The organism is Streptomyces sp. NRRL S-378, from assembly GCF_000720645.1.
Lineage (GTDB): Bacteria > Actinomycetota > Actinomycetes > Streptomycetales > Streptomycetaceae > Streptomyces.
In genome coordinates this window covers 1-42565 of the sequence record NZ_JOBX01000059.1, presented here as the reverse complement: position 1 = coordinate 42565, position 42565 = coordinate 1, and the positions used below count along the sequence as shown (strand labels likewise).

Annotated in this window: 45 protein-coding genes and 5 pseudogenes; 31 read left to right on the top strand and 19 right to left on the bottom strand. The window is 69.4% G+C overall.

Going from position 1 to position 42565, the window contains the following annotated elements:
- Positions 1–466: 466 nt before the first annotated feature.
- Positions 467–1483 carry a DUF1206 domain-containing protein gene (locus IH80_RS0130855; protein ID WP_234432437.1) on the top strand — a complete coding sequence of 339 codons (1017 nt, stop codon included), beginning with the start codon at positions 467–469 and terminating at the stop codon, positions 1481–1483.
- A gap of 359 nt (positions 1484–1842) precedes the next feature.
- Here the strand turns inward: IH80_RS0130855 and IH80_RS39880 are convergent, their stop codons facing one another.
- Positions 1843–2097: a hypothetical protein gene (locus IH80_RS39880; RefSeq protein ID WP_051810155.1), complete on the bottom strand. Its 255-nt coding sequence runs from the start codon at positions 2095–2097 to the stop codon at positions 1843–1845.
- An 870-nt stretch (positions 2098–2967) separates the two neighbouring features.
- Between IH80_RS39880 and IH80_RS0130845 the strand changes: the two genes are divergently transcribed.
- From IH80_RS0130845 to IH80_RS46980, 3 genes and pseudogenes are all read left to right on the top strand, one after another.
- Positions 2968–3306, top strand: a complete 339-nt coding sequence (locus IH80_RS0130845) for a MerR family transcriptional regulator (RefSeq protein ID WP_030964858.1) — start codon at positions 2968–2970, stop codon at positions 3304–3306.
- Between the two features lie 354 nt (positions 3307–3660).
- A pseudogene (locus IH80_RS46365) lies at positions 3661–3857 on the top strand (transposase); the annotation flags it as partial.
- Between the two features lie 791 nt (positions 3858–4648).
- The gene (locus IH80_RS46980; RefSeq protein WP_267883534.1) at positions 4649–4783 is read left to right on the top strand and encodes a hypothetical protein; all 135 of its coding nucleotides are present in this window, start codon (positions 4649–4651) and stop codon (positions 4781–4783) included.
- A 292-nt stretch (positions 4784–5075) separates the two neighbouring features.
- On the opposite strand, the gene IH80_RS0130830 is transcribed toward IH80_RS46980, so the two are convergent.
- Together IH80_RS0130830 and IH80_RS0130825 are read right to left on the bottom strand one after the other, a co-directional pair.
- The gene (locus tag IH80_RS0130830) at positions 5076–5654 is read right to left on the bottom strand and encodes a TetR/AcrR family transcriptional regulator (RefSeq protein ID WP_030964857.1); all 579 of its coding nucleotides are present in this window, start codon (positions 5652–5654) and stop codon (positions 5076–5078) included.
- Between the two features lie 82 nt (positions 5655–5736).
- Positions 5737–6627 carry an SDR family NAD(P)-dependent oxidoreductase gene (locus tag IH80_RS0130825; RefSeq protein ID WP_030964856.1) on the bottom strand — a complete coding sequence of 297 codons (891 nt, stop codon included), beginning with the start codon at positions 6625–6627 and terminating at the stop codon, positions 5737–5739.
- Positions 6628–6967: 340 nt separating this feature from the next.
- Between IH80_RS0130825 and IH80_RS45450 the strand changes: the two genes are divergently transcribed.
- On the top strand, positions 6968–7093 hold the full coding sequence (locus tag IH80_RS45450) for a Mu transposase C-terminal domain-containing protein (RefSeq protein ID WP_199819329.1): 126 nt from the start codon (positions 6968–6970) through the stop codon (positions 7091–7093).
- Positions 7094–7569: 476 nt separating this feature from the next.
- Positions 7570–8715, top strand: coding sequence for an SMI1/KNR4 family protein (locus IH80_RS0130810; RefSeq protein ID WP_030964854.1), 1146 nt, complete (start codon positions 7570–7572; stop codon positions 8713–8715).
- Positions 8716–8788: 73 nt separating this feature from the next.
- Here the strand turns inward: IH80_RS0130810 and IH80_RS42870 are convergent.
- Positions 8789–9161: pseudogene (locus tag IH80_RS42870) on the bottom strand (transposase family protein); the annotation flags it as partial.
- Positions 9162–9638: 477 nt separating this feature from the next.
- Here IH80_RS42870 and IH80_RS45020 point away from each other — a divergent pair.
- Positions 9639–10016: a hypothetical protein gene (locus IH80_RS45020; protein ID WP_158943694.1), complete on the top strand. Its 378-nt coding sequence runs from the start codon at positions 9639–9641 to the stop codon at positions 10014–10016.
- Between the two features lie 79 nt (positions 10017–10095).
- Here the strand turns inward: IH80_RS45020 and IH80_RS0130795 are convergent, their stop codons facing one another.
- Both IH80_RS0130795 and IH80_RS0130790 read right to left on the bottom strand, forming a co-directional pair.
- Complete coding sequence (locus IH80_RS0130795; RefSeq protein WP_037881592.1) at positions 10096–11175, bottom strand: NAD(P)H-dependent flavin oxidoreductase; 1080 nt, start codon at positions 11173–11175, stop codon at positions 10096–10098.
- On the bottom strand, positions 11172–11792 hold the full coding sequence (locus tag IH80_RS0130790) for a flavodoxin family protein (protein ID WP_030964851.1): 621 nt from the start codon (positions 11790–11792) through the stop codon (positions 11172–11174). Before IH80_RS0130790 ends, IH80_RS0130795 begins: the two co-directional genes overlap by 4 nt.
- A gap of 124 nt (positions 11793–11916) precedes the next feature.
- Here IH80_RS0130790 and IH80_RS0130785 point away from each other — a divergent pair, with 124 nt between their 5' ends.
- From IH80_RS0130785 to IH80_RS45015, 3 genes are all read left to right on the top strand, one after another.
- Positions 11917–12510, top strand: coding sequence for a TetR/AcrR family transcriptional regulator (locus IH80_RS0130785; RefSeq protein ID WP_030964849.1), 594 nt, complete (start codon positions 11917–11919; stop codon positions 12508–12510).
- 633 nt (positions 12511–13143) lie between these two features.
- On the top strand, positions 13144–14469 hold the full coding sequence (locus tag IH80_RS0130780) for a serine/threonine-protein kinase (RefSeq protein WP_051810153.1): 1326 nt from the start codon (positions 13144–13146) through the stop codon (positions 14467–14469).
- Positions 14470–15028: 559 nt separating this feature from the next.
- On the top strand, positions 15029–15175 hold the full coding sequence (locus tag IH80_RS45015) for a hypothetical protein (protein ID WP_158943692.1): 147 nt from the start codon (positions 15029–15031) through the stop codon (positions 15173–15175).
- A 374-nt stretch (positions 15176–15549) separates the two neighbouring features.
- Here the strand turns inward: IH80_RS45015 and IH80_RS0130770 are convergent, their stop codons facing one another.
- Positions 15550–16452, bottom strand: coding sequence for a LysR family transcriptional regulator (locus IH80_RS0130770; protein ID WP_030964847.1), 903 nt, complete (start codon positions 16450–16452; stop codon positions 15550–15552).
- Between the two features lie 115 nt (positions 16453–16567).
- Here IH80_RS0130770 and IH80_RS0130765 point away from each other — a divergent pair, with 115 nt between their 5' ends.
- The 4 genes and pseudogenes from IH80_RS0130765 to IH80_RS47460 all read left to right on the top strand — a co-directional run.
- Positions 16568–16942: a carboxymuconolactone decarboxylase family protein gene (locus tag IH80_RS0130765; RefSeq protein ID WP_030964846.1), complete on the top strand. Its 375-nt coding sequence runs from the start codon at positions 16568–16570 to the stop codon at positions 16940–16942.
- A 62-nt stretch (positions 16943–17004) separates the two neighbouring features.
- A pseudogene (locus IH80_RS47465) lies at positions 17005–17073 on the top strand (hypothetical protein); the annotation flags it as partial.
- 112 nt (positions 17074–17185) lie between these two features.
- A complete protein-coding gene (locus IH80_RS0130760; protein ID WP_030964844.1) occupies positions 17186–17593 on the top strand; it encodes a hypothetical protein in 408 nt (135 codons plus the stop codon).
- Positions 17594–18198: 605 nt separating this feature from the next.
- Positions 18199–18327 (top strand): annotated as a pseudogene (locus IH80_RS47460) (IS630 family transposase); the annotation flags it as partial.
- Positions 18328–18399: 72 nt separating this feature from the next.
- Here the strand turns inward: IH80_RS47460 and IH80_RS0130755 are convergent.
- The 3 genes from IH80_RS0130755 to IH80_RS44115 form a co-directional block, all read right to left on the bottom strand.
- Positions 18400–19803 carry a cytochrome P450 gene (locus tag IH80_RS0130755; protein WP_030964843.1) on the bottom strand — a complete coding sequence of 468 codons (1404 nt, stop codon included), beginning with the start codon at positions 19801–19803 and terminating at the stop codon, positions 18400–18402.
- Between the two features lie 3 nt (positions 19804–19806).
- On the bottom strand, positions 19807–20013 hold the full coding sequence (locus tag IH80_RS0130750; RefSeq protein WP_030964842.1) for a hypothetical protein: 207 nt from the start codon (positions 20011–20013) through the stop codon (positions 19807–19809).
- 195 nt (positions 20014–20208) lie between these two features.
- Positions 20209–20439 (bottom strand): hypothetical protein, encoded by a 231-nt coding sequence (locus IH80_RS44115; protein ID WP_030964840.1) that lies wholly within the window; start codon positions 20437–20439, stop codon positions 20209–20211.
- Between the two features lie 786 nt (positions 20440–21225).
- Between IH80_RS44115 and IH80_RS46360 the strand changes: the two are divergent.
- A pseudogene (locus IH80_RS46360) lies at positions 21226–21348 on the top strand (protease); the annotation flags it as partial.
- Positions 21349–21704: 356 nt separating this feature from the next.
- Here IH80_RS46360 and IH80_RS0130740 read toward each other — a convergent pair.
- On the bottom strand, positions 21705–22175 hold the full coding sequence (locus IH80_RS0130740) for a DUF3592 domain-containing protein (RefSeq protein WP_030964839.1): 471 nt from the start codon (positions 22173–22175) through the stop codon (positions 21705–21707).
- A 119-nt stretch (positions 22176–22294) separates the two neighbouring features.
- Between IH80_RS0130740 and IH80_RS0130735 the strand changes: the two genes are divergently transcribed.
- The 5 genes from IH80_RS0130735 (at position 22295) to IH80_RS0130710 (ending at position 26143) form a co-directional block, all read left to right on the top strand.
- Positions 22295–22693, top strand: coding sequence for a hypothetical protein (locus tag IH80_RS0130735; RefSeq protein ID WP_030964838.1), 399 nt, complete (start codon positions 22295–22297; stop codon positions 22691–22693).
- A 149-nt stretch (positions 22694–22842) separates the two neighbouring features.
- Positions 22843–23622 (top strand): hypothetical protein, encoded by a 780-nt coding sequence (locus IH80_RS45010; RefSeq protein ID WP_158943690.1) that lies wholly within the window; start codon positions 22843–22845, stop codon positions 23620–23622.
- 245 nt (positions 23623–23867) lie between these two features.
- Positions 23868–24470 carry a DUF4259 domain-containing protein gene (locus IH80_RS41105; protein WP_051810149.1) on the top strand — a complete coding sequence of 201 codons (603 nt, stop codon included), beginning with the start codon at positions 23868–23870 and terminating at the stop codon, positions 24468–24470.
- Positions 24471–24558: 88 nt separating this feature from the next.
- The gene (locus IH80_RS0130725) at positions 24559–25101 is read left to right on the top strand and encodes a hypothetical protein (RefSeq protein ID WP_158943688.1); all 543 of its coding nucleotides are present in this window, start codon (positions 24559–24561) and stop codon (positions 25099–25101) included.
- A 742-nt stretch (positions 25102–25843) separates the two neighbouring features.
- A complete protein-coding gene (locus IH80_RS0130710) occupies positions 25844–26143 on the top strand; it encodes a hypothetical protein (RefSeq protein ID WP_030964833.1) in 300 nt (99 codons plus the stop codon).
- Positions 26144–26610: 467 nt separating this feature from the next.
- Here IH80_RS0130710 and IH80_RS45005 read toward each other — a convergent pair whose 3' ends face one another.
- Together IH80_RS45005 and IH80_RS45000 are read right to left on the bottom strand one after the other, a co-directional pair.
- Entirely contained in the window at positions 26611–26775 is a 165-nt protein-coding gene (locus IH80_RS45005) for a hypothetical protein (RefSeq protein ID WP_158943686.1), read from the bottom strand.
- Positions 26776–26796: 21 nt separating this feature from the next.
- Positions 26797–26994: a hypothetical protein gene (locus IH80_RS45000; RefSeq protein WP_158943684.1), complete on the bottom strand. Its 198-nt coding sequence runs from the start codon at positions 26992–26994 to the stop codon at positions 26797–26799.
- 164 nt (positions 26995–27158) lie between these two features.
- Here IH80_RS45000 and IH80_RS46355 point away from each other — a divergent pair, with 164 nt between their 5' ends.
- The gene (locus IH80_RS46355) at positions 27159–27323 is read left to right on the top strand and encodes a hypothetical protein (RefSeq protein WP_234432436.1); all 165 of its coding nucleotides are present in this window, start codon (positions 27159–27161) and stop codon (positions 27321–27323) included.
- Positions 27320–27574 carry a hypothetical protein gene (locus IH80_RS46350; protein WP_234432435.1) on the top strand — a complete coding sequence of 85 codons (255 nt, stop codon included), beginning with the start codon at positions 27320–27322 and terminating at the stop codon, positions 27572–27574. The genes IH80_RS46355 and IH80_RS46350 overlap by 4 nt, the downstream gene beginning before the upstream one ends.
- 959 nt (positions 27575–28533) lie before the next feature.
- On the opposite strand, the gene IH80_RS42835 is transcribed toward IH80_RS46350, so the two are convergent.
- Positions 28534–29148 (bottom strand): ATP-binding protein, encoded by a 615-nt coding sequence (locus IH80_RS42835; RefSeq protein ID WP_078906822.1) that lies wholly within the window; start codon positions 29146–29148, stop codon positions 28534–28536.
- A gap of 541 nt (positions 29149–29689) precedes the next feature.
- Here IH80_RS42835 and IH80_RS0130690 point away from each other — a divergent pair.
- The 3 genes from IH80_RS0130690 to IH80_RS0130680 are packed head-to-tail and all read left to right on the top strand — an operon-like array spanning position 29690 to position 32102.
- Positions 29690–30493 carry an alpha/beta fold hydrolase gene (locus IH80_RS0130690; RefSeq protein WP_030964832.1) on the top strand — a complete coding sequence of 268 codons (804 nt, stop codon included), beginning with the start codon at positions 29690–29692 and terminating at the stop codon, positions 30491–30493.
- A complete protein-coding gene (locus IH80_RS0130685; RefSeq protein ID WP_030964831.1) occupies positions 30493–31767 on the top strand; it encodes a PP2C family protein-serine/threonine phosphatase in 1275 nt (424 codons plus the stop codon). The genes IH80_RS0130690 and IH80_RS0130685 overlap by 1 nt, the downstream gene beginning before the upstream one ends.
- Positions 31764–32102, top strand: a complete 339-nt coding sequence (locus tag IH80_RS0130680) for an STAS domain-containing protein (RefSeq protein ID WP_030964830.1) — start codon at positions 31764–31766, stop codon at positions 32100–32102. The genes IH80_RS0130685 and IH80_RS0130680 overlap by 4 nt, the downstream gene beginning before the upstream one ends.
- A gap of 486 nt (positions 32103–32588) precedes the next feature.
- Here the strand turns inward: IH80_RS0130680 and IH80_RS47455 are convergent, their stop codons facing one another.
- A complete protein-coding gene (locus IH80_RS47455) occupies positions 32589–32828 on the bottom strand; it encodes a DUF4253 domain-containing protein (protein WP_078906821.1) in 240 nt (79 codons plus the stop codon).
- 348 nt (positions 32829–33176) lie between these two features.
- On the opposite strand from IH80_RS47455, the gene IH80_RS0130675 reads away from it, so the two are divergent.
- The 3 genes from IH80_RS0130675 (at position 33177) to IH80_RS44995 (ending at position 36937) form a co-directional block, all read left to right on the top strand.
- The gene (locus tag IH80_RS0130675; RefSeq protein WP_030964829.1) at positions 33177–34055 is read left to right on the top strand and encodes a helix-turn-helix domain-containing protein; all 879 of its coding nucleotides are present in this window, start codon (positions 33177–33179) and stop codon (positions 34053–34055) included.
- Between the two features lie 694 nt (positions 34056–34749).
- A complete protein-coding gene (locus IH80_RS0130670) occupies positions 34750–36708 on the top strand; it encodes an amino acid transporter (RefSeq protein WP_420708883.1) in 1959 nt (652 codons plus the stop codon).
- 64 nt (positions 36709–36772) lie between these two features.
- Positions 36773–36937 (top strand): hypothetical protein, encoded by a 165-nt coding sequence (locus tag IH80_RS44995; protein WP_158943682.1) that lies wholly within the window; start codon positions 36773–36775, stop codon positions 36935–36937.
- A 105-nt stretch (positions 36938–37042) separates the two neighbouring features.
- On the opposite strand, the gene IH80_RS0130660 is transcribed toward IH80_RS44995, so the two are convergent.
- Together IH80_RS0130660 and IH80_RS0130655 are read right to left on the bottom strand one after the other, a co-directional pair.
- Entirely contained in the window at positions 37043–38056 is a 1014-nt protein-coding gene (locus IH80_RS0130660; RefSeq protein WP_030964826.1) for a hemolysin family protein, read from the bottom strand.
- Positions 38053–39393, bottom strand: a complete 1341-nt coding sequence (locus tag IH80_RS0130655; protein ID WP_030964825.1) for a hemolysin family protein — start codon at positions 39391–39393, stop codon at positions 38053–38055. The genes IH80_RS0130660 and IH80_RS0130655 overlap by 4 nt, the downstream gene beginning before the upstream one ends.
- A gap of 568 nt (positions 39394–39961) precedes the next feature.
- Between IH80_RS0130655 and IH80_RS42820 the strand changes: the two genes are divergently transcribed.
- Positions 39962–40842, top strand: a protein-coding gene (locus IH80_RS42820; RefSeq protein ID WP_107056937.1) for an IS5 family transposase whose coding sequence is annotated in 2 segments (ribosomal slippage) — positions 39962–40322 and positions 40322–40842 — 882 coding nt in all. Because the reading frame shifts where the segments join, the coding sequence is not laid out codon by codon here.
- A gap of 72 nt (positions 40843–40914) precedes the next feature.
- A complete protein-coding gene (locus IH80_RS0130645; protein WP_030964822.1) occupies positions 40915–41208 on the top strand; it encodes a hypothetical protein in 294 nt (97 codons plus the stop codon).
- A gap of 82 nt (positions 41209–41290) precedes the next feature.
- On the opposite strand, the gene IH80_RS0130640 is transcribed toward IH80_RS0130645, so the two are convergent.
- Together IH80_RS0130640 and IH80_RS39865 are read right to left on the bottom strand one after the other, a co-directional pair.
- Entirely contained in the window at positions 41291–41587 is a 297-nt protein-coding gene (locus IH80_RS0130640; RefSeq protein ID WP_037881588.1) for a hypothetical protein, read from the bottom strand.
- 340 nt (positions 41588–41927) lie between these two features.
- Complete coding sequence (locus IH80_RS39865) at positions 41928–42140, bottom strand: three-helix bundle dimerization domain-containing protein (protein WP_037881586.1); 213 nt, start codon at positions 42138–42140, stop codon at positions 41928–41930.
- A gap of 203 nt (positions 42141–42343) precedes the next feature.
- On the opposite strand from IH80_RS39865, the gene IH80_RS39860 reads away from it, so the two are divergent.
- The coding region (locus tag IH80_RS39860; protein WP_037881583.1) for a hypothetical protein at positions 42344–42565 on the top strand (222 nt) is incomplete at its 3' end.

Below are 42565 nucleotides of genomic sequence, written 5' to 3'. Positions count from 1 at the left end.
CGGCTCGGACGGGCACCACAAGGCCGACCACCACGACAAGCACTGACAGCACCAAGTCCTGGACCCGGCGCGCTCATCACGTCGGCACATCCAGCACCGCCGTCTGAACCAGCCGCAGCGCACAGCCCGGTGTAGAAGGGCCTCCCCTCATCCTCCGAGGGGAGGCCCTTCTCATGACGGGGCCAGCTCGTGCAGCCAGCCAGGCAGCCAGGCCACGGGAAGCGGGTTCCGCTCCTCCCGGTCCGCGAGCCGGACCGGCGGCCCGGTAGCTACTGCCGCCAGAACGCGCTGGTCACCGGGGCCTCGCCCGCGCCCGCCCTATCGGCGCGGACTGCGCCCGACCATAACCGCGGCCGGCCTACCTGGAAGCGACGGACTGCGCTGGTCGGGTGCGCTGCGAGGTGCCATGGTGGGGATAACGGCTGTGACTGGGTGCCATCGCGTCCGCGCAGGGGAGGTGTCGGATATGGCGACCGAAAAGGATGCCGCCCAGGCCAAGACCCGGGGGCAGCGTGTGGCCGACAGCCGGGCCATGGAGGTTGCCTCCCGGGTGGGGCTCTGCGCGCGGGGAGTGATCTACGTTCTGGTCGGGCTCCTCGCCGTGCGGATCGGTTTGGGTGGCGGCAGTGACAAGGAGGCCGACCGGTCCGGGGCGGTTCGGACCATCGGCGAGCAGTCGTACGGACAGGTGCTGCTGTGGGCGCTGGTGGTGGGGCTGGCGGCGATGGCGCTGTGGCGCTTTTCCGAGGCCGCATTCGGGCAGGCGACGGAAGGCGGTGACAAGTGGACCCGGCGCCTGGGCTCCCTGGGGCTGGCCGTCTTCTACCTGGTGATCTGTATCGGCGTGGTGCAGACCGCGCTGGTCGGCGGGTCCGGCGGGACCCGCGGCGGTGACGAGTCGTCGAAGGACTACACCGCGCGCGTGCTGGAATGGCCCTATGGCCGGGTAATCGTCGGCGTGTTCGGCGCCGTGCTGGCCATCGTGGGCGTGGTGCTCGTGGTGCGCAGCCTGATGCGGAAGTTCGAGGAGAACCTCCGTACGGAGCGGATGAGCCGGACCACGCGGCGTATCGTCGCGGCGCTGGGCATCATCGGCGGCGTGACGTGTGGAGTGGTTGCGGTGGCGACCGGCCTGTTCGTTCTCCTGGCCGCGGTGCGTTTCGATGCTGGCGAGGCAAAGGGCCTGGACGAGACGTTGCGTTCGTTCGCCGATACGCCGGCCGGGCCGGTGCTGCTGATCGCCGCGGCGGTGGCCGCCCTGACCGCCCTGACCGCCCTGACCGCCCTGACCGCCCTGACCGCCCTGACCGCCCTGACCGCCCTGACCGCCCTGACCGCCCTGACCGCCCTGACCGCGCCGCCCCCGCCCGCACCTGCCGACCGGCCAGTGCCCCGGTATGCGCGGGCTGGTGGACGGGTATGTGCTGCAGCACGTCGATGCGACGGCCCGGACTGCCGTCTACACCTGGCTGCCGCCGGGTGAGTCCGAAGCGGTCGCCGCCCATCTGCTGGAGCTTCTGGCCGAGATCTGCCCGCAGGAAAGCGCCTGGTGATGTTCGAACGGGTGGTGACAGTGCGGGGGGCGGAGTTGCCGGCGGCTGCCGGGGAGGGATTGGGCCGCAAGCGGCGCCGAACCGGTCGGCCGCGGCGCGCACGAGGTCCTGCACCTGCTGATCGCCCAAGCGTCCAGGTCGGTCGATGCGGCTGGGGGCCGCCGCCGACGCCACGTCCGGCGCGGAAGCCGGTGCGGGCGGGCTCAAAGACGACCGGAGCTTCGAGAAGATCATCTTCTACGGGTCGGCCGAACTTCCCGACCGACGACTACCCGCCCGCAGGCCGCGTCTACCCGCGGGTCCAGCGGGGGAGGAGGGCGCGTACGGCTTTTCCGCCTTCGGGCCTGGGGGTGACGACGGTGGCGCGGGCGAGGTCGTCGACCATGTGCCAGCCGAATCCGCCAGGGGCGCCGTCGAGGTCGGGGGTGCGCATGCGTGGCGGGTGGGAGCCGAGATCGTCGACGGGGACCTCGATGGTGTGGGGGTGGGCGGCCAGACGGAGCGTGTAGGTGCCCGCGCCGACAGCCGTCCAACCCGACAGCACCCGATTACCTCAAGGGAGGACAGCTGAAAATCTGTGTCGGCCAGAGTAGACATTGGATGGTGGCGCGGTTATGGTTTCTCTCGTAGCCCAGAGAGACCGAAGGGCCCGGCAGAGACGAACTGCCGGGCAGCAGTACGGGTAGTTGCAGTGCGTAGGACGGTGCGGTGGCGGAGTGTCGAAGCCAGGGCTTTTGCAGGATGGCGACGGGACTGGCGGCCGGACCGGGTGGCCCGCAGTTTTCAGGGGCCGCCGTCAGCAGTACCGCGGTTCACGCAGTTGGCAGTACCCGCAAGTGCAGTTCGCAGTACAGCAGTGAGCAGTACCCGCGGTACGCAGTACCCAGCAGTGAATCAAGTGAGCAACACCTCGGTGAAGGCGTCGGCTGCGGGCGCGCGCACCGGGAAGTTCGGCAGTGGGGTTCTAAGCCAGAGCAGATGCAGGATGGGCAACGGGGCTGGCTGCCGGAGTCGTGACGCTTGGCCAGGTCGCGAGCAGTACAAGCAGTTCGCACCACCAGCAGTACCAGAAGTAATGAGTGAAGCAGTACCCGCAGGTCGCAGTACCAGCAGTACCAGCAGTACAGCAGTTCCCGCAGGTAGGCAGTTGTTCACCAGAGGGAAGAACGGAGGAGTTGAGGCGCCATCAGGATCGCCCGGACGCCACGCGAGTCCGGGTACCGCAGGACATCGATAGTGAGGTGGTCTCCGGTCACGCATCCGCGATCCCCGCACCCCCGGCGAAGCTCAGGCCGGGTCTGCGGAAACAGGGAGCCGGCGCAGTATCAGGGCCGGCAGATGGTGTAGCAGTTCCTTCGGGGCCCGGGTGCCAGCAGGCACCCGGGCCCCTCCACGTGGTTCACAGAGAGGTTCAATGACAGCAGACGACACCTTCGGCCGTCTCGACGACGACGGCTACCCCGCCTACACCATGGGCCGGGCCGCAGAAATGCTCGGCACCACCCAGGGCTTCCTCCGCGCCATCGGCGAAGCCCGCCTCATCACCCCGCTCCGCTCCGCCGGCGGACACCGCCGCTACTCCCGCTACCAGCTCCGCATCGCCGCCCGCGCCCGCGAGCTCGTCGACCAGGGAACTCCCATCGAGGCCGCCTGCCGCATCGTGGCCCTCGAAGACCAGTTGGAAGAAGCACAGCGCATCAACGCGGAACACCGCCGCGCCGCACAGTCGTCGAATCCCGCGGCCGTAGCTTGAGCTTGGGCGCGCGTGTTGGTCTCGGCCGGCCGGCGCGCCTGCTCAACGTCGTGACGTGCGCACGGTTCCTCTGGTGACGGGTGTGGTGGCGTGTAGCGTTTGCGTCAGCTGTCGTGGTTCGGAAATTCCCCCTTTGCCCCCGCCTAGTACTCCAGCCGGACTTTGATGTTTTGCCTGGTCAACGGCTTGGGTGGGGGGAGTGTAGCGAGGTGGTGCCGGAAGCGGGGCGGGTTCGCATGGCCCGTCCCGCGAACGGGTGGCCGCGGCGCGTGTAGTGACATCGGGCTGGAGCCACTCGGTGTGATTGACGACGTACCCGCCAGCGAGTGGGACCAGGAACCGGAAGAGCTCTTCCTGCAGGTCGGGCACCGCTTCTCGCGTGTCGAGCCGCGGCGTCGGATGCGGGACTACGTCCGTGGTCTGCTCGGCCCGGTGGGCCGCAAGAACTCTTGGCAACTGGCCGAGTTGCAGGGCACTCCACGCCGGACGGACTACAGCACCTCCTGGCGAAGAGCCGGTGGGAGGCCGACGACATCCGCGATGACCTGCAGTTTCGAGCTCCGCTTCAGGGTTGGCGGGAGCAGTGTCCGAGTAGACGGTCACACGACGTCTGATCGAATCGGACGGCGATGGGTTGAATGCTGCTGGGTAGCTTGCCGCGTCAAGTTCGCTGAGGAGGATTCCGTTCGTTGATTTCCCCTGGAAGAGGCCGACGCAGGGGGCGACGTACCCACCACGTCGCTGCTGCCAGAGACGTGCTGCAGGTGCGGAGTTCCTCAAGGCCGGGCAGTAGTGCATCCGGCCCCACAGCAGTGAGAGCGGCCTCGGCCCTGCGTAGATTCGGCTGTTCGCGATCTACCTGCTCGGCAGCCTCTCGTAGAGGAGCCTCCAGCTCATCCCCATACTCACCCCCTGCCATGAGGGTGAAGGCACGCTGCTGAGCTGCTCGGACGAGTGCTTGGCCGGCGTGGAGCAAGGAGTAGGCCGCGGTATGCGCATTTGCTGCTGCCGTTCGTTCAGCAGCCCGGAGCGCCTGAACGTGCTGAGCCCGAGCCATCACTTGGGCGGTAGCGACAGCATTGTCGGCGGCGCGGCGTGCGGCGCGAGCCTGCAGTGAGACGGCCGGTATGCCGACATCTGCTGTCGCTGCCGATGCGGCCGAGGCTGTCTCCCCCAGGGTCATGACAGGTCATCATGCCTGCGTCATTACTCCGCGTGCGCCCTCTCTGGGCAATCTGGATGCACTGCGGAGGGCGGTGGCCGTCGAGCAGCGCGGGGGAGTCGTTTCATAGGTGGTCGCTTGTGAAACAGCCCGAATCGCGACGCCCGACCTGCGGCGATCATGTTCTGCAACGTCGCATACGAGACGGCCCTGCGCGAGTTCGTCGACGCCGCCCGGGAGTCGCTGGGAGCGAACCGGGAGGGCGCGGTGGAGTGGATTCCGCAGTCCGGAGAGGCCCCTCCCGCCCAGCACTAAGTTACTTCCAGAGGTCTGCGGCCTGCTCGGTGTACCGCGCCCGCAGGCGGCTCGGGTGGTCGAGTCCTTCTGACGTGGACAGGGCCCCGGTCAAGGACTACGACCGGACCGGTGGCTGCTGGGGTGCCGGCGGTCACGCAATTCCCCCTCCTCGATCGGTTCCGCGTCACGTAATTCCCCACCTGCGTGATCAGAGTTCCCCAGGAGGATTGCGATCGTGGACGTGCATTGACATGCCTCCGGTCGTGGTCGATCTGAGTCGCTGGGCGCCGTCGGTCCGCCGTGGGGGCGCTTACGCGGCCGGTGGTGTCGTGCGCAAGCCTTCGAGGAGGGTGGCGAGGTAGCGGTGTGCGGTGTCGACCCGGTCGGCGGGGGTGCCGCCGTGGACGCTCACGGCGTGGGCGATGCCGCACATGAGCGGGACGAGGTCGGCGGCGGCGAGGTCGGGGCGGACTGCTCCGGCATCGCGGGCCCGGGCGAGGAGGGTGGCGCCGGCCGATGCCAGTGACTTCTTGAGTTCCGTGGTGCGTGGCATGGCGTCCGTGGCTGCGGCTGCGACGGGGGGCAGGGCGGCGTCGGTGACCTGCGCCTCGACGGTGCGGAAGAGGAAGCCCGTCAGGCTGCGCCAGGGGTCGGCGTCGGTCAGCGCCTGCTCGCCGTGGGCGGCCAGGGCCTCCAGGCATGGGGCGGCGACGGTCTCCAGCAGCGCCTCGGGCGTGGCGAAGTGCCGGTAGACGGTGCCGACGCCGAGCCCTGCCCGGCGTGCGACGTCGTTGAGCTGCAGTGGTGTGCCCTCGTCGACCAGGTCGCGGGCGACGGAGACGATCCGCTGCCAGTTGCGGGCGGCGTCCTTGCGTAGAGGCGTCGTCATGCAGCCATGCTAATCGGATGGTTCATCCGAATGGTTGCGCCGCCCGCGGGGTGCCTGCAGCGCCGCGCCGCGCGTACGGCGCTCAGGCGGGGGTGAGCGGAGCGTGCCGTTCGCTGAGTTGGCGTACGGCTTCGGCGACGCGGGGGTTGGTCGCCGCCCGGTGCGGGGCGACCGGGTGCGCCTGGGCACCGATGACGATGCCGGTTCGCCCCGTCAGCGTCTCGTCCGTGGCGGCCGTGATGGAGGGCCTGGCTGCCGCGGACGCCGGACCCGAGGTCGAGCGTTCGAATGTGCGGCGCACCAGGGGCCACAGCAACCGCAGGGCGGGCGAGACGATCTTGGGGTCGGTCATGGTGCCGTTGGTCATGTCGGTCGCGGCCCCCCCGGGATCGGCGGCGAAGACCGAGACGCCGGTGCCGTCCAACCGGTCTGCCAGCTCCAGGGTGTAGGCCAGGTTGGCGAGCTTGGCGCGGCCGTACCAGTGGAAGCCGTAGTAGCCGCCCGGCGGCTCGACGGCGTCGAACGCGCGCTTGGCCACGGCGACCGCGCCCGACGTCACGTTCACGATCCTGCTGGGCGCACCGGCGGCGAGTGTGGGCAGCAGCAGTTCGGTCAGCAGATAGGGCGAGAGGTGGTTGACGACGAACGATGCCTCGACGCCGCCCCGGGTCCGGCGCTCGGCGAACATCGCCCCGACGTTGTTGACCAGCACCGTCAGCGGTTCCCCCGAGGCGGCGTGGTCGGCCGCGATCGTCCCGGCGAGCGCACGCACCTGGTCGAGCGAGGCGAGGTCCGCGGACAGGAACCGGGCCGGGTGCAGCGGGCCCGTCTCGTTGATCCGCTCGACGGCCTTGGCTCCCCGTTCGGCGTCGCGCCCGATCACCGTGACCGCGAACCCGGCGATGGCCAGCCCCAGCGCCGTTTCCAGGCCGATGCCCCCTGTTCCCGCCGTGACCACTGCTGTCTTCTTCATGCGTGTCCCTCCATCCCGGCAATCAATCGGATAAATAATCCACTTAGGTGGGACGGTAGCACACATTCGGATGAACTATCCGCTTGGGCTTCGACGGCAGCGGCAGTCCGCCCACCGACAGGAGACGAACGGTCTTGCTGTGGCGAAGGGGCGAGCCGTTGCATGGGGCGTCTCCTGGACGGCGCAGTCACCTGGCTGGAAGTGTTGCGCCCCCCTCGCAGCAAGCCCATGGACGCACTGCTCATTGAGCCCGTGCCTCGCACATAGCAGACACTCGCATAGCCGCCATCTGGGCTCTGCTTCATACGTTCTTGTGTGCCTGATCGGCGTGGTGGGATGGATGAAGGCGAAGCGGACAGCAGGGGTCGCGTGGCGGCGCGGCGCCTACATCGCCCCGTGGATGGCCGGCCACATCGGCACCAGGGTGCGCCTGCGCTACCTCCCGCACTTCGGCGGCAAGGTCTAGGTCTTCACCGCCGACGGACCGGCCCGGCACCTGGGCAGCGCCTACCTCGCCGAAGCCGCGACACCGGCCAGCGCCGCGCCCAGGCACTGCTCCTGATCGCCGGGGCGCTGCTGGTAGACGGGCCACTGCCGCACGAGCCGGGCTGCGCCGTCTTGCAGAGCGTTTTGTCCTGGCAGGGGTGTTTAGTAGCCGTCTGGGTGGCTCGCCTGTCTGGGACGGCTGAGGCTTCCGGCGACTGCCGTGCCGTCTGGGGCCGGAGATAGCAGACGAGTGAGCTTCTTCCAGTTGGCCACCCATCGGGTGATGGCGACTCAGCGCTTCAGTGTCGAGTGGGCGGCTGCAGCGTCCGGTGCCAGCAGCTTGGTGAGCCGGGACAAGGGGCCGCTCGAAGCTTGCCGGCCTGAACGCCAACCCGGCGGCAAGGCCGGTGAGCGACGATCAAGCTATTGCCAGCTGCTGGTTCTAAGGTCGGCCCTATGACATCAGACCTGGTCCAGGACTCATGGACTCGCATCGACGCGTGGCTGCGCGAGCACGCGCCCCGCACGTTTGCCACGCTTCGGCCTCCTGCAGGCGGCGAGGAGATCGCAGCAGCGCAACAGGAACTGGGGGTCACCTTTCCTCCGGACCTGGTCGCTTCACTCCTACGGCACAACGGGGCGCTGGAGGGACCTGAGGCCTTCCGCTTCAGCACGGGCGACCGGCTGCTCGGAGTGAGCGGAATCCTCGGGGACACCGAGTTCATGCGCGGCATCGACCAGGGCCTCGACGGGGAGACCGAGGACTACTGGCTTCACGATTACGTGAAGTTCGGTTCTTACGACGTGACGTCGGACGGTCTTCTGATGGATTGCCGTACCGGGCGGGACTCCTTCGGCGTGATCGGACGGTTCTTCGACGAGACCGGCACCAGTTTCGGGCAGGCCGACTCGCTGGGTGAGTATCTGGCCGAACTGGCCGGCACGCTTGAGCGCGGCCAGGACGCCGGTGTCGTCACCTTCAACGGCCGGCTGTTCTGGGAGGCGCGTCCGCCTGCCAGGCCGCAGTACAGTGCCGACGAGCCCCTTCCCGCACCGGATGAGCAGCTGCCAGAGCTGGACCTGTCCTACAGTCCCACCGACCTCCTCCACGTGAGCCACCTGGACGGGCATGAGGAACTCGGTGCGCTGATCGCAGTCCTGCCGTATGAGCAGGTGGTCGACGCCGCGCGAAAGCAGCTGCGCAGACTGGCGGTCGAAACGGGTCTGAACAACTACCCGGAGGTCAGGACGGCCCTGGACGCGTGGGAGGGCGGTGTGGCCCTGCCGCAGCCTGACCAGACCGGCCCGCTCGCCTTGCGACTCCGCGCGGTGCTCGCACAGGCCGACACCAGCCGAGACCACACGCGCAGGTGGGCCGCGGAGAAGATAGCCCTCGGGATCTGGGGGTCCCCGTACAGGTCCGTGTGCGAGAGCGCGGAGACCCGGAGCCACTTCACTCTCGATTGGCGGGCGGATCTGCATGCGGACCTGGGCAATCAGCCCCTGCCACCGATACCTGACGACCGATTCTGGGGGGCGCTGCGCAACCCCGCCATCGACTCCAGTTGGTACGCGGCCCAGTACAGCCAAGATCAGGACTGACCCCAGGGGTTTCGGTTCCGCGTGAGCGCTTCATGTGGCGGTTATAGCCGGACGAAGCGCTCACTAAGGATCTTCAGCGCTGCCGCTCCAGCGTGAGGATCGCCTTGACGATTGACGTCATGCGGTTGGGGCTGCACCGGGACCTGCGGAAGATCCGCCAGGACTTCAGGCTCGCGACACCGCGTTCAACGGGCGCTCGTGCTGCGGCCAGCGCCCGGTTTGAGGGTCTTCTCGGTGGGAGTGAGTTCCTGGAGTGGCTTGCGTTTGATGCCGGTCGTCAGCCACGGTCCTGCGCCTTGGTAGGCGAGATCGGCCAGGATGGGAACGCCCTGGCGCTCGCAGATCCGGATGATCCGGTGGGTGCGGGCGGCGGTCAGGTCGTGTGTGCGGCCCGGCAGGGCGGGCGAGAGCCACAGCAGCCGGCCGCCCGGGTCGGTGACGACCTGCCCGCCGGTTGGTCTTGGCCTTCTTGGTCTGGTTGAGGGCCCAGCGGCCCGGTTCGGCCGTCCCCCGTTTGGCGCGGGTCCGAAGGACAGGCCACCGGTTGGGCTTCTTGACCGCTCGTGGACAGTTCCGGCTCTGGCGGGCCGGGAGCAATCGGCTGCGTGCTTCCTGACCAGCCTCGGTGAGGGACCGGGTGAGCCTGGCCGTAGTGGTTCCAAGCTGGGACGGAACGCTTCGGCGGACGATCCGGACGCACGCGAGGCAGGAGACCCGGTCCGCGTCCACGACGGGGCCTGTAAGGGCTGAGGCGTGGGCGAACCGGCGGATCGCGTGGTGGACGGCGAGGTAGGCCCACAGCTCCTGCCGGACGCCTTCCGGTGTGCGGGACCGGATCGGTCCGCCCGGACCGAGGTGGTTCTTGATCTCATCGAAGGACAGCTCGACCCTGACCAGCAGGTTCGCGCCGTCACGGTGAAGGCGTGGGCGAACTCGACCGACCAGAAGCCGCGGTCGGCGATGACCAGGTCTCCCGAACCGCTGGAGCCGGCCAGCTGGTAGGCAAGGCTGCGTTCGCCGTCGCGGTAGCCCCCAAGGCGGGCATCAAGCACCCCGGGTGTTCCGATCTCGGCGAGGACCACCACCCTCACCTGGGGGAACCCGAAGGGGATGCCACCCGTGGTGGAAGGGCCGTCGAAGGTTTGCCGTTGCTCACCGAGTCGGGAAGGTCGAAGCAGGTCAGTGAAGAGGGCGACCAGCTGCTGGACGTCACCACCGGGAAGGCCCGCGCCACCATGCCGCCGGGACTGCGCGATCGGCTGCACGTACGACCGCGCCGCAACACTGGTGTGCACGGGTGACAGTGCCTCAGGGACTGCTCCTTTCAGGGATGGCAACGCCTACCCGAGATCCACCGCCCGACCGGCAACGGCGAAGCCATCAGCTCTTCAGCAGCCTGTCTGCCTCGTTGACGAGGTCAGCGAGGTACGAGCCCGCCGTCGGCGACTCCCGAGCCAGGGCTGCCGACTGGCCGGCCCACAGGTTCACGTACTCGGGCCGACCCTGAGCCCCCGCAGCCCGGCGGATCGGCTGCATCAGGGCGTTCTGTACGGGATACGGCGGTACGTGGTCCTCGTGGGCTGCCATGTCGCGGACGAAGCTGTTCGGGATGCCCCTGGCTGTTCGGCCCGAGAACAGACGGGTCAAGACCGTCGTGCGGGCCTCGGGGGTGCCGAGAGCCGCCTTATGGACCGCGCTCGCTCCCGACTCCTGGCAGGCGAGGAAGCCGGTGCCGATCTGGACCGCGTCCGCGCCGAGAGCGAGGGCTGCGGTGACACCGCGGCCGTCGGCGATCCCGCCCGCGGCGATCACAGGCACCGTGACCGCATCCGCCACCTGCGGGACCAGCGAGAACGTGCCCACCAGGGACTCCCGCACGGGCCTCAGGAACGCTCCCCGGTGGCCGCCCGCGTCGCTGCCGGAGGCGACGATCGCGTCCACGCCCGAGGCCTCCAGGGCGATGGCCTCGTCGACGGTCGTCGCGGTACCGATCAGCGCGATGCCGAGCCGCCGGGTCTCCTCGACCAGACGTCGGGGCGGTGGTCCCATCACGAGGCTGATGACCGGCGGGGCGGCGGCGAGCAGGGCATCCACCTGCGCGTCGAAGTCCGGCCCGGCGGCCACGTCTGCGGCGGCGGGGGAGGGGATGCCGAGTTCCTCGTAGTACGGCCGCAGCCGCGCCACATGAGGGGCCAGGTCCGTCTCGGACGGCTGGAGTTCGGATTCACCATCGAACGGAACCCACAGGTTCACCGCGAACGGCCGGTCCGTGCCCGCTTTCAGCCGTGCTACCAGGTCCCCGATGTCCTCCGGGAAGAGGATGTGGGCCCCGTACGATCCGAGCCCGCCGCCCTCCGACACCGCCACGGCCAGCTCGACGGAGGAAAGTCCGCCGCCGAACGGTCCTTGGATGATAGGCAGTTCGATGCCGAGAAGCTCGCCGAGACGTCCCGGTCTCATCCGGTCACCGCCGAGGCGAGCTCGGCCTCACGACCCAGGGCCTGACGAAACGCAGCCCGTGCGACGCGCTCTCCCAGGTGCCGGGCCGTGCGCAGGTCGGCCGTGCCGGGTGCCTGTTCCGGACCGAGGTCGGAGGGCGACTGGGCCATGGCGCCGACGAAGCCGCCGAGCCGGTTGAGGTCCTCAGGGCTGCCGTTGGAGGAGTAGATCCAGCCCGGCGGCAGACCCAGCGGCACCCAGGTCATGCCGTGCTGGGCGGCGAACACGGTCATCGACAGCAGGGCGTTGTCCTTGTTGCCGTTGACCCCGGCGGAGTTGGTGAAGCCGGCTGCAAGCTTGTCCTGCCAGCCCCGCTCGGCCCAGACCGGCGCGCTCGCCTCAGCGAAGCGCTGGAAGACCGCAGAGGTCGAGCCCATGTAGGTGGGGGAACCGAAGACGATCGCCTCGGCCGCACCGAGGGCGGTCCACAGGCTCTCGTCGAGGACCGACACGTCCCGCAGATCGGCGCGGACGCCGGGCACGGAGTCCGCGCCCTCGGCGACGGCGGCGGCCTGACGGGCGGTGTGCCCGTACCCGCTGTGATGGGCGATGGCGACGGTGATCGGAGGTACAGCCATGGAGAGGCCTCCTAGAGCGCGGCGAGCCGGTTGCCTGCCGATCTTCCGAACACTAGACGACCGGTCAACTAAAAATCTACTCCAGGAACCTTCCGGATAGTTGACCGCCCGTATAGTGACCGTCATGGGACGCACCAGCACGGCACGCACAAGGCTCCTTGCAGCCACCGGCGAACTCATGCGCAGCCACGGCTACAACAGTCTCGGCATCGCCGAGATCTGCGCCCACGCCGAGGTGAAGAAGGGCAGCTTCTACCACTTCTTCGAGTCCAAGCAGGCCCTCACCGTCGAGGTCGTCGACGCCTACTGGCAGGGCGAGCGAAGCTGCTGGGTCGGGGAGCTGTCCGTCCCCGCGCCCGCCCTCGACCGGCTGCGGCGGCTGCTAGACGCCATGGCTGCTGTCCAGCGGCGGATGAAAGAAGACTCCGGCACGGTCGACGGCTGCCTCCTGGGCAACCTCGCCCTGGAGCTGAGCACCCGGGAACCGGACATCCAGGCCCGTCTGAGGGAGATCTTCGACGAACAGATCCAACTGGTCGCCACCGTTCTCACGGACGCGGCAGCCGAGGGCGCAATCCCGACAGACCGGGCTTCGATGTCGACCGCCCGGGCCCTCGTCGCCCAGCTGGAGGGCATGGTTCTCTTCGCCAAGCTCAAGAACGACCCCGCGGTGCTCGATGACCTCTGGCCTCACACACTGATGCTGCTCGGTGCCTGACTTACGAGCTCGCGCATGGTTGGCTGACGGGGGCTGGGCAGGGTCGTTGGGCTGTTCGTGGTGGGGACCGCAGCACGCAGTCTGATCATGTCTGAGCGTCGGATCACGGGACTTTCAGCATCCGTGATCGCCGACTTGGTAGCGGAGTTGGGGCCGGTCTGGCAGGCGCGCAGAGATGTGGCCTCCATGGCCATCCTCTCCGTGTACCTGCGCCACCGGGGTTCCCGGAGTCCAAGCCCGGCGGAGCCCCGCGCACCTCCACAGGAGTCGAGGGCTGACCTCGGGGGTCACAGCCGGCCTCCGGGCGGACTCGGCCTAGCGGGTCATGACGGCAGGGCGCCGGCCGTGGTCGGAGGCCAAGGCAAGCAGGTAAACAGGCTTCGCCGAGCGGCGTGCCCACGCGGGCCCGCCGATCTGGCGGTCCTGAGCCACGTCCTGGAGACGGCGGCCGAGAGCGAAGCGCTGCCCTCCGAGGGCTTGACATCTACGCCCAGTCCATGCCCAGCTCTGCGAGGGCGGGGAGCTGCTGGCGGCACTGTGTCCCTGTACTGGGCAGGGGCTGCCGGAGCCCGGTGAGTAGCGCGACCTCCGAGGGGTAGGCGCGCGGCACTGCCAGCGATTAGAGGAGGACCCATGTCGGCCCTGTCCGTCCCAGAGTACGGAGTACCGCCTCTACGCGACACCGTCCTGGGCGGCCGTTATCGGCTCCAGGGCCCCATAGGGTCGGGCGGTACGGCGGACGTGTTCCATGGTGTCGACGAGGTGCTGGGCCGTGAGGTGGCCGTCAAGGTATTCCGCGCGGGCACGGATACGGTCACTGCCGACCGCTTCTGCGACGAGGCCCGCACACTGGCCCGTCTTTCCCATCCCGCCCTTGTCACCGTTTATGACGCCGGCCGGCACGGCCAAGGCGCTTTCATGGTCACCGAGTTGATCCGCGGCGTCACCTTGCGCACCCGAATGGACGCGGGCCCCCTGGGCCCCGTCCAGGTCATGCGGCTCGGCGCCGACATCTCCTCAGCCCTCGACCACGTGCACGCCCACGGCGTCATCCATCACGACGTGAAACCCTCCAACATCCTCCTCGGCGAAGAGGGCTCGCCCCACCTGGCCGACTTCGGGCTGTCACGAACCGTCCACGAGCGCTCCCACAGCGCGCCCGACACCCTCGTCGGCACCGTCGCCTACATGGCCCCGGAACAGTTCCTGGGCGAAGGCGCGAGTACGGCCAGCGACATCTACGCCCTGGGAGTGACTCTCCTGGAGGCTCTCACCGGGCGGCGCGAGTACCAGGGAACTCCTATGGAGGTCGGCACCGCCCACCTCCTGCGCCGGCCCCACATACCCGAAGGACTACCGGAAGACCTCGCCCGCCTGCTCGAAAAGATGACCGACCAGGCTCCTGCGGCACGCCCCGACGCCGCCGCAGTCCACCAATGCCTGCAGGACATGGCGCAAGCACCGCGGCCCCGCACCCCAGCCGGCGCCACGCTCAGCGGAACCAGCACACATCGCTCCCACTTCTTGCCCTCTGCCGCTGCTGCCGTGCGAACGCCCGATCCGTGTGGGGCTGCCCGAGGGCGCCGTCCGCTCCAGTGGAGCCTTGCGGCGGCGGGCGTCGCGGGCACCTGCGTGCTGGTGATGGGCGGCATCCAAGCGGGCAATAACCCACCCGTCACCGCTCCCACGCATGAGCAACCCGCGGCATCGAAGAACACCGAGATGGCAACCCCGGCAGGATCCTCACCAGCAGGGCCGCCCGCGCCGTCGCTCCCCGCAGCCGCGACGTCCACCCCGCATTCGCCGGCCGCAGCGCCCTTGACTCCACAAGACCTCCAGGCACTCACCAGTACCTCTTCGGCGCGGCAGGTCACAGAACGCCCGTCGAAGGCTCCTGGGGCGGCGAAGGCGGAGGGGATCCCCGGAAAAGCCAAGGGCAAGAAGGGTAAGGGGCGGTGATCGACCGCCCTCCGGAGCGCGCCAACACGAGGAAGTGCTCGGCGGCCACGACTGCTCCTGTGAGGCAGCGACCCGACGGAGCCCGAGAGGTCAGGTTGGACGGCCTCGACGGTCTCGCCTGCGGCCCGGCGTCGCAGCACGGTGCGCAGCATGCCGTCGGTGATGACCGGAGGCCGGCCGCCCGGTTTCCCTGAAGGGGTCGTCTAAGTGGCGACCGATGCCTAGACCCGCGTTCCGACAGCCCGGGCCTGTGTCGCGTCGCCGATGTTGTCGTACCGGGGCCGGCCTCACGCTGGCCGGGTCTCCGGTCCCGCTGAGCCCAGAGACGGCCCGGCGGCGACACCTGCCGGCCGTCGGCCTCGGGGCTTACCGGCCGGTGGTGCGGCTCGCTGCGGCGTAGGGGAGCGGTGACGTCCGGGACGTGGTGTTCGTTCCTGCCCAGGGGGAATCCGGCGTCCTGCAGCGCGGTCCGTACGGCGCCCACCCTGTTGACGTGTGCGGGCTGAATGCCGACGATGCTCATAGAAGAAGCAGCCCCAGGTCAGGGGAGGCGGCAGTCATGCCCGCGACCCTGTACGAAGAACGCACCTACCCCCTGAAGCCGTACGACCTGTACTGGGGCTTCGGCCGCGCCTCCGACGACAACCGGAAGTCAGCCGCCGAGGTCGGCAACAGCATCTACCCGCTGTGGGACTCCGGCCAGTAACACCCTTCCGGGCGCAGCGGCACCACCGCAGCAGACCGCCACGACAACTGGGCCGGCCGCGCCCGCGGCCGGTCGGCGTGCTCTACGGATGCCCGCAGGTCTCAGGGGTGCCACGCTGGATGAAACCGCCAGAGAGTGGACACTGCCACGACTGCAAAGAAGCAAAAGAAGACCCCGCGAAAGGCTGACTTGGCCGACCAGCCCAAACAGTCCACGAAGGCGCCCGGCAAGGACGCTGAAAACGCTCCACCCGAGGCGCGCATCACTGCCATGGACCCCGCGGGGCCCATGTTCAACGGCATCAATTCAAGGTGAACGACAAGTAGAACGGCGGACCAGCCGCCCCGAAGTCCTCATGATCTCGACATACGTGGTCACGGGGGAACGACGGGGTGGACACCGACCAGAGGGTCCGCCGAAGCGTGGGCGTCCGCCAGGGCGGCGGCCACCGCGTCCACGAGCGGGTCGGGGGCGTCCGCGCGGCGGGCCAGCATCAAGCGGCTCGGCGGATGGCCGTCGACCGGGACGAACGCGAGGCCAGGGCGCGCGTGCCGGCGCGCGGCGCCGGCCGGAAGTATCCCGGTTACCCCGTCCCACACCACCGCGTGCAGGCATTCCTCGACGGACGCCACCACCGGGCCGGGATTGTCCTCGTCAGCGGCGAGCCAGTACGCGCGCCACCGCGAGTCCGTACCGGCCGGCAGCCGGAAGCGCGGCCTCCCCGCGAGTTCCCGCACGTGCAGCCGCGACCGCGCGGCGAGTGCGTCGTCCGCGGGCAGCACCGCCACCAGAGGCTCGACACCGAGCTGACGTACAGTCAGTCCCGAAGTGTCGAAGGGGAGACGGGCCAGTGCTAGATCGGCCCGACGCTCGCGCAGCCCGCCCGTCGGATCGGTCACGGGCGCCTCGTGCAGCCTCAGACGCAGCCCGGGATGGGTGTCGCGCAGGATCGCGAGCGCCGCGGGATAGGAGTCCAGGCCGGCGCCGGCGACGGCGCCCAGGACGACCTCGCGTACAGATTCCGCGGCCCGCACCCGCTCGCGGGCGCGCTCGGCCCTGGCCAGCAGGTCGCGGGCCTCCGGGAGCAGGACCTTTCCTGCCGCCGTCAGGCGCGCACCGGTCGGGATCCGGTCGAACAGACGGCACCCCAGGTCCGCCTCCAGATCGCGGATCCGGCGGCTGAGGGGCGGCTGGGCGAGGTGGAGTCGCACGGCGGCGCGGCCGAAGTGGCCCTCCTCCGCGACCGCGACGAAACAGCGCAACGCCCTCAAGTCCATGACCGGCCACGATACCGACAACGGCACCGCCCCCGCGGAACCGGTCTTGGACGCGGGGGCGGGGTCCGGGATGAGGTGGAGACGTCCCACCCTCATCGACTTCCCGAGGAGTCCCATGTACGCGCACCCCGACGACCTCCACCGCGCCCGCTCCGTGGGCGCCGCCGCGGCGCCCGAGTTCGCGGCCTGGCTCGCCTTCCAGAACGCGGTCGACCGCGAGGACGGCGCCGTCCCCCGCCGTTACCGGGAGCTGATCTCCGTGGCCGTGGCCCTCGTCACCCAGTGCGCGTACTGCCTCGACGTCCACACCGCGGCCGCCCGCAGGCACGGCGTCACCGCTGAGGAACTCGCCGAGACCGCGTTCGTCACCGCCTCGGTCCGGGCCGGCGGAACCCTCGCCCATGCCCTCCTCGCCGACCGCCTCTACGAACAGCACGGCCACCAAGACCCGGCCGCCACCTCCGCGAGCGCGACCACCCCCTCCGGCTGACGGCCCACCGGTCCGGCCCTCCCGGCAACCGGACCAGGTGACAGCGCGCCGAGGGCTGGTACAACACCCGCAGACTCCACTCCAGCCTCGGCTACCAAAGCCCAGCCGAGTACGAAAACACCGCAGCCTGACCAACACACACAACCTGTCCGCCAAACAGGAACAACCCCACTCAGCGCCTGCGCCGCCGATGAGGACGGGCTCCGGTACGCGACGGACTACTCCAACCACGAACCGCTGGGCGTGGTCGGGTATCCCACTTCCGACTCCCTCCGGATCACGCAGGAGCTGGTCTGGCGGCTGGCGGACGGCCGGACCGGCGAACTGGAGTCGCTTGCGGCCGACACCGACTCCGACGGCGCGAAGAGCGAGGCCGGGAAGACCGCGCAGAACTGGATCCAGGCCTTCGGGAAGGGGGCCGGTGGCCAGGTGACCGCGGAGTTCTACGACGAGGGGTCCGTGCGGCAGTTCGTCGTCGTGTACTTCCACGACACCACGCAGGTCAAGGGTTTCTCGGTCCGCCTCACCGGCAGCACCGGCGAGGACGGCTGGCGCGTGGACATGCGTGAGCCCGACCCGAAGGAGGCCGCGTCGGCTCCCGACTGGGTGCCTGCCACCCCCGGGGGCCTCGGCTCGAAGACACCGCGTTGAGATAGCCGCACTTCTCCCGCGAGGGGCGTCGCCCCGTGGAACGATCCACGGGGCGACGCCCCTTCTTGCGGAGAGAACAGGCTGGTCAGGGGAGTGGGAGGCGATGGACATGAAACCAGATGGCAGTTTGCTCGCCTTTTCGTAACGCTTCATCAGATCCGGGTGCACCATGGCCCGTTCTGCCCACTTTGGGATCTCCAGGCCCGGTTAAGTTCTGATCTGCACCGGCTATTTTCAGCCATGCGCCTCGTGGCTCTCTTTCTGGGGAAGCAGTGAATTTTCGTAGGAGACCGGTCACCCGCTGGTGGGGCGGCCGGGCAGTGACGGGTGGCCCGGCGCGACTAACGAGCTCGTGCATGGTTGGCGGTGACGCGCTGCATCTTGATCCTTGATCATGTTCGTGTGGTGGGGAACGGGTCTCGTGCAGCGATCATCAGCGACCGGAGGATCACAGGGCTGTCGGCCGATGTGATCGCCGAACTCGTCGCCGAGGTCGGTCCGTTATGGCACGAACGGCACAAGGCGAGGCTGGAGTCCAGGCCACGGCAGCGGGCCGTGGGCGCCGGCGCCAAACACCGGCTGGTCTTCATCGACCGGCTCCTGGCTTCGCCACACCCGACGACCTCGACCGCACACTCCGCCGCGAGTTACACAGAATCCGACTCCGACCCCACTTGGTCGACGGCTGCCTCACGGCCACACATCTGGCCATCGACCCACCGACCCCACCCTGAAAACCTCAGTACCGGACTACACCCGCCCCGGGCCCGGAGCAAGCCGGACGAGGAGGCGGGGACGCCGGTCCGTCACGGTGCGGCGGGGGTGTTGGCGGTGAACGGACACCGGGCTGCCCCGTGGTCTTCGGGCTGTGGGTCCGCAGCGGGCCGGTGGTCGCCGGGCCGGTCGCCGGGTGGGTGGGGACGGACCGAGACGTCGAGGGTGAGGTCGTGGGGCTGGAGGATGGTGCGCGTGTGGAAGACGGGTGTCGTGCCGGGTGATCGGGTGACCTCGTAGTGGGGGATGAGGGTTGCGGTGACGATGGTCATGGCGGTGGTGGCGAAGTGGGTTCCGAGGCAGTTGCGCGGCCCTCCGCCGAACGGCATGAACGCGTACTTGGGCAGCGGGTTGGCGGCGCGGTCGGTCCAGCGGTCCGGGTCGAACGTGGTGGGCCGGTGGTAGTGGCGGGGGTCGCGGTGGAGGACGAAGGGGCTGACGGCGACCTTCTGGCCGGGGCGCAGGGGGTAGCCGGCGAGTTCGGTGGGTTCCTCGATGGTCCGCTGGAGGAACCAGAGCGGGGGGTAGAGGCGCAGGGCCTCCTTCACGACGGCTTCGGTGACGGCCAGCCGGGGCACGTCGGCCGCGGTGGGGAGCGCGCCGGCGAGTTCCCGGCCGGCCTCGTCCCGTACCCGCCGACGGACTTCCGGGTGCCGGTCGAGGAGGAGGAGCAGCCAGGCGAGCGCGGCGGCGGTGGTCTCGTGGGCGGCGAAGAGGTTGGCGACGATGACGCTGGTCGCGCCCTCGTGGGTGAGGGCGCCTTCGTCGCACGCGGTGGTCAGGAGGTCCGCGACCACGGAGGGCGAGTCGTCCCGCCTCGTCGTACGCCGCCGGCGTATCAGGGAGGAGACTTCGTCGGCCAGGTCGCGGCCGGCGCGCTGGAGGCGGCGTCGGCGCAGCGCGTGCCAGCGGGCCGGCAGGGGCAGTGTGGGGGGCAGCAGCGCGTCCTGCAGGCGGGCCAAGAGGTCGGGGACGTCGCCGGTCTCGGGCCCGAGGCAGAACTCGGCGATCAGGTGGGCGGTGAGGTCTTCCAGTGCGGGGATCGCTTCGATCCTGCCGCGTGCGTGCCAGGTGTCCGCGTGGCGGACGACGGTCGACGCGAGGCTGTCCCGGGCGGCGCGCATGCTGGTCCGGTTCAGGCCGCGTCCCGCCAGGCTGCGGGCCCGCATCCACAGGGCCAGGTCTTCGGAGGCGCGGCTTCCGTCTGTCGCCTCGCCCAGCAGGTCGCTGGAGATGCCGTAAGTGGTGTTGGTGTGCTTTAGGACCTCCTCCGCCAGGGCGGGCGAGTTCACGATGTACAGGTCGTCGTCGAAGCGGACCAGGTCGCCGTACTGCTGCTGGTCGAGGAGGAAACCGAGGTGGTCCCGCTCGAACGCGCGCCGGTTGCCGTGCCGACCGGCCCCCGAGGGGCCGGGCGGCACACGGGAAGACAGCATCTGCTACCGCGCCTGTACGTAGTAGTAGTAATACGCACTGGAGTGGTCCGCCCCTCCGAGCGTGCTGCTGCGTTGCACCTTCGCCCCGGAGGGATCGTTGGCCAGGTGGGCGGAGCTCGACGCGGCCTGGGCCGATCCGGCGCTGAGGAGCGCGGCGACGGCGGAGGCGGCGATGAGGAGCGACTTGCGGAGGGGGATCAGGGCAGCCATGGCTGTCCTCCTTCGGGATGGGATGGGCGGCGGTTCCGCCCGGTTCGTTGCCCTCATTAGTCCACCCGCGGCATCCGGGGGTCATGCCCCGGGAACGCGTGGCATGACCCCCGCGCCCCGTCTGCCACAATGCGGGCTTTCGCGCGCCCCCCGGCTCCGCCCGGCCGAGGCCGCCCCGTCGCGCAGCGGAGCGGTTCAGCCCGAGGACGTGGCCGGGCGGCCCCGCCCGGCGGAGGACGTCCCGAGGGCGGGAGCGGCCGCGGCGCCGCCCGTCGTGGCGGGGCGTGCCGGGGCTCCACCGGAGACCGGGATCCCGTTGCCCGCCGGGGTCGGTCCGGCGGCGGTGGCCGGCCGGGCCGCGCTCGCCCGGTGCGGGGCGAGGTCCTCGCCCACGGTCACGCCGGGGACCAGGCTGCCGGCCCCCATCAACCCACCGACTCCAGCCTGAAATCCTCAGTAGTTCAGAGAAGCCTGCATCCGGTGCCCGGTCCTCCAGATCGACCCCCGACAACGGCCTCGCCTCATCGAGATCATCCAGAACCTCCGCGAGCGAATCCGCGAAGCCCGCGGCAACGGCTGGCTCGGAGAAGTCGAAGGGCTCCAGGTCAGCCTCGACGCCGCCACCGCCAAGCTCAACAGCCTCAGCCGGGCGCCGGCCGACGGTCGGCGCCAACTGGTCGGCCTCGGCTTGCCCGTCTTCACCGACACCCCACGCCCCTGACATACGCGGACGGCTTGGGCCCTGGGACTCAGCCCACTGAACCCCACTTGCGTCGCGGCTTGGAGCGCCGCATTGACTGCTGGGGTCAGTGAAGATCGGCCCAGCTGGGGTCTCACGCTCTACTCGGGCCTCGCCGGCGATGTCAGCATGCGATTAACCGGTCGCTGGGTCCAGGTGGAGAACCGTCGCACCACTCACTGGTTCAGCCACGTCACGGACGTGGCTCCGGCTCCAGCACACCTGCTCCTGAGACTCGGAGGCCGGCGTGAACTCGTACGTGACGTGGTCGAAGAGGAGGATCCCGTCGACGACGGGCTCACCCTCATTAGACCAGGCCCCGGGGCCGCCCTCATCGAGGGGCGTCCCACGCCGGGGTCCACCAATGCCCGGTGGAAGCCCTTCGGGAGGGCGGCCGGCAAGCGGGGCAGTTCGAGCCCGACTTCGGCAGCGTGGGCGCGCAGAGTTGGCGGCTCTGACGCCATGGGGCTCCAACCCGGTCGGGCAGGACCTTCGACGGCGCGGGCATCCCGCCGCGCCTCACGGAGCCGGTTCTCACCCCGGAGGAGTTCGACCAGAACAAGGACTCGGCCTTCGACCGGGCCGTGAAGGTCCTGGAGGTAGCCAGGACACCTCCTCCAGTACAGGGCCGGCAGGAGCACGGCTGTGCTCTGCCACACCTCAGCCAGCTGCGGCGGGAGTCAGGCGCAGAGACCGTCGCCTCACACGGCTATTCGTCGTTCGCGGGTGATCTCGGACACGTGAAGCAGGGCAGCGACCACACTCCGGAGTGGATTCACGAATAGCTGCAGGCCCTGGCGGGCAGGACTTGGCGCGGGCGGCCGCGGCGGTCATTCCTCTCCCCCACGGCGCTGCCGCTGCCGCACCCCACCCCAGACGTCTCTTTGAGGTGTTGATCAGTTGACCGGATGGCCTGTCACGGCGTTCTTCTGTGCGGGCTTTGACCCGGGGTTCAGAGTCCGGGCGCGCGCAGTGCTCCGATGAGGAAACCCGATCCGATCACGACGAAGAGGGCGCCGATCCCGACGAAGAGCCACCACAGGAGGCCGCTTTCGGCCGGGAGCGTCCAGCGGGTGGGCTTCGCGGGGTCGTAGCGGACCTCGACCCGGGTGCCGACGGCCAGGGTCTTCTCCCGGGAGCGGGCGATGTCCGTGCTGGTTTCCATCGCCCGGCCGTCTGCGGTCGTCCAGGCGACGACCGGGTAGTACACGGTCGTGCCGGAGCTTCGGAAGGTGAGGGTGGCACCCTCGCCAGGTCCCTCCATCTGCGTCGCGGCGAGGCGGATCACCACGCCCTGGGCCCGCGCCCCGCGGCGGGCCAGACGGCGTATCCGGTGCACCTTGGCGTACGCCGCCGCGCCGATGACGGCTCCGGTCGTGGTGAAGACCAGTGCGAAGAGCCAGAGAACCTGGGACGTGCTCATGCGGGCTTCTCGATTCGGGGCAGAGGTCGGGGGACGGGCGACGTCCTCGCCGCTTCCCGCCGGAGCCGACGCCGGAAGCCGTACGCCGTGCAGCAGTTGATCACACATTCGCCACGGCCGTGACCGAGGAGCACTCCCTCACCTCCCCCGCAAGATCGAGCCGCGCCGCGAACACCGACGGCACCGCCGTGCTCGACACCTCCCCGGGCGTGCTGTGCGGCTTCTGGCCGCAGGGCGACGGCTGGGACGCCTACCTCCCGAGCAACACCTGGGATCCGGGCGGCGAGGGCAGCGTCACCGAATTCGACCACCCCAACGCCAGCAAGGTCGTCGTCTGCGGGTACATGCGGGGCGGTACCTCCCCGACACGGATCCGCCCGACGCTGTGGACGCGCGTAGGCACGCTCAGCGGACCGTTCAGGGGGTTCTGGCGCCAGCGGGTGGACGGACGCGCGGAGCTGGGCCCCGCTGACGATGTACGCCACCACCCCGCCGTGCTGAAAGCCCCACGCCCATGAGCGATGCCCTGCAAGCCACCGAAGCTCTCATGAACCGTGGTCCCCGGCCGCCTGGCCTTCCTGCTGCGGATGAACGACGCCGCCTGCGAGAGGTATGGGGAGCCACGCTGGAAGAGTTCGCCAGCGCCCTCGACAAGGACGTGCCGGACATGGAGGCGTGGGAAGCCGGTCAGGCCGCAACCGACCCAGCCGACGACATCGCCTACGCCCGCCTGCTCCAGCGCATCCGGGAACGCCTGCCCGTCACCTACGAGCCGGACTGGGCGGCCCTGCGCCGCACCGTGCACAACACGCCGGGCAGGAAACCAGACGTGCTGTGCGACGGCTGCGGACAGGAAATCGGGCTGTGCGAGCGCTGCGGCCTGCCCACCACCAGCAGACCCGGCAGCCGGTGGCTGCACCGCGGCACCACATGCACCACCCGCGGCCCCCTCACCCCACGCCAGTCGGACCCCCTGCCGCGCCCACCCCTGCAACTGCCACCCCTACGCCTTGACTTCCCGGCAGGCCCCGTAGCCGTGATCGACTACTGCGACGGCGCGCTGTTCGCCCACCTCAGCAAGGACCGCACCAGCGACTGCCCGCAAACCCTGGCCGAACTGCTGGCCTGGACCCACACCGAGGGCCTGGGCGCCGTACGGCTGCACAACCGAGGCCACCACCAGTCGCCCCTGCTCGTCCTCACCAGCGCGGCCACCCGCATCGTCGGCCTTCCAGAGACGCTCAACGACCCGATCAGCCGCCCGCTGCCACCCGGCCCTTCGCGCCCTCGACGCGGCAGGCTGGCAACCCGCCGGACGCGGCATGGGCCCCTGGAGCCGCCTCCAGGCCCGCACCGCCCCCCGCGGCCGCGCCACCGTGCACCTGGCCGTGCAGCCCTGGGGGGCGCTCTCCGACGGAGGCTGGGAACTGGACGCACTCACCCCTGAGGACCTCACCCGGCTCCTGGCCCGGTACGCGGACACAGCCATCACCCCGCAGGGCTCCACAGCCACCTGCGGAAACCAACTCATGACCGCCCTGCGTCTGCCCAAGCAATGGACCAGCGACGTCTCCACCAGCCAGCGCATCCTCGCTCCGCCCCTGCGAGGGGCGCTGACCGAAGCGCACGCCCCGGCACCCCCCCGAAGACCCACCAACCCACCCCCTGGCCCGCGGATGGGACCCGGCCGATGTGCAGTGCGAGGAGGCCCTCGACTGGTTCCGCCATCCCACTGACCAGGAACTCGACGACTTCGAATACGTCGTCGGACTGGACATCAACTTCGCCTTCACCCACGCTGCTCGCGGCATCAAGGTCGGCTATGGACCCGTCAGCCCTACACCAGAACACCGGCCCGCCTTCGACGCCGCCGTCCCGGGCTGCTGGTACGTCGACCTCACCCACATGCCCACCAACCCCCGACTACCCTCCCCCTTCACGCCCACCGGTGCCCCGCCCACCGGCCCCGCCTGGTACGCCACACCCACCCTCGCCTACGCCCAGCGACAGCTCCGGGCCACCATCGAACCGATCAAGGCCTACCTGAGACGCGGACCCAGCGGCCCCTACCTCGAGGGCTGGACTGGCCCATCAGAGCCAGTGCCGGAGTTGCCCGCAGACCTTCGAATGCTCGCCGTCGACGCCCTGGACCAAGTGGTCTGCGACCGGTCTGAACTCGCCGAACAGTGGGCCGAAGCTGCGAACTGGTCGAAGTGGCGTCAGGAGATCACCCGCCTCCGTGACCTCCTTGACCCTCCGATCCCGCCACAAGAAGAAGCCCTCTTCGAGATCTAATCGGTTACCCAAAGTCACAGACCACAGAAGTTGAGCCAGAACCCGTTCTCATGAACAAAGCCAGCGCAGCGGACCGCATGATGACCGGATGACTTCACGAGAACCGCTTCGAGCAGAGGAGCTATGGCAAGCCTCGTTGATGCCAGAGACAGCCGGCTCACCACCATTCTCGGTTCTTCCAGCAGGTGAGGGACAAGAGCGGGGTGCTGAGTGCTGCCCTATCGGCTGGCAGCGGGCGGCAGCACTGGCATTCCTCACGGATGTGCATGATGACCTTGATCTGCTGCCGCAGCTTGTCGACCTCGCGATGATGCCCGCCTGGGCGGCACAAGCACGCCGGGCCATCACCAACATCCCTCGCGAGCAGCTCATCCCCCGTCTCGAAGAACTTCTCACAGCTCGTCTTGATCAGTTCACCGACGAGGACGACGACTACTTCGCTCTGTGGGCCGAAGTCCTCGCTGACGCTGAGGCATGGACGCTACTGTCCCAGTTGGTCAGCGCAGCACGAACCTCACCGAACCTCCTGCTGCAGGACGTCGCTGCACGGGTCGCTGAGTCGTACGGCGCATTGATCACCGATGCCGGTGAGAGGCCCGCCAGATCCCCCTCGATTCAGTGCGTCCCTTGACGGCTTAACTGCATGAGGTGTCTTTGTCCGCGATAGCCGGACGAAGAGGTCTGTCCCGCGTCCGGGGCCGGTGGCCGCGGGGAGGGGTACACAGGTGCTGTACCGCCTGGCGGCCGAGGGCGTGCTGCCGCACACACCGCCGATGTACCGCCGCCTGTCCGCGCAGCTGGCCCAGGCCCGCCGCGAGGGAGGCTTCCCCGACCTGATCGACATCGTCCGCGAAGCCTGGCCGAGCGCGGACGCCTTCGTGCGCGAGATGCCCGACTGGTTCCGCCTCGACCGCACCGAGGGCCAGGAGCACGCCCTCTATGTCGCCGCGGTGAAGCACACCCTCCGACAGCAGCTGACCGGCTGGCTCGAGTTCGCGGGCATCCCCCGTGCCCATCGTCCGCGGCTTCAGCTCCCAGTCCTACGCCGACGTCGTCCGCGACCGCGTCGCCCACGAGAAACGCGAAGAGGTCGCCCATCCACTTGCCGCCGGTGGTCTTCACCGGTAGGACGGTGGTTTCGTATCCCCGCCGGAGGGCAGCGAGCTCAGCGCGGACCCTCGGACGGGAGAGGCGACAACCACGTCCCCTCGCTTCGGGCGTCGGATCGTTCCTTGGAATGAGTAAGGTGAACCTTGACCAGCGGCGGTGTCACGCCGCCGCAGCCGCTGACGCCCCGTTACCATTAGTAGCGCGCAGGGCGCCTCCGCGGCATGGCGGCGGGTCCTGTCCTGCCGTGGGAACGAGGTGTCGTCGTGGCCGTCCGGGACAAGACCGCAACCATTGGCCCCAGCCGCTTGGAGCAGCTGCACCTGGCGGTAGCGAAGCAGGCCACCGTCGAGATCCTCGAACCTCGCGACACCCTCGCGCTCAGCCGACGCCTGAACGGCGTCAATCTCGACCTCGTCAGCGACGACCGCAACTTCGCCGCCCTCAAGACGAGTCAGACGATCCCGTGGGGAACCATTCGCGCCTCGGGACCTCCAGGCACCCGGGTCCGCTACCGCGTGCGCACGGGGCGAGACGTCACAGGAACTCCCGAGTTCCCGTTTTAGCGACAGCCGCACCGAGTCCGTCCGACGCGACCGCGGCCGGACCGAGAGTCGCTCTGACTGCAGCGCGTATTGGTGGGGGCGCGTGCTCTGCTGCAGCGGCGTATTGCCCATGATCCGCGCATCCGTAGCGAGGTGCGCCGGCAGCGAAGTGCTCCGTCGGGGCGGGCAGACACCAGATGCTCAACCGTCAGGTGTTGGGGGTCCCTCAAGGTCCGCCTCATTCAGGTCCGACTCAGGCCGGGGGGCTCCGTGAGGTCCGCCTGATCCAGTCGTTCCGTCGGCAGCGGGTTGCCGGGCGCCGGCAGGCGAGGCGCACCCGCAGCAGTGGTGTGAAGGTGCGGGGCGGGAGGCCCCGGCAGCCGTCTCACGTCGCCGGTCACCGCCCCGGTCAACGGCATCCAGCCCGCCTGCGGGAGCGGGATCGCGTGTCAGGGCGACTCGCCCAGTGTTTCGGCTTCAGGAACGGGTCATCCGTCGTACGGGCTTGGTCCCGCTGGGGCGGGCCACACCGACGGCTTGTCCATGACTCCCAGGCGGCGGGCGAGGGCGGCCTCGATGTGGGACCTCAGCGCGCGGCGCTGCTGCCCTTCCTCGTACGGCCGCTGGTCCGAAACTTTCGGTTCTTCGTCCACCCCCGCACAACGAGCGAGGCGCTACTTGCGCTGTCGGCCGACCGAGAGCAGACTCCCGGATCCGCCTGCCGTCTTCGGGTCCCGTGCCAGCAGCTTGGCCTCGATGCCGTTCGTTCCGCGCTCGGGCTGCTCCGCAAACGCTTCGCTCACCTCACTCGTGGGGTCGTCGAAGACCCCGCCCTGGTAGCCGGGGGGAGAACTGGCTGTTCCAGAACGCAAGCGAATGGCTTGCCCAGCTTCTGTGCCGTCGAGTGCCCCGATCGGAAGAGTGGGGGTGTTTGAAAACGTTGTCGCGGTGCAGACGATCGCTCTAAGGGCCTGCCTCGCACCCGGCCTTGGCTGCGGTAAGGAGGCACCTCCGGTAGGAACATAGGCTGTCGGACATGGACATGAGGACGCTGATCGAGGACCTGGTGGGAGAAGCCGGGGGGCTCATCCGTGATCAGGTGTGGGTCCTGCCACCCCGCCATCGCACGGTCCTCGCGAAGGCCGCCAGCGACCTGCACGCCGCCGTCGGCGCTCCCCAAGTCCAGGGGCGTTGCCCGTGATTGACCGCTTGGAACACCTGCGGGAAGCGCTCGCCGCTGTGGCCATCGCCCTGGCCCACTGCCACGGGCATACAGCCTGGTTCCTCGGCGCAGCCGCTACCGCTCTCACTCCCGTCCTGCACTGGCGCGCCTTGCCTGCTGAAGACAGCCACACCTTCGGTGCCGTCGTACCGACTCCTCAGGAGTATGCGGAGGCCGAGGACGCAGTCCGCCGGCTCCAGAGCGCCCTGGCCTGCATGGCCTCTGCCTGACCGATGAGTGGTGGGCGGTCCTGGCGGAGGTCGGCGGGAACGTCGCCGCGTTGTACCGGCGGATGATGGCCGACCGCTATCCAGGGCGCCCCCCCACAGCGCGGGGTGCGGTGTGGGGCGTCGGCTTGGCCGGCGGCGCGGTGGGAGGCGTACGCGAATGATCACGGTCAGCCGCCTCGCTGGTGGCGGTGGCGGCCCGCTCGAACTGGTCGAAGGGCGGACCAGGACCCGACGCAGTGGCTGCCGCCGGCGCCGGACACGCTGCGCCGGTGCGGCGCGGAGTGGACCGCGACGAAGCTCCGCAGGGGCCTGGTGGTCGACCAGATGGAGCGGAACCGGCTGCTGGACATTGCGGCCGCCTGCGGCGGCACCGACGTGGAGTTCACCCCCGCCCCGTAGCTGGGCGGTCGAGCCCGGGCCGAGGCGTGTTGTCGGTGGTGGCGGTGATCAGGGGGAGATGAGCGCCGGTATTGCGCCCGACGGCCCGCACGCGGGGATTGCCGAACTGTGTGAGCAGATCCGGGGTGCCCTTGCAGGGTGGGCGCCTCTGCTGCTCGGCGTTCGCGTCCACGGGACGGTGTTCGGGACCGCAGAGCTGGCACGGCTGCGCGCCGTCGTCGCCGACGCAACCGAGGTTTGCCCGGTGACGGTGCGGCCGCGCGGGCCGAACTGCACGCGGCAGCCGACAGGGCGGCTGCGGCCGCCGACGGGCGGCGTGGGTGGCACCGCTTGGCCAAACCGACGGTCTCCAGCAGTTCGAGACGCGCACTGGAGCGCAGCGCGAGGTCGGGGCCGCGCAGCCGCCGGACGACTGGGACGAGGCCAAGGGCTTGCAGTGCTACCAGACCGAGAGCGATCCAGACGTACCAGTCGGGTATGGCCACGGCGCGCACTGTACCGCCCGGCCGCGACCAAGATCCGGAAATGCGGCTCTCAAGCGCCGGTATGGCCCGGCTGGCTCACGTCCTCACGGTGGCGGGTTCTGGCGCAGCGATGGTCCGCCGGTCTCTCCCACCCCGGGGGGTGGCGGGAGGTGTGCTGTCCTTTCGGTCGGCCCCCGCGTACGGTGCAGGTGCCGGACCAGTTGCATCGCCTGCTGGAGCTGACGGGTGCTCTGCCGCTGTTCGGGGTGCGTGACGACAGCGCGCAAGCTGGCTGTCTCCACCGGGGCAGAGGGGGAGCTGGGCCTCGGTGGTGAGGGTAGCGGTGATGGTCTTGCCGCCGTTGTGGACACGTGTGTCCGTGGTGGCGAGCTGGTTGACCAGTCGCCAGCCGAACCCGCCGGGTGTTTGCGGTGCTCGGGGCTGCAGCCGGGGCGGGGAGGGCGAGCGGTCAGAGATCTCTATGGTGACCGTGCTGGAGTGAGCGGTGATCCTCAGGGCTGTGGCGCCGCCGGCGTGGCGGCTGGCGTTGGAGACCAGCTCACTCACCACGGTCAGCAGGTCGTCTACCCACCCCGGTTCAGGTTTCAGAGCCGCCAGGAGGTCGCGGGTGGCCTCCCGCGCCGCCGCGCAACTGAGACCGGTCCTGGCAGGCGTCGGCAGGATCAGTGAAGATAGGGTCTGCTCTTCCATATAGTGCGCTTTCCCCCACTTTCGCCCGGTACACGGCAAGTCGGACACACCTCGGGGCCAGCACCACCCCTCACAGCCTTATCAAGCCCGCGGCGCCAGGACCGACACGTAATGCAGCGGCCAGGCCTGCCCCCATGGGCTACCGCGTGGAGGGAGCAGGAGACACCCGCCCCTGTCGCTGGCAAGCAGTTCTTTGCCAGGGCTTGAGGCCCGCCCCTATGCGCACTGCTTGTGGCTGCTGCGTGTGGCGGAGAGCGTGGCGACGGTCCAGGCCGTCACCCATACGGCTCCGACCAGCAATGCCGCGAGCGCGATGGGCATTTCTGGGGCCGACGCCACCACTGAGCCGGTGTCACTGTGTCGGCGGCCGCCGGCGCCGCACCAGAGGGGGACCGCCGAAGCCAATCGACCCGATCGCGCCGCCAACGGTTGGTCGGCTTCCTCAAGGCAGTCTCAGGGACGTGTGAAGGCGTGGGGTGGGGGGTGTGGGGTGGCCGGGGGCTTGCAAGTGTGACGGGTAAGACCTGAGAGACTGCTCGGTATGGATATCCAGCGCAGGAACAACGTCACCGTCACTGGCAATCCCCGAGGCCGGACGGTGGTCCTTGCGCACGGGTTCGGCTGTGACCAGAACATGTGGCGCCTCACCGTTCCTGCCCTGGTCGAGGACTACAGGGTGGTGCTGTTCGACTACGTGGGCTCGGGCCGCTCCGATCTCTCCGCGTTCTCCGAGACCCGCTACGCGTCCCTCGCCGGTTACGCCCAGGACGTGGTGGACGTGTGCGACGCGCTCGACCTTCGAGGCGCGGTGTTCGTGGGGCATTCGGTCTCCGCGATGATCGGTGTTCTGGCCGCCCAGATGGCTCCGGATCACATTGGGGCGCTGGTGATGGTGACGCCCTCTCCCCGGTACATCGACGACGAGGGCTACCGGGGCGGCTTCAGCCCGCAGGACATCGAGGAACTCCTCGATTCACTGGAGTCGAACTATTTGGGCTGGTCGGCAGCGATGGCGCCAGTGATCATGGGGAACGCGGAGCGGCCCGAGCTCGGTGAGGAGCTGACGAACAGCTTCTGCGCCACCGACCCGGCGATGGCGCGCGTCTTCGCCCGCACCACCTTCCTGTCCGACTCCAGGCAGGACCTCAAGGAGGTGAGCGTGCCGACGCTGGTGCTGGACTGCACCCAGGACGCCATCGCCCCGCGCGAGGTCGGCGCCTTCGTGCACCAGGCGATCCCCGGCTCGACACTGATCACCCTGGATGCGACCGGGCACTGCCCGCACATGTCCGCACCCGAAGCCACCAACCAGGCGATCACCGGCTTCCTGGCCGGCCTGCGGTGATGTGCCGCACCGGTCAGCAGAACGACCCGCACGACGCCGACGACGAGAAGACTTCGGAGGCCGCGTTCGCCGCTCTGCTGGAGGACAGCGCGGAGGAGCTGTACGAGAGCGCGCCGTGCGGGTATCTGTCCACGCTGATGGACGGCACCATCGCGAAGATCAACACGACGCTGCTGGACTGGCTGGGCCTGGAACGGGAGGCGGTGGTGGGCCGGATGCGGTTCACCAACCTGTTGACCGTGGGCGGCAGGCTCTACCACGAGACGCACTTCGCGCCGCTGCTGCGCATGCAGGGCGAGATCGGCGGCGTCGCCCTGGAGATCCGAAAGGCAGACGGCGTCCGGATGCCGGTGCTGGTCTCCTCCGTGGTCAAGCACGGGGAAACGGGTGAGCCGCTGCTGATCCGCACCACCCTCTTCGACGCCCGAGACCGCCGCGCCTACGAAGAAGAACTCCTGCGGGCCCGCAAAGCCGCCGAGGAAGCACACCGGCAGGCCGAAGCCGACCGGGCCCGCCTCCAGGACGCCCTCGCAGTGCTGCAGTCATCGCTGCTGCCCGACACCCTGCCGCCCATACCCGGCATGGAGAGCGCCGCGCACTACCGCACCGCCTCGCCCGACCGGCTCGGCGGCGACTTCTACGACGTCTTCCCCCTCGACGCCACACGCTTCGCGTTCTTCCTCGGCGACGTGTGCGGCAAGGGCCCGCAAGCCGCCGCCGTCACTTCACTGACCCGCTACACCCTGCGCGCCGCAGCCCTACACGACCCCGACCCCGTCTCCGCCCTCACCACCTTGAACAGAGTCCTGCACGAGCGCTACAGCAGCGGCGACCCCCGCTACTGCACCGCCATATTCGGCACCCTCGAACCCGACCCGGTGACTGGACAGGTCACGGTCCACCTGGCCTCGGGCGGCCACCCGCCGGCCCTGGTACTGCGCGCCGACGGCACAGCCGACTTCCTGCCCACCCCCGGCGGCCTCCTCGTCGGCATCCTGCCCACCGCGCCCTTCACCCCCGCCACCATCACCCTGGGCCCCGGCGACACCCTCCTGCTCTACACCGACGGCCTCACCGAAGCCCGCACCGGGCAAGGACGCACCGACCTGTACGGAGACGAAGCCCTGCGCGCCTTCGCCACCCACCACGCCGGCCGCCCCCCGCATGCGGTCATGGAGGCACTGACCAGCCTCCTGGACGGCTTCGGCGACGGCCTCGACGACGACACCGCCCTCCTCGCGCTCGGCGTCCCCGTCCCGGGGGAGCCGGTATGAGCCCACTGGATCTCACCGTCCGAGACACCCCGAAAGGCCCGGTTGTAGAAGTCATCGGCGAACTCGACTATGACACCTCCGTAACCCTGCGCGACCTCGTCCAAACTCTCCCCCTGGAGCGGGGCCAGCGCCTCGTCCTGGAGCTGGCACGCATGGAGTTCTGCGACTCCAGCGGCATCAGCGCCCTGATCGCCGCTCTCAACCACGCCCAGTCGGCCGGAGCCGACTTTGCACTTGCCGCGGTCCCGGCCAACACGCGGCGCGTCCTGGGCGTCGTCGGACTGGACCAGGTGTTCCCGCTCCATCCCGACACCGAGTCCGCAATCGGGGCCTGACCAAGCAGTCACGCACAGCCCCCGCGAGGTGGCAGCACACACCGGGGAAGTCCAACCGCGGGTGCCGGTCCGGACACAGACGCGCGTTTGGCAGTACGCGCGGCGCCGTAGACGGACACGGCCTGGTGCGCGGGCGAGGTAGGTGCGGCGCGTGCCGGTCGGAAACCGCATCTTGCCTGTGGCGGGAGGGCGCCGGATCACGGCCTGCGCAGGGAGCGAAACAGGCCCCCGGCAGCCGTCACACGTCGCCGGTCACCGCCCCGGTCAACGGCATCCGGCCCGCCTGCAGCAGCGAGATCGCGTGTCAGGGCGACGCCCCCAGCGATTCGGCTTCAGGGACGGGTCCAGTAGGCCCAGCCCTCCCCGCCGAATGCACCGCGACGAACCTCTCGCTGGGGGCCTGGCGGTGGACGACATGGGGCGGGACCGGCTGCTGGACATCGCGGCCGGCGGCGGCCGCCGACGTTGAGTTCACGCTCGGTCACCTCACCCGGTTTCCGCTCCTCGCGCGCGGCGTGGCTCAGTCCCACCACAGCGACCACACCGACCAACGGACCATGCCGCCCGCGGGTCCTCCACGGTGTCATCGCAGTAGCCCAGCAACTCTGTGGCGGCCTGCGCCGCTGCCCGAGGGTCCAAAGGCGGTCTGTCGCCGACCAGCACCAGATATGTGCCCTGGGCGAGGAAGACCTCGGCCCCCCACTGCTCATGCCAGCGTCTGAGCAGCGCCGCGTCGTTTGGCCTGGGTCAAGATCCGGTCGCCGTATCCGAACCAATTGCCCGTCCCGATCAGGTTGGGCAGGACTACGGGCTTGCGGCCTTGACCGGTGGCTGGCGCGCTCTGCAACCGGCCACGTCCCCATGCGGAGCCGAACAGGTAAGCGGACTTTTCCAGCGGATAGGTGAAAAGTGGGGGCGTCCGGGTGAATCTTGCTCGGGCTGTGCACGCGCCTGCGTTCACGTGACGTGACACTCACCGGCAGGGGCCGTTGATCGTCACCGCTCGGTGAGTCGCCTGACCCGGCCCGCAATTCCTGTGGCTGGCAGACAGTCCCGAGCCGGAGGTGGACCGCCGTGGCGGGGAATGGAAACCCGACCATCAGAAGACGCCGGCTGGGCGCGGAGCTGCGACGGCTCCGGCAGGCCAGTGGCCTGACCAGTACGGAGGTGGCAGAACGCCTGTTGATCTCCCAGCCCAAGATCAGTCACTTGGAGAACGGCCGCCGAGCCATCAAGCCTCGTGATGTGCGGGACCTGTGCGGTCTCTACGGAGTCACAGACCCACAGGTCATCGATTCGTTGCTGCAGATGGCCACGGAATCGGACCGGCAGGGCTGGTGGGTTGCCTGCGGCGAAGTCCCGTACGCCGTCTACATCGGCCTGGAGACGGCAGCCTCCTCAATCCACTCCTACGAGCCCCTGGTGATCCCCGGCCTGCTGCAAACACCCGCCTACGCCCGAGCCGTTATCGAGGAAACGATCCCTCTCGCCACCGCGGAACAGATCGCCGTGCGCCACGAGGTCCGGCTGCGCCGCCAGGGACGGGCCCACCACCCGGCCCGGCCGTTGCGTCTATGGGCCGTGCTGGACGAGTCCGCACTGCGCCGTACGGTCGGCAGTCCCACGATCATGCGCGACCAGCTCGAGCACCTCAACCGCCTCGGCATGCAGCCGCACATCACCGTGCAGGTTCTCCCGCACGAGGCGGGAGCCCACCCGGGCGTCTCGGGGCAGTTCTCCATCCTCCGCTTCCCGGACAGCGCGGCGGGGACGGTCCATCTGGAGCGGTTCACCAGCGACGTCTATCTGGAGAAACGATCCGACGTCCACCACTACAGCGTCATGTATGACCACCTCCAGGCCAAGGCACTGGACCCGGAGAACACCCGCCACTTCATCGCCCGCACCGCCCAGGAGCTGCCGACTGCCACGGTCGCGGCGGAAGCCACTTGAGTACTGGAAGACGGCCCCGCCTCCGGACGGGTGGACGGGGCCGTCACACGCGGCCACACCGGAAGATGGGCCGGGGGCCACGCGTCGCGGATCTCAACGCTGGCGTCCGGTCCCGGGACACGGGCCGTGATCCCAGCCCCAACATCAGCGACTGATGGTGGGGGTGCCTCCCGAGCACTGTGATAGCGGGGGACCGGGTAAGCCCGGGGGAGCTGGACATCCCCCAACAGCGAGGGCTTCGGCCGCACGGAGGCGGGCAGTCGCCATCCTGTCTCGCTGCGGGTTCGCCGGCCGCGCCAAGGCAAAGGGGTGCCGCCTTCTGCGTGGACAGGGCTGGCTGAGGACGTGCGGGTGTTAGGGATCCGTCAAGGAATCTTCGGCGCGGATCCTCTGGAAGCTCTGCGATGTCCTCGGCCGTGAGAGCCACTGGGCCACTAAATGGGAAGACCGTCGCCCGCTCTTGTGCCGTTCCGACCGGCGGCGTTGAGGCTCGGAGGCAGCTAGTGAGTGCTGGGTGAGATGGGTCGTGGAAGGCGGGGCATGGGGGCGTACAGGGCGCCGATCTGATGGCGGGGGTCCGTGCCGGCGGCAACCCCATACACGATGATCATTGCGCGCGGCCTGCGGCTGGTGGCTGTTTGCTGCTGCGCCGGGCAGGGTTGAAGGGGTTATGAGGAAAGCCAGCGAGCCGGTGATGCCGGAGGTGGTGGACAGTCCTGCTCTGCGGGATCAGCCCACCGGGAGGGTGGCGCAGTGGATGCTGCGGCATCGGGTGCAGCCGGTGGGGCCGGCCGCCGGTGAGGCCCATGCCGAGCCGCACGCCTGGTGGAAGGTGATGTGCCTGACCGGCGTCGACTACTTCTCAAGCCTGGCCTACGTGCCCGCGATCGCTGCGCTCGCGGCCGGGGCGGTCTCGCCTTTGGCGACGCTGCTGATCGTGGCGCTGACCCTGCTCGGGATGCTGCCGATGTACCGGCGGGTGGCGAAGGAGAGCCCGCACGGTGCCGGGTCGGTGGCGATGCTGGAGGACCTGCTGCCGTTTTGGTGGGGCAAGCTGTTCGTGCTGGTCCTGCTCGGCTTCGTCGCCACCTCGTGGATCATCACGATCACCCTCTCCACCGCGGACGCCTCGGTCCACGTGGTGGAGAACCCCTTCTTCCCGGCAGTACTGCACGGGCATGAGGTCGCCCTCACCGTCGCGCTGCTGCTGGTCCTGGGCGGGGTGTTCCTGCTCGGATTCAGCGAAGCCGTCAGTGTGGCCATCCCGCTGGTCGCGATCTTCCTCGTCCTGAACGCAGTCGTCATCGGCATCGGCCTGGCCAACGTGTTCACCACCCCGGGGGCCTGGTCGGCGTGGACAGACGCACTCGCAGCGGGCGGAGGCGGCTTCGGCGACCTGCTCGGCCCGGCACTGCTGGCGTTTCCGCTGCTGGTGCTGGGCCTGTCGGGCTTCGAGACCGGCGTGAGCATGATGCCGCTCGTCGCCGCCGAAGGCGCCGACCCCGAGCAGCGGCTGCACGCCCGGATCCGCAACACCCGCCGCCTGCTGACCACCGCCGCTCTCATCATGAGCGTCTACCTGCTCTCGGCGAGCTTCGTGACCACCCTCCTCATCCCGCACGAGGAATTCGAACCGGGCGGGGCGGCCAATGGCCGCGCGCTGGCATACCTGGCGCACGAACAGGTCGGGGAGGTCTTCGGCACCGTCTACGACATCAGCACCATCCTGATCCTGTGGTTCGCCGGTGCCTCCGCCATGGCCGGGCTGGTCAACATCGTCCCCCGCTACCTGCCCGACTACGGCATGGCCCCCGAATGGGGACGCGCCGTACGCCCCGTCGTGCTCGTCTACACCGCCCTGTGCATCCTCATCACGATCGCCTTCGACGCCGACGTCGACGAGCAGGCCGGCGCCTACGCCACCGGCATCCTGGCGATGATGGTCTCCGGCGCCTTCGCCGTCACCGTCTCCGTCGCCCGCCACCGCCGGCGCGCGACCACCGTCGGATTCGCCCTCCTGACGGCCGTCCTGCTCTACGCCCTGGTCGCCAACATCATCGACAAGCCTGACGGGCTGGTCATCTCCGGGTTCTTCATCGCCGGCATCATCATCGTGTCGCTGATCTCCCGCGTCTCACGCACCACCGAGCTGCGCGCCGACCGCATCGTCTTCGACGCCGACGCCCGCCGGTTCATCGATGACACGATCGCCTACGACGGCGCCATCAATATCATTGCCAACCGCCGTCAGGCCGGCGACGTCGCCGAGTACAGCGACAAGGAACGTGAACAGCGCGGCGTCAATCCGGTGCCCGGCCGCGCCGACGTCATCTTCCTCGAGATCGACGTGGTCGACCCCTCGGACTTCAGCGACACCCTCACCGTCCACGGAGCCGAGGTCGGCGGCCACCGGATCCTGCGCGCGGCCGCGCCGGCCGCGCCGAACGCCATCGCCGCGATCCTGCTGGCCCTGCGCGACGCCACCGGCGTGCAGCCGCACTGCTACTTCGCCTGGGCCGAGGGCAGCCCGCTGGTGCACATGGTCCGCTACTTCCTCCTGGGCCGCGGCGACACCGCTCCGGTCACCCGCGAGATCATCCGCAGCCATGAACCCGACCCCGACCGCCGCCCCGGCATCCACGTCGGCGGCTGACCGCCGCAGCCGTAAGCAGTCTTCTGCAGATGCTGGCAGGGGAAGATGAAAGGAACGCCAGGAAATGTCGACGCCGGAACGCCAGATGCGGCTCAAGATCATCTCCCTCGCACTCTGCGGGGCCGCCATGATCGCTGCGGGCGCGACCGCCGAATGGTGGTGGCTGCTCGGGATCGGGGTGTGGGTTCTGGCCGCGGCGTTCCTGATGGAGATGATCTACCGCCCGTAGGCAGAGCTTGAGCCGGCGCTTGTTGTCTGCCCCGGTCAGGGGCGGTGTATGCCGGAGGCCGGCCCCTGGTGCGGGGGCCGGCCTCCGCTGCTGAGCATGGGGGGATCAGGCGGCTTCGCCGACGAGTTCTTCGAGGACGTCTTCCATGGTGACGAAGCCGATCACCGTGTCGCTGTGGTCGGTGACTGCAGTGAGGTGGGTGCCCGCGTTGCGCATGGCGTTCATGGTGTCGTCCAGTGGTGTGTCCTTGCGGACCTGGGTGACGGTGTGCAGGGCGGAGGGTGAGAACGGGAGTGTGCGGTCGGCGTGGCCGAGGGCGTCCTTGATGTGGAGGAAGCCCATGATCTCGCCGCCGGGGCCGGTGACGACCAGACGGGAGTATCCGTGGTCGGCGGCGGTGCGCTCCAGCCCGCGGGGGGTGATGCCCAGCGCGACCGTGACGAAGGCGTCGCGGGGAATCATGATATCGCCGACCGGCCGCTTGCCGAGTTCGAGCGCGTCCCGCAGGCGGTCCCCGCCCTCGGGCGCCAGGAACCCGGCGGCGCTGGAGTCCTTCACCAGTCGCGCGAGCTCGTCGTCGGTGAAGACGGATCCGACCTCGTCCTTCGGTTCGACCTTCAGCAGCCGCAGCAGCATGTTGGCGAAGGCGTTGATCCCGAAGACGAAGGGCCGCAGCGTGCGGGTGAGGGCGACCAGCGGCGGCGCCAGCAGCAGCGCGGTCGGCGCGGGCGCGGCGAGCGCGATGTTCTTCGGGACCATCTCGCCGATCAGCATGTGCAGGTACGTCGCGGCGGTGAGCGCGATGACGAACGCGATCGGGTGGATCAGGCCCTCGGGTACGCCGACGGCGTGGAAGGGGGCCTCCAGCAGGTGGGCGATGGCGGGCTCCGCGACCGCGCCCAGGACCAGGGAGGAAACGGTGATGCCGAGCTGGGCGGTGGCCATCATCGCCGAGAGGTGCTCCAGACCCCACAGGGTCGTCTTCGCCCTGAGGTCGCCCCTCTGGGCAGCGGGTTCGATCTGGGAGCGGCGGACCGAGATGAGGGCGAACTCGGCGCCGACGAAGAAGGCGTTGGTGATCAGGGTGAAAACGCCGATCAGCAACTGGATCGCGGTCATCGGTCCTCCTCCCGGGAGACGGTCTCTACCTCGGTGGCGGCGGGCGCGGTGATCGTGACCCGGTCGGCGCGGTGGTGGTCTATGTCGAGAACAACCAGCTCCCAGCCGGTGACGGTAAGAGTGTCGCCCTCGACCGGGATGCGCTCCAGACGGGTGGCGATCAGGCCGGCGAGCGTCTCGTAGGGGCCGTCGGGAACGGTGAAGCCGATCTCCTCCAGCTCGTCCAGGCGAACACTCCCGTCGGCCTCCCAGACCTTGCGGCCGTCCTGCTCCGGGGCCTCGATGAGGTCGGGAACCTCGATCGGGTCGTGTTCGTCGCGTACCTCACCGACGACCTCTTCCACGATGTCCTCGACCGTGACCACGCCGGCGGTGCCGCCGTACTCGTCGATGACCACGGCCATGGTGCGGGCCTTGCGCAGCCGGCCGAGGAGGGTGTCCACCGGCAGGGAGTGCGGCACCAGCAGCGCCGAGGTCATCAGGTCGGCCACCGAGGTCAAAAGGCGCTTGTCCTCGTCCAGGTCCAGGACATCGCGGATGTGGACGGTGCCGACCACCTCGTCCAGGGTGTCGCGGTAGACGGGGAAGCGGGACAGGCCGGTGACGTACGTGAGGTTCGCAGCGTCGGCGGCGCTCGCGTGCAGCTCCAGGGCCTGGACGTCGATCCTCGGCGTCATCACGTTCTCCGCGGTCAACTCGGCCAGGTGCAGGGTCCGCACGAACAACTCCGCCGAGTCGGCCTCGATCGCACCCTCACGAGCGGAATGGCGAGCGAGCGCCACCAGCTCCTGCGGGGTGCGGGCGGAAGCCAGCTCCTCGGCCGGCTCCAGACCGAAGCGGCGCACCAGCCGGTTCGCGGTGTTGTTCAGGTGCCGGATCAGCGGGGCGAAAGCGGCCGTGAAGGCACGCTGCGGCCCGGCGACGACCTTCGCCACCGCGAGCGGGCGAGAAATCGCCCAGTTCTTCGGCACGAGCTCACCCACGACCATCAGGACGACGGTGGAGACCGCGACGCCGAGCACGGTCGCGGTGGCCGACACCGCCCCGGACGGCAGACCGATCGCCTCCAGCGGGCCACGCAGCAGCGCGGAGACGGACGGCTCAGCCAGCATGCCGATCACCAGCGAGGTCACCGTGATACCCAGCTGGGCACCCGAAAGCTGGAAGGTCAGCCGCTTGGCTGCCTTCAGAGCGCCCTCGGCGCCCCGCTCACCAGCCTGGACCGCACGTTCGAGCTCACTGCGCTCGACGGTGGTGAGAGAGAACTCGGCAGCAACGAACACCGCGCACGCCAGCGTCAGAGCCAGCGCAAGGAGCAACAACAGGACTTCGGTCACCGTGCCACCCCCACTTCCCGGCTCAGATTCTGCGGGCAAGGCGTGGCACGGCTTGGACTGGGAGGTTCACCCATTGCGGGTCTGCTGCTCCTTCTTCTCTCGGCGGGCCGCGCGGTGCGGTCCGGCTGGGGTTGCCTGGCAGGGGAAGTACCCGACCAATCGTAAAGGGTAAGCAAAGGCGGCACGGCGGTAGGCCTGCACCCTCGGAGGGGCCGCATTCCAAGCGGCGACGACCCTTTCGCGTGTTCCGGCCCGGTCCGCCGAACTCCTGACGGAGGTGGTGGCAGTGACTAAGAACGGGCCGTCGGCGGTCCGCTGTCCGATGGCGAGCCGCCCTCCGGGCTACCGGTGGTGGAGGCCGTTGCCCCGAGGCCGCGGGCCCCAGACCGGCTCATAGAGACACTGGGGGTACAAGTTTCCGCAGTGCAGGCTGCGAGTGACGGCGGTGGACGGCCACCGGGTCCACCGCCGGACACCTCGGTGGCGAGGTCGGCTTCCCCGACGCCTAGAACTAGGCACTGTCCGGCGGATCATGTGACTGTCGGATTACTGGCTCGTTGTTCCCGACATGGGGCGGGGTGATCTGACGAATGCTGAGGGGGTACGGCTGGAGCCGCACCTGCCGGCGTCGGGGCAGCGTGGCGGCCGGTGGAACGACCACCGCAGGGTGATCAACGGGATCTTGTTCCGGGTGCGAACGGGCATACCGTGGCGGGACCTTCCTGAGCGTTTCGGCAGTTGGAAGACCGTCTATGAACGGCACCGGCGTTGGTCGGCGGAGGGTACGTGGGACCGAATCCTGCATGCCGTCCAGGCGGACGCCGACCTCGCGGGCCGGATCGACTGGAGCATGGTCAGCGTCGACTCGACGGCCTGCCGTGCCCATCAGCACGCGGCCGGCGCCCGGAAGAAGAAGCCACGCGTCCCGAAAAAAGATCGACGCCCCGGCACCACCGCCCCGACGAGGGACTCGGGCGGTCCCGGGGCAGCCTGACCTGCAAGATCCACCTCGCCGGTGAGGGTGGATGCCGGCCGCTGGCCTTCCTAGTCACGCCGGGACAATGGGGCGACGCACCGCAGATGATCGAGGTCCTGGAGCGGATCCGAGTGTCCCGCCCGCAGGGCGGACGGCCGCGAACGCGGCCGGACCACCTTTGCGGCGACAAGGCATACAGCTCACGCCGCAACCGCCGTTACCTGCGCAGACGCCAGATCAAGCACACCATCCCCGAACCAAAGGACCAGCGGGCCAACCGCAAACGACGCGGCAGCAAGGGTGGCCGGCCCACCGGCTTCGACAGCGAGATCTACAAACGTCGCAACGAGGTCGAGCGCCTGATCAACCGGCTCAAGAACTCCCGGGCTGTCGCCACCCGCTACGACAAGAGGGCCTACGTGTTCCACGGCACCGTCACAGTCGCCGCAATCCGGCTCTGGCTCTGCCCCTGAGACGCGCCCTGCACCTGGTCACGCACAGAACTCCTCAGCGGCAGCAGCGTCGTCGCATACAGTGCCGAAGGTATGACGGCACTTGCATCCTTCACCTTCGTGCGCCACATCGATGGGCTCCGCTACCACTTCGAACGCGACGGCGAGCGCAACGGTCGCCCCGCCTATCGTCGAACGGACGGGAATGTGTGGTGTGTCTGGTCGCCGACCGACGGCTGGCACTGCGAGATCGCTGACGGCCTCGTCACCGCCCATCCCCTTGACAGCCATGCGAACGAACCCGAACCCCCCGCCACCATCTGGCGCAGTTTCAAGAACGACCGCTCATACCTCTACGACCTCCGGATCCTCGACTCCGAAGCATGATCCGCCGGACAGTGCCTAGCCCGACCAGGTCGCGGCCCTGGCCATTTACCGCGTTCCCGGCCCCTACGACCTGTCGTACGGGTCAGGGCGTGGGGTGGCGGCGGGCGCGGAGGCGGCGGACACCCTTCACGGTGTAGCCGGCGGCCATGAGCGCGAAGCCGACGGCAGCGATCCAGAACCAGGATTCGGCCACCGTGAGACTCAGCAGCAGCCCGCCCATGAGCAGCAGGCTGCCGACGGTCTCCAGCAGTTCGAGACGCGCACTGGAGCGCAGCGCGAGGTCGGGGCCGCGCAGCCGCCGGACGACAGGGACGAGGCCAAGGGCCTGCAGGGCGACCAGACCGAGAGCGATCCAGACGTACCAGTCGGGTATATCCACGGCGCGCACTGTACCGCCCGGCCGCGACCAAGATCCGAAAAGGGGACCCCAAGCGCCGGTACGGCCCGGCTGGCTCACGCCCTCACCGTGGTGGGGCCGGCGTGCCATTCATTTGCGTGCCTAGTCGTTGAAGGGCTGGGACGCACGCCGCCGCGGGAGCTCTGTCCGTTCCCCCGGGTGCTCGGGGCGGGCCCGAATCCTGACACCTGACGCGCTCAGTCCTGCCGGGCACACCGCAGGTGACGGATGCTTGCCGCGTGTTTGGTGGTGGCATCGGGTGTCAGGTCGCATTCCTTCGCTCGGTGCCGCCGCGCGGAAAACGGGCACGCGCCGGGGTCAGTTATGGCGCTTCCGTCTGCTCGTCGGGCGGCAGCAGGTCTTTGGCCCTGCGTTCCATCAGGACCGGCAGGTAGGTACGCACACGCGCGTACCTGAGCTCTTCGTACGCCGTCTGCACTGACCGGCGCACCACCCCCGCGTCCAGCTCAGGGTGCGCCTTCATCAGCCGCTCGGTGACGTGGCGGACGGCCAGGGCATCCTCCGGCTCCCCCATCCCGCGCCTCGCCTTCCTCGAATGGACCTCCCTGCCCCAGTTGGAACGGCCCGAGGCAGGTAAGTCGATCTTTCGCCTAGGCCGTCTCTTTCGCATCTTGCCGGGCCCGCGTTGTCCGGCAGGATCCGAAAGAGACGGCCTGGCCGACTGAGGCCCGACGGGGACATTGCGGACTCGGTCCGACGTTCCGCTACCGTGACCCGATGAAGAGAACCAGCAGGTGGCGGACGGTCCTCGGCGCCATCGCGCTCGCCGTCGGTACGCTGAGCGCCTGCTCGGACCAGCCGGGCGAAGAAGAGATCCGCTACGCCGACGACTACGGCGGCCACGCCCCGCTGGCCGTGGTCGGATACCCGTCGGTGGGCTCCCTGCGCATGGCGCAGGAGATCGTCTGGCGCACGGCCGACGGTGACACGGAGGCGCTG

Excerpts from the sequence above, each read along its gene's own strand:
- IH80_RS0130825 (WP_030964856.1), bottom strand. The coding sequence starts at position 6,627 with ATGAAGAAGACAGCAGTGGTCACGGCGGGAACAGGGGGCATCGGCCTG.
- IH80_RS0130645 (WP_030964822.1), top strand. The coding sequence starts at position 40,915 with ATGACGGCACTTGCATCCTTCACCTTCGTGCGCCACATCGATGGGCTC.
- IH80_RS0130660 (WP_030964826.1), bottom strand. The coding sequence starts at position 38,056 with ATGACCGCGATCCAGTTGCTGATCGGCGTTTTCACCCTGATCACCAAC.
- IH80_RS44995 (WP_158943682.1), top strand. The coding sequence starts at position 36,773 with ATGTCGACGCCGGAACGCCAGATGCGGCTCAAGATCATCTCCCTCGCA.
- IH80_RS0130685 (WP_030964831.1), top strand. The coding sequence starts at position 30,493 with ATGTGCCGCACCGGTCAGCAGAACGACCCGCACGACGCCGACGACGAG.
- IH80_RS0130770 (WP_030964847.1), bottom strand. The coding sequence starts at position 16,452 with ATGGACTTGAGGGCGTTGCGCTGTTTCGTCGCGGTCGCGGAGGAGGGC.
- IH80_RS0130810 (WP_030964854.1), top strand. The coding sequence starts at position 7,570 with ATGACATCAGACCTGGTCCAGGACTCATGGACTCGCATCGACGCGTGG.
- IH80_RS0130790 (WP_030964851.1), bottom strand. The coding sequence starts at position 11,792 with ATGGCTGTACCTCCGATCACCGTCGCCATCGCCCATCACAGCGGGTAC.
- IH80_RS0130830 (WP_030964857.1), bottom strand. The coding sequence starts at position 5,654 with ATGACGACGCCTCTACGCAAGGACGCCGCCCGCAACTGGCAGCGGATC.
- IH80_RS45450 (WP_199819329.1), top strand. The coding sequence starts at position 6,968 with ATGAAGGCGAAGCGGACAGCAGGGGTCGCGTGGCGGCGCGGCGCCTAC.
- IH80_RS44115 (WP_030964840.1), bottom strand. The coding sequence starts at position 20,439 with ATGGGGGCCGGCAGCCTGGTCCCCGGCGTGACCGTGGGCGAGGACCTC.
- IH80_RS0130785 (WP_030964849.1), top strand. The coding sequence starts at position 11,917 with ATGGGACGCACCAGCACGGCACGCACAAGGCTCCTTGCAGCCACCGGC.
- IH80_RS0130755 (WP_030964843.1), bottom strand. The coding sequence starts at position 19,803 with ATGCTGTCTTCCCGTGTGCCGCCCGGCCCCTCGGGGGCCGGTCGGCAC.
- IH80_RS46980 (WP_267883534.1), top strand. The coding sequence starts at position 4,649 with ATGTTCTGCAACGTCGCATACGAGACGGCCCTGCGCGAGTTCGTCGAC.
- IH80_RS0130680 (WP_030964830.1), top strand. The coding sequence starts at position 31,764 with ATGAGCCCACTGGATCTCACCGTCCGAGACACCCCGAAAGGCCCGGTT.
- IH80_RS42835 (WP_078906822.1), bottom strand. The coding sequence starts at position 29,148 with ATGGAAGAGCAGACCCTATCTTCACTGATCCTGCCGACGCCTGCCAGG.
- IH80_RS0130855 (WP_234432437.1), top strand. The coding sequence starts at position 467 with ATGGCGACCGAAAAGGATGCCGCCCAGGCCAAGACCCGGGGGCAGCGT.
- IH80_RS0130690 (WP_030964832.1), top strand. The coding sequence starts at position 29,690 with ATGGATATCCAGCGCAGGAACAACGTCACCGTCACTGGCAATCCCCGA.
- IH80_RS39865 (WP_037881586.1), bottom strand. The coding sequence starts at position 42,140 with ATGGGGGAGCCGGAGGATGCCCTGGCCGTCCGCCACGTCACCGAGCGG.
- IH80_RS45010 (WP_158943690.1), top strand. The coding sequence starts at position 22,843 with ATGGAGGCGTGGGAAGCCGGTCAGGCCGCAACCGACCCAGCCGACGAC.
- IH80_RS0130725 (WP_158943688.1), top strand. The coding sequence starts at position 24,559 with ATGACTTCACGAGAACCGCTTCGAGCAGAGGAGCTATGGCAAGCCTCG.
- IH80_RS46355 (WP_234432436.1), top strand. The coding sequence starts at position 27,159 with ATGGACATGAGGACGCTGATCGAGGACCTGGTGGGAGAAGCCGGGGGG.
- IH80_RS0130795 (WP_037881592.1), bottom strand. The coding sequence starts at position 11,175 with ATGAGACCGGGACGTCTCGGCGAGCTTCTCGGCATCGAACTGCCTATC.
- IH80_RS0130740 (WP_030964839.1), bottom strand. The coding sequence starts at position 22,175 with ATGAGCACGTCCCAGGTTCTCTGGCTCTTCGCACTGGTCTTCACCACG.
- IH80_RS0130750 (WP_030964842.1), bottom strand. The coding sequence starts at position 20,013 with ATGGCTGCCCTGATCCCCCTCCGCAAGTCGCTCCTCATCGCCGCCTCC.
- IH80_RS0130765 (WP_030964846.1), top strand. The coding sequence starts at position 16,568 with ATGTACGCGCACCCCGACGACCTCCACCGCGCCCGCTCCGTGGGCGCC.
- IH80_RS0130845 (WP_030964858.1), top strand. The coding sequence starts at position 2,968 with ATGACAGCAGACGACACCTTCGGCCGTCTCGACGACGACGGCTACCCC.
- IH80_RS0130780 (WP_051810153.1), top strand. The coding sequence starts at position 13,144 with ATGTCGGCCCTGTCCGTCCCAGAGTACGGAGTACCGCCTCTACGCGAC.
- IH80_RS0130670 (WP_420708883.1), top strand. The coding sequence starts at position 34,750 with ATGCCGGAGGTGGTGGACAGTCCTGCTCTGCGGGATCAGCCCACCGGG.
- IH80_RS45015 (WP_158943692.1), top strand. The coding sequence starts at position 15,029 with ATGCCCGCGACCCTGTACGAAGAACGCACCTACCCCCTGAAGCCGTAC.